At 74.0% G+C, this 41,768-nt stretch carries 41 protein-coding genes and 1 pseudogene; 25 read left to right on the top strand and 17 right to left on the bottom strand.

Annotation, left to right across the window (positions count from 1 at the left end; translation table 11 throughout):
• Positions 1–281 precede the first annotated feature (281 nt).
• The 3 genes from DKT68_RS14030 to DKT68_RS31465 all read left to right on the top strand — a co-directional run bounded on the left by DKT68_RS14030 (position 282) and on the right by DKT68_RS31465 (position 5,227).
• Positions 282–2,675 carry a M4 family metallopeptidase gene (locus DKT68_RS14030; RefSeq protein ID WP_109817846.1) on the top strand — a complete coding sequence of 798 codons (2,394 nt, stop codon included), beginning with the start codon at positions 282–284 and terminating at the stop codon, positions 2,673–2,675.
• Positions 2,676–2,804: 129 nt separating this feature from the next.
• Positions 2,805–3,578 (top strand): enoyl-CoA hydratase/isomerase family protein, encoded by a 774-nt coding sequence (locus DKT68_RS14035; RefSeq protein ID WP_109817847.1) that lies wholly within the window; start codon positions 2,805–2,807, stop codon positions 3,576–3,578.
• Between the two features lie 101 nt (positions 3,579–3,679).
• Positions 3,680–5,227: a serine/threonine-protein kinase gene (locus tag DKT68_RS31465; RefSeq protein WP_236646888.1), complete on the top strand. Its 1,548-nt coding sequence runs from the start codon at positions 3,680–3,682 to the stop codon at positions 5,225–5,227.
• A gap of 69 nt (positions 5,228–5,296) precedes the next feature.
• On the opposite strand, the gene DKT68_RS14045 is transcribed toward DKT68_RS31465, so the two are convergent.
• From DKT68_RS14045 to DKT68_RS14060, 4 genes are all read right to left on the bottom strand, one after another.
• The gene (locus tag DKT68_RS14045; protein WP_109817848.1) at positions 5,297–5,740 is read right to left on the bottom strand and encodes an HNH endonuclease; all 444 of its coding nucleotides are present in this window, start codon (positions 5,738–5,740) and stop codon (positions 5,297–5,299) included.
• Positions 5,741–5,966: 226 nt separating this feature from the next.
• Positions 5,967–7,178 (bottom strand): hypothetical protein, encoded by a 1,212-nt coding sequence (locus tag DKT68_RS14050; RefSeq protein ID WP_109817849.1) that lies wholly within the window; start codon positions 7,176–7,178, stop codon positions 5,967–5,969.
• Between the two features lie 81 nt (positions 7,179–7,259).
• Positions 7,260–8,798 (bottom strand): FAD-dependent oxidoreductase, encoded by a 1,539-nt coding sequence (locus DKT68_RS14055; RefSeq protein WP_109817850.1) that lies wholly within the window; start codon positions 8,796–8,798, stop codon positions 7,260–7,262.
• 47 nt (positions 8,799–8,845) lie between these two features.
• Complete coding sequence (locus DKT68_RS14060; protein WP_109817851.1) at positions 8,846–9,334, bottom strand: MSMEG_6728 family protein; 489 nt, start codon at positions 9,332–9,334, stop codon at positions 8,846–8,848.
• A gap of 94 nt (positions 9,335–9,428) precedes the next feature.
• On the opposite strand from DKT68_RS14060, the pseudogene DKT68_RS14065 reads away from it, so the two are divergent.
• Positions 9,429–11,348: pseudogene (locus tag DKT68_RS14065) on the top strand (potassium channel family protein); the annotation flags it as partial.
• Here DKT68_RS14065 and DKT68_RS14070 read toward each other — a convergent pair.
• On the bottom strand, positions 11,304–12,542 hold the full coding sequence (locus DKT68_RS14070) for an APC family permease (protein ID WP_109817852.1): 1,239 nt from the start codon (positions 12,540–12,542) through the stop codon (positions 11,304–11,306). The pseudogene DKT68_RS14065 and the gene DKT68_RS14070 sit on opposite strands and share 45 nt — an antisense overlap.
• A gap of 9 nt (positions 12,543–12,551) precedes the next feature.
• Positions 12,552–13,298 carry a phosphatase PAP2 family protein gene (locus DKT68_RS14075; RefSeq protein ID WP_109817853.1) on the bottom strand — a complete coding sequence of 249 codons (747 nt, stop codon included), beginning with the start codon at positions 13,296–13,298 and terminating at the stop codon, positions 12,552–12,554.
• Positions 13,299–13,400: 102 nt separating this feature from the next.
• Between DKT68_RS14075 and DKT68_RS14080 the strand changes: the two genes are divergently transcribed.
• Complete coding sequence (locus DKT68_RS14080) at positions 13,401–14,612, top strand: DUF4032 domain-containing protein (protein ID WP_407940741.1); 1,212 nt, start codon at positions 13,401–13,403, stop codon at positions 14,610–14,612.
• A gap of 951 nt (positions 14,613–15,563) precedes the next feature.
• On the opposite strand, the gene nagA is transcribed toward DKT68_RS14080, so the two are convergent.
• From nagA to DKT68_RS14095, 3 genes are read right to left on the bottom strand one after another with little or no spacing between them, the layout of a single operon-like run.
• Positions 15,564–16,673 carry an N-acetylglucosamine-6-phosphate deacetylase gene (nagA, locus tag DKT68_RS14085; protein WP_109817855.1) on the bottom strand — a complete coding sequence of 370 codons (1,110 nt, stop codon included), beginning with the start codon at positions 16,671–16,673 and terminating at the stop codon, positions 15,564–15,566.
• Positions 16,670–17,641 (bottom strand): ROK family protein, encoded by a 972-nt coding sequence (locus DKT68_RS14090; RefSeq protein WP_109817856.1) that lies wholly within the window; start codon positions 17,639–17,641, stop codon positions 16,670–16,672. Before DKT68_RS14090 ends, nagA begins: the two co-directional genes overlap by 4 nt.
• A complete protein-coding gene (locus tag DKT68_RS14095) occupies positions 17,638–18,567 on the bottom strand; it encodes an SIS domain-containing protein (protein ID WP_109817857.1) in 930 nt (309 codons plus the stop codon). The genes DKT68_RS14090 and DKT68_RS14095 overlap by 4 nt, the downstream gene beginning before the upstream one ends.
• A gap of 199 nt (positions 18,568–18,766) precedes the next feature.
• On the opposite strand from DKT68_RS14095, the gene DKT68_RS14100 reads away from it, so the two are divergent.
• From DKT68_RS14100 to DKT68_RS14190, 19 genes are all read left to right on the top strand, one after another.
• A complete protein-coding gene (locus tag DKT68_RS14100) occupies positions 18,767–19,552 on the top strand; it encodes a DeoR/GlpR family DNA-binding transcription regulator (RefSeq protein WP_109817858.1) in 786 nt (261 codons plus the stop codon).
• 120 nt (positions 19,553–19,672) lie between these two features.
• On the top strand, positions 19,673–20,683 hold the full coding sequence (locus DKT68_RS14105) for an ATP-binding cassette domain-containing protein (RefSeq protein WP_109817859.1): 1,011 nt from the start codon (positions 19,673–19,675) through the stop codon (positions 20,681–20,683).
• A complete protein-coding gene (locus tag DKT68_RS14110; protein ID WP_109817880.1) occupies positions 20,680–21,696 on the top strand; it encodes an ABC transporter permease subunit in 1,017 nt (338 codons plus the stop codon). Before DKT68_RS14105 ends, DKT68_RS14110 begins: the two co-directional genes overlap by 4 nt.
• A gap of 106 nt (positions 21,697–21,802) precedes the next feature.
• Entirely contained in the window at positions 21,803–22,207 is a 405-nt protein-coding gene (locus DKT68_RS14115) for a DUF3263 domain-containing protein (protein WP_109817860.1), read from the top strand.
• Positions 22,208–22,405: 198 nt separating this feature from the next.
• Positions 22,406–23,065: a hypothetical protein gene (locus DKT68_RS14120; protein ID WP_109817861.1), complete on the top strand. Its 660-nt coding sequence runs from the start codon at positions 22,406–22,408 to the stop codon at positions 23,063–23,065.
• Positions 23,062–23,457, top strand: coding sequence for a phage holin family protein (locus tag DKT68_RS14125; protein ID WP_109817862.1), 396 nt, complete (start codon positions 23,062–23,064; stop codon positions 23,455–23,457). The genes DKT68_RS14120 and DKT68_RS14125 overlap by 4 nt, the downstream gene beginning before the upstream one ends.
• A 22-nt stretch (positions 23,458–23,479) precedes the next feature.
• A complete protein-coding gene (locus DKT68_RS14130) occupies positions 23,480–24,187 on the top strand; it encodes a DUF3618 domain-containing protein (protein ID WP_109817863.1) in 708 nt (235 codons plus the stop codon).
• Positions 24,156–25,046, top strand: a complete 891-nt coding sequence (locus tag DKT68_RS14135; RefSeq protein WP_109817864.1) for a hypothetical protein — start codon at positions 24,156–24,158, stop codon at positions 25,044–25,046. The genes DKT68_RS14130 and DKT68_RS14135 overlap by 32 nt, the downstream gene beginning before the upstream one ends.
• A gap of 138 nt (positions 25,047–25,184) precedes the next feature.
• Complete coding sequence (locus DKT68_RS14140; RefSeq protein WP_109817881.1) at positions 25,185–25,694, top strand: GNAT family N-acetyltransferase; 510 nt, start codon at positions 25,185–25,187, stop codon at positions 25,692–25,694.
• A gap of 280 nt (positions 25,695–25,974) precedes the next feature.
• Positions 25,975–26,376: a hypothetical protein gene (locus DKT68_RS14145; protein WP_109817865.1), complete on the top strand. Its 402-nt coding sequence runs from the start codon at positions 25,975–25,977 to the stop codon at positions 26,374–26,376.
• Entirely contained in the window at positions 26,373–27,566 is a 1,194-nt protein-coding gene (locus DKT68_RS14150) for an SRPBCC family protein (RefSeq protein WP_236646890.1), read from the top strand. Before DKT68_RS14145 ends, DKT68_RS14150 begins: the two co-directional genes overlap by 4 nt.
• Positions 27,563–27,910: a gas vesicle protein GvpJ gene (gene gvpJ, locus DKT68_RS32800; RefSeq protein WP_201749033.1), complete on the top strand. Its 348-nt coding sequence runs from the start codon at positions 27,563–27,565 to the stop codon at positions 27,908–27,910. Before DKT68_RS14150 ends, gvpJ (DKT68_RS32800) begins: the two co-directional genes overlap by 4 nt.
• A gap of 1 nt (position 27,911) precedes the next feature.
• A complete protein-coding gene (locus tag DKT68_RS14160) occupies positions 27,912–28,667 on the top strand; it encodes a GvpL/GvpF family gas vesicle protein (RefSeq protein ID WP_109817866.1) in 756 nt (251 codons plus the stop codon).
• Positions 28,668–28,670: 3 nt separating this feature from the next.
• Positions 28,671–28,994: a gas vesicle protein GvpG gene (locus tag DKT68_RS14165; RefSeq protein WP_109817867.1), complete on the top strand. Its 324-nt coding sequence runs from the start codon at positions 28,671–28,673 to the stop codon at positions 28,992–28,994.
• Positions 28,960–29,292 carry a gas vesicle protein GvpO gene (locus DKT68_RS14170; RefSeq protein WP_109817868.1) on the top strand — a complete coding sequence of 111 codons (333 nt, stop codon included), beginning with the start codon at positions 28,960–28,962 and terminating at the stop codon, positions 29,290–29,292. The genes DKT68_RS14165 and DKT68_RS14170 overlap by 35 nt, the downstream gene beginning before the upstream one ends.
• Position 29,293: 1 nt before the next feature.
• The gene (gvpJ, locus tag DKT68_RS32805; RefSeq protein ID WP_146218366.1) at positions 29,294–29,677 is read left to right on the top strand and encodes a gas vesicle protein GvpJ; all 384 of its coding nucleotides are present in this window, start codon (positions 29,294–29,296) and stop codon (positions 29,675–29,677) included.
• Entirely contained in the window at positions 29,661–30,488 is an 828-nt protein-coding gene (locus DKT68_RS14180) for a GvpL/GvpF family gas vesicle protein (RefSeq protein ID WP_109817869.1), read from the top strand. Before gvpJ (DKT68_RS32805) ends, DKT68_RS14180 begins: the two co-directional genes overlap by 17 nt.
• Positions 30,485–30,697, top strand: a complete 213-nt coding sequence (locus DKT68_RS14185; RefSeq protein ID WP_109817870.1) for a gas vesicle protein — start codon at positions 30,485–30,487, stop codon at positions 30,695–30,697. The genes DKT68_RS14180 and DKT68_RS14185 overlap by 4 nt, the downstream gene beginning before the upstream one ends.
• Positions 30,694–31,047 carry a gas vesicle protein K gene (locus DKT68_RS14190; RefSeq protein ID WP_109817871.1) on the top strand — a complete coding sequence of 118 codons (354 nt, stop codon included), beginning with the start codon at positions 30,694–30,696 and terminating at the stop codon, positions 31,045–31,047. The genes DKT68_RS14185 and DKT68_RS14190 overlap by 4 nt, the downstream gene beginning before the upstream one ends.
• 45 nt (positions 31,048–31,092) lie before the next feature.
• Here DKT68_RS14190 and DKT68_RS14195 read toward each other — a convergent pair whose 3' ends face one another.
• The 8 genes from DKT68_RS14195 to DKT68_RS14230 form a co-directional block, all read right to left on the bottom strand.
• Positions 31,093–32,025 carry an SMP-30/gluconolactonase/LRE family protein gene (locus DKT68_RS14195; protein WP_109817872.1) on the bottom strand — a complete coding sequence of 311 codons (933 nt, stop codon included), beginning with the start codon at positions 32,023–32,025 and terminating at the stop codon, positions 31,093–31,095.
• A gap of 105 nt (positions 32,026–32,130) precedes the next feature.
• Entirely contained in the window at positions 32,131–34,368 is a 2,238-nt protein-coding gene (locus DKT68_RS14200) for an AAA family ATPase (protein WP_109817873.1), read from the bottom strand.
• A 36-nt stretch (positions 34,369–34,404) separates the two neighbouring features.
• Entirely contained in the window at positions 34,405–34,938 is a 534-nt protein-coding gene (locus DKT68_RS14205; protein WP_109817874.1) for a hypothetical protein, read from the bottom strand.
• A gap of 39 nt (positions 34,939–34,977) precedes the next feature.
• Positions 34,978–35,739, bottom strand: coding sequence for a GTP-binding protein (locus DKT68_RS14210; RefSeq protein ID WP_201749034.1), 762 nt, complete (start codon positions 35,737–35,739; stop codon positions 34,978–34,980).
• Complete coding sequence (locus tag DKT68_RS14215) at positions 35,717–36,193, bottom strand: DUF742 domain-containing protein (RefSeq protein ID WP_109817875.1); 477 nt, start codon at positions 36,191–36,193, stop codon at positions 35,717–35,719. Before DKT68_RS14215 ends, DKT68_RS14210 begins: the two co-directional genes overlap by 23 nt.
• Positions 36,190–36,663 carry a roadblock/LC7 domain-containing protein gene (locus DKT68_RS14220; RefSeq protein WP_109817876.1) on the bottom strand — a complete coding sequence of 158 codons (474 nt, stop codon included), beginning with the start codon at positions 36,661–36,663 and terminating at the stop codon, positions 36,190–36,192. The genes DKT68_RS14215 and DKT68_RS14220 overlap by 4 nt, the downstream gene beginning before the upstream one ends.
• Complete coding sequence (locus DKT68_RS14225; protein WP_109817877.1) at positions 36,660–39,431, bottom strand: sensor histidine kinase; 2,772 nt, start codon at positions 39,429–39,431, stop codon at positions 36,660–36,662. The genes DKT68_RS14220 and DKT68_RS14225 overlap by 4 nt, the downstream gene beginning before the upstream one ends.
• Positions 39,421–40,611, bottom strand: coding sequence for a hypothetical protein (locus DKT68_RS14230; protein ID WP_109817878.1), 1,191 nt, complete (start codon positions 40,609–40,611; stop codon positions 39,421–39,423). Before DKT68_RS14230 ends, DKT68_RS14225 begins: the two co-directional genes overlap by 11 nt.
• A 374-nt stretch (positions 40,612–40,985) precedes the next feature.
• On the opposite strand from DKT68_RS14230, the gene DKT68_RS14235 reads away from it, so the two are divergent.
• Positions 40,986–41,768 (top strand): alpha/beta hydrolase (locus DKT68_RS14235; protein WP_146218367.1); only part of this gene is annotated, 783 nt, incomplete at its 3' end.

The raw sequence follows: 41,768 nt of genomic DNA on the forward strand, positions 1-41,768 counted from the left end.
AGGTGTATAGGAGACAGGTCCGGGGTGGTGCCGGCCCGGTCGTCGCTGGTGCAGCCGGCCAGGAGGGCGACCAGTAGCGCGATCGTGGCGCCGGTCGTCGAGGCGGGTCTCATGCCGCTCGGACGCACGGCCGCGACCGTCGGTTCCCCCGTCACCGCCCTCATCCGAACGGCCATTGTCGATGTCTGGGAGCGGTCCAAGCCTTCTTTTTTCCTCAACACATAGCTATATCTACATGCGTGACTACCCCCGTCACAACCTTTCTCCTTCCAGGAGGGCACGTGAAACGACCCATCGCCGCCGTCAGTGCTGTGCTACTCACCAGTGGCCTGCTGACCTGCGTCGCCACCGCGTCGCACGCGGCTCCGCCCACCGCCCCCGCGCCGGACGCCTCCGCCGCGGCCCGCGCGGCGACCGTCCTACGGACGAACCCCGGCGCGGTCCAGGGTTCGAGCGCCGAGTCCTACCAGGTGCACAGCACCAGGGTGGACGCCACCGGCGCCGCCCACACCCGCTACACCCGGAGTTACCAGGGACTGCGGGTCTACGGCGGTGACTTCGTCATCCACACCACGCCGAGCGGCGCCTACGCCGGCAGCTCGGTCGGTTTGGCCGCGCCGCTCACCCTCGGCACCACGGCCACGGTCGCCGCCACTGCGGCGAAGAAGACCGCCCGCGCCGGGTTCGCCGGCACGGTCGAGGCCGTGGGCACCCCGGAGCTGTTCGTCGACGCCAGCTCCGGCCGCGGCCGGCTCGCCTGGGAAACCGTGGTCAGCGGCTGGCAGCCGGACGGACAGACCCCGTCCCGGCTGCACGTCGTCACCGACGCCACCACCGGCGCGGCCATCGGGTCGTACGACGAGATCGAGGCGGTGACCGGCACCGGCAACAGCCTCTACTCGGGCACGGTCAGCATCGACACGACGCTCTCCGGCAGCACGTACCAGATGATCGACCCCTCGCACGGCAACGGCTCGACGTGCGACATGAACAACGGCACGTCGAGCTGCACGACCTTCACCGACGCGGACAACACCTGGGGTACCGGGGCCACCTCCAACCGGCAGTCCGCCGGCGTGGACGCGCACTTCGGCGCCGCCAAGACGTTCGACTACTACAAGAACGTGCACGCCCGCAACGGCATCTTCGGCAACGGCACGGGCGTGCCGAGCCGGGTGCACTACGGCAACAACTACGTCAACGCCTTCTGGGACGGCTCCCGGATGACCTACGGCGACGGCTCGGGTAACTCCCGCCCGCTGGTCTCGCTCGACGTGGCCGCGCACGAGATGAGCCACGGGGTGACCGAGAACGTGGTCCCCGGCGGCCTGACCTACTCCGGTGAGTCCGGTGGCCTCAACGAGGCCACCAGCGACATCTTCGGCAACATGGTCGAGTTCTACGCCAACACCTCGGTCGACCCGGGCGACTACCAGGTCGGCGAGAAGATCAACATCAACGGCAACGGCACGCCGCTGCGCTACATGTACAACCCGTCGCTGGACGGCTCGTCCGACAGCTGCTGGTCCACCAGCACCAAGAACAAGGACGTGCACCACTCCTCCGGTGTCGCCAACCACTTCTACTTCAACCTCGCCGAGGGCACCGGCGCCACCGCGTACGGCACCTCGCCGGTCTGCGGCTCCGCCCCGGCGGTCACCGGCATCGGCCGGGCCAAGGCGGAGAAGATCTGGTTCCGGGCGCTGGACGTCTACTTCACCTCCAACACGTCGTACGTCAACACCAGCAACCCGGCGAACACCGCCCGCGCCTACAGCCTGCGGGCGGCCACCGACCTGTACGGCAGCTGCTCAACCGAGTACAAGGCCGTGCAGGGCGCCTGGACCGCGGTGAACGTGGCCGGCAACGACGCGCCCTGCTCGACCGGCAACGACTTCTCGGTGTCGCTGTCGCCGACCGCCGGCTCGGTGAACCCGGGCGGCTCGGCGGCCACGACCGTCGCCACCGCGACCACCAGCGGCTCGGCGCAGACCGTGACGTTCTCCACGTCCGGCCTGCCGAGCGGGGCCAGCGCGGCGTTCAGCCCCGCCTCGGTGACCTCGGGCGGCTCATCCACCCTCACCATCAGCACCTCGGCGGCCACCCCGCCCGGGACCTACTCGGTCACCGTGAACGGCGCGGGCTCGGTCACCCGGAGCGCGACCTACCGGCTGACCGTCAACGGCACCGGCGGCGGCTGCACCGCGCCCGGCCAGAAGCTGGCCAACCCCGGCTTCGAGTCCGGCGCCACCGGCTGGACGGCCAGCTCCGGCGTGATCACCAACTCCAGCAGTCAGCCCGCCCGCACCGGGTCGTACAAGGCGTGGCTGAACGGGTACGGCAGCAGCCGCACCGAGACGCTCGCCCAGTCGGTGAGCCTGCCGTCCGGCTGCTCGTCGTACACGGTCAGCTTCTGGCTGCACATCGACTCGGCCGAGACCACCACCAGCGTCGCGTACGACACGCTTCGGGTGCAGGTGCTCAACTCGGGCGGGACCGTGCTGGCCACGCTGGCGACCTACTCGAACCTGAACAAGGCCGCCGGCTACAGCCAGAGGTCGTTCTCCCTGGCCGCGTACGCCGGCCAGACCGTCTCCCTGAGGTTCACCGGCACCGAGGACTCCTCGCTGCAGACGTCCTTCGTGTTCGACGACACCGCGGTCACCGTCTCCTGACCTGACCCGTCGCGAGGGCCCGGCGGCCACCCCTCACCGGTGGTCGCTGGGTCCGCGCCGTTATGGTCGCCGCACCGGCGCAGGTCGCCGGCGGGCCAGAGCGGCGGCGTCGGACGGGCGCGGGGAGGGGTGGACGTGTCGGACGCGGAGTTGACCGTCGAGGTGACCGGACCGGTGGCGACCGTGGTGATCCACAACCCGGCCCGCCGCAACGCCATGACCGCGGCCATGTGGCGGCAGCTCCCCGAACTGCTGGACCGGCTGGAGCCCGACCCCGACGTGCGGGCGCTGGTGCTCACCGGCGCGGGTGGGGCCTTCTGCGCCGGCGCCGACCTCGGTGACCTCGCCGAGCTGCTGGACGCCGGTGACGCCAGCATCGCCGTGGCCGCCGAGGAGCGGCTGGCCCGCTTCGCCAAGCCGACCGTGGCGGCGATCCGGGGCGCCTGCGTCGGGGGCGGCTGCCAGCTCGCGGTCGCCTGCGACCTGCGGATCGCCGCCGACGACGCCCGGTTCGGCGTACCGCCGGCCCGGCTCGGGCTGGTCTACCCGGCGCCGACCACCCGCCGGTTGGCCCGGCTGGTCGGCCCGTCCGCCGCCAAGCACCTCCTGTTCACCGCCGAGCTGATCGACGCCGAGCGCGCCCTGCGAGTCGGCCTGGTCGACGAGGTGCTGCCCGCCGACCGGCTCGCCGCGCGGGTGGACGACCTCACCGCGACGATCGCCCAGCGGTCGCCGCTCAGCGTCGCCGCAGCCAAGGAGATCGTCGACGACCGGGCCGGCCCGACCCGGGTGGCCTGGTGGCACCGGAGGGTGGCGGCCAGCGGGGAGGCCCGGGAGGGGGTGGCGGCGATCGCCGAGCGCCGCACGCCCCGCTTCGCCTGGCGCCCGCCGGCCGCTGACTGACCCTGTCTCCGCCGCTCCCGCCGCAGCTCGGCCGCTCCGGCCATTTGACGATCTCGATCCCGGCTGGCGTGGCGCCGGGGCGGTACGGCAGGCTGTCCGTCGTGCAGCGTGATCAGTTGCTTGCGGGCCGCTACCGGCTCCTGGAGCGCCTCGGCAGCGGCGGGATGTCGGCGGTGCACCGGGCGTACGACGAGGTGCTCGAGCGGGATGTGGCGGTGAAGGTGCTCGTCGCCTCGGACGCCAACGCCCGGGAGCGGATCCGGGCCGAGGCCAAGGCCGCCGCCCGGCTGTCGCACCCGCACGTCACCAGCGTCTACGACTACGGCGAATCCCTGCTCGACGGCACGCAGGTCCCGTTCGTGGTGATGGAGCTGCTCGACGGTCACACCCTCCACCAGCGGCTGGCCAGCGGGGCTCTGCCGCCCCGCGCGGGCCTGCGGGTCTGTGGGGAGGTGGCTGCCGCGCTCGCTGCCGCGCACGCCCAGGGGCTGGTGCATCGCGACATCAAGCCGGGCAACGTGATGCTCACCCCCACCGGCGCGAAGGTGCTCGACTTCGGTATCGCGGCGGTCGTCGGCGACCCGGAGATCGACTTCGAGGGGCGGTTGCTGGGCACGCCCGCCTACCTCGCGCCGGAACGGCTGGAGGCCGGCGAGGTGCTGCCGGCCTGCGACGTGTACGCCCTCGGCCTGCTCCTGCACCGGGTGCTCACCGGTCGGCTGCCCTGGCGCGCTGAGACGCAGGCCGGGATGCTCCGCGCACACGCGCACGTCGAACCGGACCCGCTGCCCGAGATCGACGGGGTGCCGGCCGAGATCCACCGGCTCTACCGGTGGTGCCTGGCCCGCGACCCCGACGACCGGCCGCCCGCCGCGGAGGCGGCCCGCATCCTGCTCACCGCGGGCGAAGGGACCGCCGCCGAACGAACCGTGGTGGGAAGCGAACCACCCACCGTCGGGAGTGAACCGGCCGGCGCGATCGGCGCCGGGTCGGAGGCGCCGACCGCCCAGGTGGCAGATGCCCCGGCCGCCGGGTCCGTGCCGGTTGGCCGTGCGGCGGCCGGAACGACCGGTGCCCTCCGGCGGCGGTCCTGGCGTTGGCGGCGTGCGCTGCTGGCGGTCGGCGGTGCGGTGGTCGCCGCCGTGGCGATGGCCGGGTCGCTCGGCGACACGAGCGCACGGCGTCAGGAGGGCGGCACGCCGCGGACCGGCGTCGGGCCGGGTGGCACCACCACCGTGGGGATGCCGCGGACCGCCGAGCCGCCCGACCCTCCACGCGTCGCCCCGCCCGTCGGCGTCGCCCCGCCCGCCGCGCGGACCAGCGCTCCGACCGGCCCGGGTGGCACGCCGACACCGAGCCCGGCACCCCGCACCTCCGGACCGACCCCGACCCCATCGGCGTTCCCGCCCGCTCCGCGGCGGGAGGTGCCGGTGGACAGCGAGGGCGGGACGGTCACCGTCCGCTGCGTCGGGGCATTGGCCGAGGTGCTCGCGGTGACTCCCGCGCCCGGGTACCGGGCGGAGGCGTACGACCCGGGCCCGGCGAGGCAGATCCGGGTCGAGCTGACCTCCGCCGAGCACAGCAGCGAGATCCGGGCGCACTGCGCCGACGGCCGACCGAAGCCGAAGGTCAAGGAGCGCGCCGGCTGACCGGGGGCCGGCGGGTGCCGCGCCGGGGCGTACCCCCGACGCGGCCCCCCGTTCCCGCCGGCCGGTCCGTCACCGCCCGGCGAGGGCCGCCCAGCCCGGGTTCACCGGCTCCCGACGCAGCGGCATACCCGCCTCCGCCGGCGTCCGGTCCCCCTTGCGCTGGTTGCAGCCGTAGCAGGCGGCGGTGGTGTTCCTCCAGGTGTTCCGGCCGCCGCGCGAGCGGGGCAGGATGTGGTCGATGGTCGACGCCGGGCCACCGCAGTACGCGCAGCAGCGGTCGTCGCGGCGCAGCACCCCGGCCCGGGACCAGGCCGGCCCGGCACTGAACCGCCACCGGGTGACCACGTAGCGGACCAGACGCACCACCCGGGGCATCGGGAACACCCCGATCACCTGGTCCGGCTCGGCCTCGTGGATCTCGGCCACCCGGCGGCAGAGCATCCGGACGGCGTGCTGGACGGTGACCCGGTGCAGCGGGCCGAGGTCGGCGTTGATGACGAGGACGGCGTCCACCGGGATCTCCCTTCAGAGCGGTGACGGACGAGGTGCTCCGGACAGCGAAGAGCCGCCCGGTCCGGCTGTCGGACGGGCGGCTCGGCGCGTACGGGTACGCGTCAGTCGGGCCGGCCCGCCCGGGGACCTTCCGCTCGGCAACCGTCGCTGGGCAGCACGGATGGCACGGCGGTGACGTGCGACATCGTCATGACCTGCTCCCGTGGCGGCGGTTGACCTTGCGCGATCACGGTAGGTCGGCGGGGGAGAGAGGGGCAACGTATTTCGATCGGCCGTCCGGCTCCTCCGGCCGGCGCTGCCGGCGGGTCCGGGCGGTGACCCCCGCGGTCTGCCGGGCGGTGGCCAGCGGACGGTCCACCCGTACGGCCATCCGCGCGGCGAGTTCGCTGTCCAGCAGCGGCCGGTTGACCTCGCCGGCCACGGCCAGCGCGGGTCCGGAGACCGACCGCCAGATGGCGGCCAGCCCGGCGCCGAGGCCCAGCAGGGCCACCGTGGCCCGGGTGGTCGGCGAGCCGGCCGCCGCGGCGGCGCTCACCCCGACCACCGCGAAGAGCACCACCAACAGGGGCACCAGCACCGGCCAGAAGATTCCCCGTGCCGCCTGCGCCACCAGCCGGCGGTCCCGGATGATCAGGTTCCGGGCGACCACCGCGTAGTCCTCCTCGTCGAGCAGGTCGCGCGGATGCAGCCCGCCGGTGAGTACGCCGCGCCAGAGGTCGCCCTGGTTGCGCAGCTCACAGGCCAGCTCGGCGAGGGCCGGTTCGGTCGGGTCGCCCCGGCCGGCCTGCTCCACCGCGGCCGCCCAGGTGGCCAGCGAGCGGCGCACCACGGCGGCCGAGTACGGCGGCAGGACGGTGGCCAACTCCTCCAGCCACCGGCTGATCTGGATCTGCCGGCCGCCGAAGCGCCGCGCCAGTTGGGAGCCGTCACCGGACCGGACGGTGTCGGCCAGTGACCGGCCCAGCCGGTAGGCGAGCCCGACGCGGTGGTTGGTGGCCATCGCCCAGCGCAGCACCTCCATGTTGAGGTCGTCGAGGGCGAGCAGCAGCGGCCGCGGGTCGGCGGAGCCGGGCCGGTCCAGGTCGGGGAGCCGGGCCCGGGCGGCCGAGGTGTCGGGCAGCGGCCCGGTGTGCCGGGTGAGTTCGGCGATCTGTCCCAGCGCGACGTCCACCCCGTCGAGGTACATCAGCATCCGCCGGGGCGCGGACATCTCGGTGAAGTTGGAGAGCTTGGCTGGTGGGCCGGGTGACCCGGCCTCGGTGGTCGGGCCGAGCTCGGCGTGCTGGCCGTGGTGGTACGCGTCCGCCATCCACCAGCCCAGCCGCAGGGCGGTGACGATGCAGGCGCGCTCGTCGCGGATCAGGGGGTACGCGTCGTCCCGGCCGATCTCCTCGACCGGTGGCTCGCCCTGCGCGCCGGCGCGGTGCAGTGGTGACATCTCCCGCTGCCCTCCCGCCCGGTCGATCGACGGATGATCAACCCAGCGTACGACAGCGCAACGCGGCATATGACCGCTTTGTCAGGTTGCGCCGCCTCGCCTCGCCAGCAGACCCCGGAGCCGGACCGAGCGCACCGGCTCGGCCGCCGCGCCCTCCGCGCGCAGGATGTGGTTCGCCGCGACGATCCCGGTCGCCGCCGAGCGTTCCATCAGGGCGCTCGGGAAGGCCGTGGCGATCCCGTCCCCGGCCAGGTAGAGGCCGGGCGCGTCGGTGCGCACTCCCGGTCGCCAGGCGTTGCTGCCCGGGGTGAACGCGGGCGCCTGCGCCTCCACCCGGGCCCGTAGCTCGCGGACCCGCAGGCCGGCGGCCTCCGGCCAGAGCGTCACCAACTCCCGGCGCATCCGCTCGGCCAGCACCTCGGCCGGCAACCCCGGCTCGCAGGCGTACGCGTGCAGCTCGACGACCGACCCGCCGGTCTGCCGCGCCCAGCGCCGCGACTCGTTCTCCAACCGGTGGTAGAGCGTCACCGAGTCCAACGTGGGCTGCCGCGACACCCCACTGAAGACCGCCCGGTCGGCGGCCACGTCACCGTCACACCAGTAGCGGGCCACCGCGTACGGCGGACCGGGCTTGCCGAACGCCGGCATTCGCGCCACCAGCTCCGGCGCCCGCTCGACCAGGTCGGGGGAGGCCGTGACCAGCGCGGCGAGCGCCGGCGGGTCGACGGCGAGCACCACGTGGCCCGCCGCATGGCTGCCGCCGTCGGCCGTGGTCACCCGCCAGCCGTCGGCGTCGCGACGCACCCCGGTCGCGGCGACCCCGGTGAGCACCCGGCCGCCGTGCTTCTCCACGTGCCGGGTCAACGGCTCCCAGATCGCGGTGGCGTAGTCCTCGTCGGGGCAGTCGAAGGCGAGCCCCTCCGGGTTGCCGAGCAGGTAGAAGTGGAACTGGGCGACCATCTCGGCCGCGGACATCTCCGCCTCGTGGTTGAAGAACGAGTGCGAGAACACCTCGAACAGCATCGCCCGGGCCCGGTCCGGCAGGCGCAGCGAGGCCAGCAGCTCGTCGGCGGTGGTGTCGTCCAGTTCCGCGTAGGTGCGGACCGGGTCGTAGGTGAGCAGCGGCAGCGCGGCGTCCCGGTCCATCGACCGCAGGTCGGCCAGCCGCAGGCTGGGACTGCGCAGCAGCAGCGCGAGCAGGTTCAGCGGCGGCGCCGGCGGCAGCCTGCCGAACTCCTCGGTCGGCCACTGCCCGCTCAGGATCGGATAGCCCGGGACCGGCTTCAGGAAGCCCAGGTCGGGATCGACCCGCCGGAGGATGGACCGCCAGTTGTAGTACTGCCGGAAGAACGCGTGGAAGCCGTGCTCGTTCTGCTGGCTGCCGTCGGCCAGCGCCTCCGGCCAGGCGCCCAGCCGCCCGCCGAGGGTGGGCGCCGCCTCCAGCACCGTCACCGCCACACCGCGCTCGGCCAACACCACGGCCGCCGACATGCCGGCGATGCCGCCACCCACCACCACCGCCGCGACCGGTCCCGGCACGCGGTCGGCCCCACCGCCGCCCGGGTCGACCTCGTGCTGGCGTACGCCGATGAGCCGACCCACCACCTGCGACAGCGCCATGAGCACCTCCCCGCCCTGACGGAGTCCCCAGTCTGCCGCACGACCGCTCAGTCGGGCGGTAGGCAGCGGCGGGGGCGGTCGGAGGCGGGCCAGACGTACTCCAGGTCCTCCGGGACGCCGTCGCCGAAGATCGGGCGGTAGTGCCCGGGGTCCTTGCGCAGCAGCGACGATCGATGGCTCAGGTGCAGGTCGTCGCGACCCAGCCAGGGTGGCAGCTCACCGGACTCGGCCAACTCGGCCTGCGTACGCACGACACCGGCTCCGCAACTGGCGGCGAGGTCCACGGTCAACGTGGCGGCGCAGGTGTCCGCCCGCCCCGGCTCGGACCAGACCGCGCACATGTCCAGCCCGTAGCGGGTGAGCGCCTCCTCGTACCCGGCCCACATCTTCACCGCCGGGTGGTTACGCCAGCCGTACCCGGGCCGGGTGAGCCCCCGCAGCACCTGGATGGCCTCCACCCGCTGCTTGCCCAGGCGCTTCTGGTCCAGCGTGCGGGCGCTGGCCAGGAAGTCCGGGTACGGGAGGAAGGTCTGCATGCCGCTGCTCTACCCGTCGCCCCGGTCGGCATGCCTGGTCGGGGATGATCCGGACGGGGTCGCCCACCGTGGTCGTGCTGGCTACGATCCGGGCATGGCGGAGCCGTGGCGGGACCGGGCGCGACGGGCGGTCGAGTGGAACTGGCGGCTGCGGTCCGCCGGTGACCCGCGACCGCACTACGTGGTCTGCGGGCGGGACGCGCTCGCCTACTACGTGGCCCGGGCGATGCTCGAATCCGAGCTGCCGGCCGGCGGGGCCCGCGTGACGGTGGTGGTGCCGGAGCGCTACCGCAGCAACGGGCCGGACGTGGCCGGGCTGCGCGGGGTGCGGGTGGTCCGCTCGGAACGGTTGGACGTGGCGACCTTCGAGGCCGCCGGCCTGGCCGGGGCGACCGGTCTGGCCCTGCTGCACCAGGACGACGTGGGCAACCTGCACGCGGCGCTCTGCGCCCAGGCCGTCGACCAGCGGGTCCGTCAGGTGCTGCGGATGTTCAACGGCACCCTCGCCGACGGCGTCCGCAAGCTGCTCAAGGCCCCGGTCGAGGTGCTGTCCGACGCCGAGATGGCCGCGCCGGCGTTCGTGGCGGCCGCGCTCGGCGAGGTGGACCCGAGCTCCTTCCAGCACCGGGACAAGACGTTGCGGGTCGCTCGTCGGGCCGACGTCCGGCCGCAGGACGTGGTCTGCGCGTTGGCCGACTTCAGCGAGGAGCAGGGGGTGGAGCTGCTGCCGGCCGAGCAGGCCGGCGCCGACCTGGTGCTCGCCGAGGCGACCGGGCAGCCACCGGCCACCGAGGTCGCCGCCCGCCGGCTGGTCCGCGCCCGCCGGCGGCGCCGCCCGATGGCGGTGCTGCTGCGGGCCGTCCGCGGCTTCGCCACCCGCAAGATCGGCATCGCGGTGATGCTGGTGCTCGCGGTGATCGCGCTGCTCGGCGCGTTGATCTCCCGGGCGGAGGACGTCTCCCCGGTGGAGGCGCTGTACCTGACGTTGGTCACCACGCTCAGCGGCGCTGATCCGGACACCGACAAGGCGGCCGACGCCCAGATCATGCAGGTGGTGCTCAACCTGGTCGGGTTGGCGCTGATCCCGTTGATCACCGCCGTGGTGGTGGACGGCATCGTCAACGCCCGACTGGCCCTGCACACCGGCCGGCTCCAACCGGCCCGGGCCGGGCACGTGGTGGTGATCGGCCTCGGCAACGTCGGCACCCGGGTGATGGCGCAGCTCCGCGAGTACGACGTCGAGGTGGTGGCCATCGACAAGGACCCCGAGCCGCGTGGGGGCGCCCTGGCCCGGCAGTTGGAGGTGCCGCTGATCGTGGGGGACGCCGCGCTGCCGGAGACCCTCGCCGCCGCGTCGGTCGCCGACTGTCAGGCGCTGGTGGTGGCGTCCACCGACGACGTGGCCAACCTGGAGGCGGCGCTGGCCGCCCGGGACCTCCGCGACGACCTGCGGGTGGTGCTGCGGCTCTTCGACGGTGACTTCGCCGAACGGGTGGAGGAGACGTTCGCTCTCGGGGTGTCCCGCTCGGTCTCCTACCTGGCGGCCCCGGCCTTCATCGGGGCGCTCACCGAACGCGCGGTCATCACCACCATCCCGGTCGACCGGCACGCGCTGCCGGTGGCCGAGGTGCCGGTCGCCCCCGGCTCCGAGCTGGACGGCCGACCGCTCGACGTGGTCAACCGGGACGGGCAGGTCCGGCTGATCGCCCGGACCCCCGCCGGCGGGGCGAAGACGATCTGGTGGAGGGACCTCGACCCCCGGCAGGTGATCTTCGCGGGTGACCGGCTCACCGTGGTCGCCCGCCGTCGCGGGCTGGACTGGCTGACCCGGCAGTGTGCCCCGCCCACCCGCACCGGCCCGGTTCCTCGGCCGGCCGGGTCCGTGCACGGCGGAGAGCAGACCGCTGGGTCGGCGGATCTGCAGGTGGCTGCCTCGGCCCCCGGCGCGGCCCACCCGGTGCCGGCCCGGTCAGCGACTCCGCTGCCGCACGAGGTGCCAGGCGGTGCCGGCGGCGAGCACGCCGAAGCCGGCCAGCACGCTGGCCAGTGGCAGGTTGACCGCGAGCAGCAGGCACCCGACCAGGCCCAGGCCGGAGAGCACCTGAACCGGTAGCCGCCGACCAGGGTCCCGACCCAGGGTCAGCGCCGCCGCGTTGGTGATCGCGTAGTAGACGAGCACCGTGCAGCTGGAGAAGCCGATCGCGTCCCGCACGTCCCCGAGCAGCACCACCAGGATCACCACGGCGGCCACCGCCAGCTCGGCGCGGTGCGGCACCTGGCGTACCGGGTGCACGGCAGCCAGCGCGCCGGGCAGGTCGCGGCGGCGGGCCATCGCCAGCGTGGTCCGGCCGATCCCGGCGACCAGGGACAGCAGCACCCCGGTGACCGCGATCGTGGCCCCGGCGCGGACCACCCAGGCCAGGCCGGGCAGCCCGGCGGCGGTCACCACGTCGACCAGGGGCGCGGCGGAACCGGCCAACCGGTCGGCGCCGAGCACGCCGAGCGTGACCACCGCCAGCACCAGGTAGATCGCGAGCACCACGCCGAGCGCCAGCGGCACCGCGCGGGGGATGGTCCGCTGGGGGTCGCGGACCTCCTCACCGAGGGTGGCGATCCGGGCGTACCCGGCGAAGGCGAAGAAGAGCAGCCCGGCGGCGGTGAGGATGCCTCGACCGGAGCCGCCGGGGTCGCCGAGCCGGCCCAGGGCGAGGTCGCCACCGGCGACGCCGACGACCGCGACCAGGGCCAGCACCGCGAGCGCGAGCGCGACCAGGGCCTTCGTGACGGTGGCTGTCTTGCCGATGCCGCGCAGGTTCACCGCGGTGACCGCGAGCACCGCGCCGACCGCGACCAGCCGCGCCTGACCCGGCCACAGGTACGCCCCGATGGTCAGGGCCATCGCCGCGCAGCTCGCGGTCTTGCCGACGACGAAGCCCCAGCCGGCGAGGAAGCCGGCCAGCGGATTGAGACGTTCCCGGCCGTACACGTAGGTCCCGCCGGATTCCGGGTAGCGGGCGGCCAGCCGCGCCGAGCTGGTCGCGTTGCAGAAGGCGATGAAGCCGGCCAGCACCAGCGCGGGCAGCAGCCCGGCGCCGCCGGCCACCGCCGCGGCCGGTGCGAACACCACGAAGACGCCCGCGCCGAGCATCGACCCCAGACCGATGACGACCGCATCGGGTACGCCCAGCCGGCGCGCCAGTTGATCCACCGCCGAACCCTAGGGGCGCGAGATGAACGGCCGGTCCCATTCGCGTAGCCGGCCGGGTAGCGGCAGGTCGTCCCAGGGCACCCGGTGCAGCAGCCGATCGAGGAACAGCCCGAGCAGCAGCGCCGCCACCCCGTCGGTGACCCAGTGGAAGTTCAGGTATGTCGTGGTGACCAGCAGGATCGCCGGCGGGGCGAATCGGACCAGCCGGTGCACGGTCGGGTGCAGTCGCCCGGCCGTCAGCGCGGTCAGCAGCACGGCGATCACCCCGTACCAGACGATCGCGTTGGCGACGTGCCCGGACGGATAGGAGAGGTCGTACTCGGTGGGCGGCAGGTCGTTGAAGATCCGGACTGACCGGGTCGGCGGCAGATCCGAGCTGGGGGCGGCCCGGTCGGTCAGGACCTTGAGCGGGCCGACCGTCAGGTACAGGAGCACGAACGCCCCCGCCACCAGCAGCAACGGCCGGACGGTGCGGGCACGCCAGGCCACTGCCACCGCGAGCGCCCCGGCGAACGGCATCAGCAGCCAGCCACCCTGCCCGAGGAAGTTGAACACCCGTGCCGTCCAGTAGATCGGCGCCGGGTGGTGGGCGTAGGCCCACTCCCGGACCGCGAGGTCCAGCCCGAGCAGCGCCCCTCGGGCAAGGGCCAGGGTCAACGCGCCGAACGCGACCAGCAGCAGCGCGTCGAACCACCAGCCAGCCGGGCGGACGGGCCGCAGCCGCAGGTCACGTCGTACCGCCGTGGGTGTGAGCACGGGACCACGCTACCGGCCCCCGGCGAGGCCGGGGCGTCCCGCGCTGTGGGCCCAGCCACGATGGGAGGCGGACGCGGGGGGCGACGCGGCATGCTTGTGCCCGTGCGGATCACCTCGGCCCTCGTGGACCCGGCGCTGCTCGACCTTCCGTGGTCGACACCGTTGGAGGAGTGGCCTGCCCAGCACCTGGTGGCTCTGCCGCAGGGCATCTCCCGGCACATCGTCCGGTTCGTCCGGCTCGGTGACTACGTGTACGCGTTCAAGGAGACGCGCGAGCGGATCGCCGAGCGGGAGTACGACCTGCTCCGGGCCCTGGAGCGGATCGACTTCCCGTCGGTCGAGGCGGTGGCGGTCGTCGCCGACCGGCAGACCGACGACGGGGAACCCCTCGAGTCGGTGCTGATCACCCGGCACCTGCAGTTCTCGCTGCCCTACCGGGCGCTCTTCTCGCACACGCTGCGGCCGGAGACGATGAGTCGTCTGCTCGACGCGCTCGCCGCGCTGATCGTGCGGATGCACCTGACCGGTTTCTTCTGGGGCGACTGCTCGCTCTCCAACACCCTGTTCCGCCGGGACGCGGGCGCGTTCGCCGCCTACCTCGTGGACGCGGAGACGGGCGCCCTGCACGCCTCGCTCTCCAATGGCCAGCGCGGCGAGGACCTGGAGATCGCCCGGGTCAACATCTTCGGCGAGGCGCTCGACCTCCAGGCCGCCGGCCTGCTGCACGAGTCCATCGACCCGGAGGTGGTCTGCGAGGAGGTCGTGCAGCGCTACGAGCGGCTCTGGCACGAGATCACCTACGAGCAGGCGATCGAGCGGGAGGCCCGGCACGACATCGAGGGCCGCATCCGCCGCCTCAACGACCTGGGCTTCGACGTGGCTGAGGTCGCCATGTCGACGATCGACAACGGGCGCTACCTGGTCCGGCCGAAGGTGGTCGACGCCGGCTACCACACCCGGCGCCTGCTGCGCCTCACCGGCCTGGACGCCGAGGAGAACCAGGCCCGCAAGCTGCTCAACGACCTGGACGCCTACCGGGCGGAGAGCGACCTGACCGACGAGCAGCAGGCGGCGCACCGCTGGGTCACCGAGGTCTTCGAGCCGGTGGTCCGGGCAGTTCCCGGGCACCTGCGCCGCAAACTGGAGCCGCAGGAGCTGTTCGCGCAGATCATCGAGCACAAGTGGCTGCTCTCCGAGCGGGCCGGCCGGGACGTCGGGATGCGCCACGCGGTCCAGTCGTACCTGTCCGACGTGCTCGTGCACCGCCCCGACGAGCAGGCCGTGCTCGGCGTCGAGGTCCCCACCGCCGGCTGATTCGCGGGTCGTTGCCCGCGTCGACTGGTCGTCCCCCAGGCGCGGGCAGTGGTGGCCGTTCGCGGGTCGCGATGCCCGCGTCGACCGGTCCAGGCGCGGGCAGTGGTGGCCGCGCACCGGCCCGCCCTGCGCCCGTCACCCTCCCGGCGCCCCGGGGGTAGGTGCGGCTGCTGCCTTTGGAGCTGATGTCGCAAACGATTCAGCGCAAAACGCTTTCGTCGCGCCGTCGCGCCGTCGCGCGGTCGCCGGTCGTGCCGCGGTGGGTGGCGCGGTCGCGCGGTCGTGCGGTCGTGCGGTGGGGTGGTGGGTGGCGCGGTCGTGCGGTCGTGCGTCGTGCGGTCGTGCGGTGGGGTGGTGTTGTCGTTCGGTCGCGCGTCCGTGCGGTGGTGCGGTGGTGGGTGGCGTGGTGGTGCGGTCGCGCGACGCGCGACCGCGCGGTGGTGCGGTCGCGCGGTCGTTCGGTCGTGCCGTCGTGCCGTCGTGCCGTCGTGCCGTCGTGCCGTCGTGCCGTCGTGCCGTCCGGGGTGTCCGGGGTGGACCCGGCCGCTCGGGCTGCGGCGCCTTCCAGTTGACCTTCGGGCGCCGGAGCTCACGCACGGCGGCGCGATGTCGTAAGCGATTCAGCTCCAAAGGGACCGCGGGGTGCAACCCAGGCCGGTCAGGAGGGTGCAATCCAGGCCGATCGGGAGGGTGCAACCCAGGCCGGTAGGAAGGTGCGATCCAGGCCGATCGGGAGGGTGCAATTCGGGCCGGTCAGGAGGGTGCAACCCGGGCTGGTCAGAGGGCGCAATCCAGGCGGGTTAGGAGGGCGCAACCCGGGCTGGTCAGGAGGGTGCAATCCCAGGCCGGTCAGGACGCGGCGACCACGGCTGGCCGTACTGCGTGGGCAGTCAGTGCTCGGCCCGGGACCGGCACCGCAATGCCCGCTGGGCACGAACCAGCGAGCGGGTGTCACTCCACCCAGGAGCCGCCGCGCAGCACCCGGACCACGTTCAGGTCCTCGTCGAGCACCACCAGGTCGGCGCGGAGGCCCACCTGGACGGCGCCGACCCGGTCGCCCAGGCCGATGGCTCGGGCCGGGGTGGTCGCCACCATCCGGGCCGCGTCGGCGATCGGGATGCCGGCGCCCACGGCGTGCCGCAGCGCGGCGTCCATGGTGAGGGTGCTGCCGGCGATCGCGCCGTCACGGGCGAGCCGGGCCTCCCCGTCGGCCACCGTGACCGCCTGGCCGCCCAGCTCGTACTCGCCGTCGGGCATCCCGGCGGCGGCCATCGCGTCGGTGATGAGGGCGGCCCGTTCCGGGCCGGCGGTCGCGGTGGCGAAGGTGAGCATGCCGTCGTGCAGGTGCACCCCGTCGGCGACCAGCTCGCAGACCACGGTGGGCGCGTCGAGCAGGGCCACCACGGGGCCCGGCTCGCGGTGGTGCACCGGCCGCATGCCGTTGAAGAGGTGCGTGCCGACGCTCGCGCCGGCGGCGACCGCGGCGCGGGTCTGCTCGTACGTGGCGTCGGTGTGGCCGACCGCTGCCACCACCTGCCGGGCGGTGAGCAGCTTGATCGCCTCCAGCGCACCGTCGCGCTCCGGGGCGATGGTGACCATCCGGATCGCGCCCCCACCCAGCTCGATCAGCTCGGTCAGCTCGTCGGTGGACGGGTCACGCAGGTACTCCGGGTTCTGTGCGCCGCAGCGGGCGGCGGACAGGTAGGGCCCCTCGAAGTGGATGCCCGCCAGCACGCCCTCGTCGACCAGCGGGGCGAAGGCCTCGGTGGCCGTGCGCATCAGCGGGAACGGCGCGCTGACCAGGCTGGCCAGCAGGGTGGTGGTGCCGTGTGACAGGTGGAAGCTGGCGGCTCCCCGCGCCTGGTCGGCGTCCCCGGTCGTGAAGGTGTGCCCACCGCCGCCGTGCGTGTGCATGTCGACGAAGCCGGGCAGGATCCAATGCCCGTCCCGGACCGACGGGTACTCGGCCACCGCCGTGATCCGGTCGCCGTCCCACTCGACGCAGCCCTGCCGGATGACACCGTTCGGGGTCACCACTCGACCGTTCACCCGTAGCGTCATCGCTTCTCCTGATGGTCACGGACGCTCGCGGCGTCCAGGGCGAGCAGGGCGGCGCCGAGGCAGCCGGCCTCGTCGCCGAGGGCCGCCGCGACCAGCCGCGGCTCCCGGTGGAAGGTCATCCGTTCGTGCACGGCCGCCCGGAGGGGGACGAGCAGCCGGTCGCCGGCCTGGGCCAGGCCGCCACCGAGCACGATCGTCGCCACGTCGAACAGCGCCTGCCCGGAGGCCAGCCCGTCGGCGAGCGCCTCGACCGCCTCCTGCCAGACCTGGCCGGCGAGCGGTTCACCCGCCGCGGCCCGCTCGGCCACGTCGGCCGCCGTCACCGGGGCGTCGGGCGCCTCCCCGGCCAGGTCGGCGTAGCGGCGGCCGATCGCGGCGGCCGAGGCGACCGCCTCCAGGCAGCCCGGCCGGCCGCAGCCACAGCGCGGCCCGTCGGGGCGGACCACGATGTGGCCGATCTCCCCGGCGGCGCCGTGCGCGCCGACGGCAGCCGTGCCGTCGACCACGTGGGCGGCGGCGATGCCGGTGCCGATCGCCACGAAGAGCACGTGCCCGGTGCCGCGTCCGGCGCCGAGTCGGGCCTCGGCGAGGCCGCCGACCCGCACGTCGTGGCCGATCGCCGTGGGCAGGCCGAGTCGCGTCACCGCCAGGTCCCGCAGCGGTACGTCCCGGAAGCCCACGTTCGCCGACCAGACCGCGACCCCCCGCGCCTCGTCCACGATCCCGGGCACGGCGATGCCGAGCGCGACCGGGGTGAGCCCGTCGGCGCGGGCCTTGTCGGCCAGCCCCTCGGCGACGTCCAGGATGGTGCCGACCACGGCGGCGGGGCCGCGCGCGGCGTCGGTGGGGTGCCGCTCGGTGCGCACGACGACACCGTCCGGGCGGACCAGGGCGCACTTCATGCCCGTGCCGCCAACGTCCAGCGCGACGACGACGCGGTCGGCATGCACGGCGTCGCCGTCGTTCACGCCAGCACCACCGACCGGCTCAGGTGCCGGGGCGCGTCCGGGTCGAGGCCCCGGCTGGTCGCCAGCGCGACCGCGAAGCGCTGGGCCAGGATCAGGTCGGCCATCGGGTCGACGGGGGTGCGGCCGGCGGCCCAGGTGCCGAGCGCGGTGCGGCATCCGTGGGTGCGGCTGTGGACGAAGGCCGCGCCGGTGGCGGCGACATCCTCGGGCAGCCCGTCGGGCAGTTCGCCGAACGCCCAGACCAGCCGGCCGGGCGCGGCGATCGAGATGGGGCCGTGCCGGTAGTCCATCGCCGGGTACGCCTCGGCCCAGAAGGTGGCCGCCTCGCGGCACTTGAGCGCGGCCTCCTGGGCCAGCCCGACCGTCCACCCCCGACCGAGGAAGGTGACCTGCCCGATGGTGGCCGGGTCGATCGGCAGCGGGGCACGCACGGCCACCTCGGCGTCGGCGGCCAGCGCGGTCACCGGGTCGCCGAGGTGGGCCCGGAGCAGGGCCAGCGCGGTGGTCGCGAAGCGGGTCTGCACCACCGACCGCTCGTCGGCGAAGGGCATGGTCACCGCGGCGGTGGCGAGGTCGACCGCCGGGGACGCCTGGTCGCCGACGATGACGGTGCTGGGCACCCGGCCGCGCAGTGCGGCGAGCAGCTCCAGGACCTCGGTGGTGGTGCCCGAGCGGGTGATGGCGATCAGCCGGTCGTAGTGGCGTCCGGTGGGGAACTCGGACGCCTGGAACGCGTCGGTCTCGCCCTGGCCGGCCTGCTCGCGGCGTGCCGCGTACGCCATCGCCATGAACCACGACGTGCCGCAGCCGACGACGGCGACCCGCTCGCCGGGACGCGGCAGATCAGCGCGGACGACGCCGGCCAGGTGGGCGGCCTCCCGCCAGCAGTCGGGTTGGCTCGCGATCTCCGCGTCCACGTACGCCATGGGAACTCCTCGCAGGGCCGACCGGTGCGCAATACGGCTCGTTACACCCGTATTTCGCGCGTCATTCTGCGCGAACCCGGGTGGTCGTGGCAACCGGCCGTCCGATCGCGCAGGCCGGTCTTTTGCGCCACCCTAGTTTCGCGCACTAGTGTGCACGCAATCAATCACCGTCCGTGCAGTCACTGGGAGGGCCCCCGCGGTGGACCGGTACGCCAGATGGAACGCCCTGCTCGAGATGCTGACCGACAACGGCCGGGTCAGTGTCGAGGCGGCCGCTGAGCGGCTGGACGTCTCCCAGGCCACCATCCGTCGGGACTTCGACCAGCTCGCACAGCAGCAGATGATCACCAGGACCCGGGGTGGCGCGGTCGCCAACGGGGTCTCCTACGACCTGCCGCTGCGCTACAAGACGGCCAAGCACTCGGCCGAGAAGCAGCGGATCGGGGCGGCCGCCGCGGCGCTCGTCACGCCGGGCACCGTGGTCGGTCTGAACGGCGGCACGACCAGCACCGAGGTCGCCCGCGCGTTGGCCGTGCGGCCGGACCTGAACACCAGTGCCGAGGGCGCCCAGCTCACCGTCGTGACCAACGCGCTGAACATCGCCAACGAGCTTCTGGTGCGGTCCCGCATGAAGGTCGTGGTGGCCGGCGGGGTGGTGCGTCCGAAGTCGTTCGAGCTGGTCGGCCCGCTGGGCGGGGCGCTGCTGCGGGAGGTCACCCTGGACGTCGCGCTGCTCGGCGTGGACGCGATCGACCCGCAGCTCGGCGCCGCCGCCCATCACGAGGGCGAGGCGGCGATGAACAACCTCATGGTGGCCCGGGCCAAGCGGGTGGTGATCATCGCGGACTCGTCCAAGTTGGGCGGTCACGCGTTCGCCCGGATCTGCCCGGTCGAGCGGGTGGAGACGCTGGTGACCGACTCCGGCGCCGCCCCGGAGGTGGTGGACGCGTTCCGCGCCGCCGGCGTGCACGTCGTCTGCGCCTGACCCGTCACTCCGCGTCGATGAACCACCCCCATCGGCGCGTCGGTGCATACCGCGTATTGCGCTCGTCTGCATACCGCGTATGGTGTCGGCTGTCACGCCCACCATCGGGGGAGGTGCAGCTTGCCAGCTGTCCTGGAGATCGAAGGTCTACGTAAGACGTACAAGAGTCGTCGACGCGGCACCCGCAACGCGCTCGACGGCTTCGACATGCGGGTCGACGCCGGGCAGGTGCACGGCTTCCTGGGCCCCAACGGGTCCGGCAAGACCACCACGCTGCGTACCCTGCTCGGCCTGATCCGGCCCGACGGCGGCCGGATGGCGCTGCTCGGGCACGAGGTGCCCGGCGCGCTGCCCACCGTCGCCGGCCAGGTCGGCGCGATCGTGGAGAGCCCGCAGTTCTTTCCGCACTTCTCCGCCCGGGACACGCTGTCCCTGCTCGCCGGGGCCGGCGAGGTGCCGGCCGCGCGGGTCGACGAGGTGTTGGAGCTGGTGGGGCTGCGCGACCGGGCCGGCGAGCGGGTCAAGACGTACTCGCTGGGCATGAAGCAGCGGCTCGCCGTCGCCTCCGCCCTGCTCAAGAACCCGAAGCTGCTCATCCTCGACGAGCCGGCCAACGGCCTCGACCCGGGCGGCATCCGGGAGATGCGCACGCTGATGCGGACCCTCGCCGAATCCGGGATGACCGTGGTGCTGTCCAGCCACATCCTCGGCGAGATCCAGCTGATCTGCGACTCGGTCACCATCATCTCGCTGGGCCGTCGGGTCGCCTTCGGCCCGGTCGACGAGGTGCTCGCCCAGCACTCGTCCGGCGCGGTCCGGGTCCGGCTCGAGGCGGTCAGCGACCTGCCGGCGGCCACCGACGCGCTCACCCGGGCCGGGGTCCGGGTCACCGGTCATCCGGACCACCTCATGCTGGCCGGGGTCGACAAGCCGGCCACGGTGACCCGGCTGCTCGCCGAGAACAACCTCTACGTCAGCGAGCTGGCCCCGGTCGCCGTCGACCTGGAGAGTGTCTTCCTCGAACTGACCGCCACCGCGCCGGTACCCGGTCAGCACCGGCAGGTCGACGAGTCCACGAAGGTCGGTGGGACGGGCCAGCCCGGCCCCACCGGGGGAGGGTGGGGCGCGTGAGCCTCTATCGTACGGAGCTGCGCCGGCTGGCCAAGCGGCGCTTCACCCGCTACATGTCGCTGCTCGGCCTGCTGGTGCTGGCCGCCGTGGTGATCGGGGTGTTCTTCACCAACGAGAAGATCGGCGCCGACCAACTGGCCCGCGCTGAGCGCCAGGCCGAGCAGAACTACCAGGAGCAGGTCACCTGGGCCAAGGAGGCACGCGCCTCCTGCGAGCAGGCCAAGTCCGCCGGTACGGCGAACGACGGCCGCTATCCCGAGGACTGCTCGGTGATCACGCCGCCGCCCCGGGACCAGATCCAGGCGGAGTGGTTCCTGCCCTCGACGTTCAACTTCCGCGAGACGTTCGCCGAGACGCTCATCCCGTTCGCGGCGATCCTCGCGCTGGTCGGCTTCGTCGTCGGCGCGTCCTTCATCGGTGCCGAGTGGAGCACCGGCGGCATGATGAACCTGCTGCTCTGGCGGCCGAAACGGCTCACCGTGCTGCTCACCAAGCTGGCTGCGCTGCTCACCGGCATCCTGGCGGTGACGCTGCCCGCGGCGGTGCTCTGGTTCGCCGGGTTCTGGGCGGTCGCCTCGTTTCGGGGCAGCACCGAGAAGATGACCTCCGGCGTCTGGCAGTCGTTCGCCCTCACCGGGCTGCGCGGCGTGGTGCTGGTGCTGGTGCTCACCACCGTCGGCTTCGCGCTGGCCTCGCTGGGCCGGCACACCGCGATGGCGCTCGGCGGAGTGGTGGCGGTGATGGTGGTCGGCCAGTTCGGTCTCGGCATCCTGCTGTCGATGGCGAGCGTGCGGTTCGCCGAGGCGTGGCTGCTGCCCACGTACGCGCTGGCCTGGATGACCAAGAAGGTCACGCTCCAGGACTGGAACTCCTGCAACGCGAACTACAGCGGGGAGTGCGAGCCGAACACTTTCGACATCACCTGGCAGCAGTCCTCCGTACTGCTCTCCGTCGGCGTGGTGGTGATCCTCGGCGCGGCCCTCTGGGCGATGCGTCGGCGCGACATCTCCTGACGGGCACGGCACGGCGCGGCCGGCCCGGCCGTCGGGGTTCCCGGCGGCGCGGGGCCGGCCGCGCCGGCTGCTGCGACCCGGGCCGACCCTGGCTAGGCTGAGCGCCATGCCCGCCGACGCCACCCCGACCTCCCCCGAGCCGTCCACCGAGGCTCGTCCGGGCGACGTCGCGGCTGGTGGCGGGCCGACCGTCCCGACTCCCCGGCCGGCGCCTCCCGTCGAGAGCACCGCTGATCCCGCCCCGGACGCCGGGGGCGACGCCGTGCAGTCCGCCCCTCCGGCGGGGCTGACCGAGCGCGAACGGGCCATCCTCGCCTTCGAGCAGCAGTGGTGGCGGCACGCCGGCGCCAAGGAGCAGGCCGTGCGGGACACCTTCGGGGTCTCCTCGACGCGGTACTACCAACTGCTCAACGGGCTGTTGGACAATCCGGCGGCGCTGGCCGCCGACCCGGTGCTGATCGGCCGGCTGCGCCGGCTCCGCTCGTCGCGCGCCCGCAACCGCCGTCGCTGACCACCGAAACCTCATTTTCTTCGCAGGTCGTCGTCGCAGGTCGACGGCCTTGCCGGCGCCGGGAAACGCCCGGTACCGCTCGTCACCGGCTGTCCGGTTCGCCCAAGCCACCGGAGGCATGTCGCCAGGTCCGACGGGTAGGCGGCAGGCGTCCCGGGTTGCTGCCACGCGGCTCCGGGCTGACGGAGGGAGCGGGCTATGACGGGTACAAACCCGAGCCGGCCACCACAGGGTGCGACCGGCACCGGACAACAGGCCCGGCAGGAAGCGTCCCGGGTCGGACACCAGACCGCGCAGGCCGGCGGCCAGGTCGCGCACGCTGCCGCCGAACAGGGCGGGCAGGTCGCGGCGGAAGCGCGCCAGCAGGCCCGGCACATGGCCGGCGAGGCCACCGGCCAGCTGCGTGAGCAGGCCCGGACGCAGCAGCAACGAGCTGTCGACGGGCTGCGCGACCTGGGCCAGGGGCTCAACTCGATGGCCGAACGGGACGGCGACTCCGGTATGGCCGGTCAGGTGGTGCGCCGGGCGGCGGACGCCGCCCAACGTGCCGCCGGTTGGCTGGACGGACGAGAGCCCGGTGAGGTGCTGGACGACGTGCGCATGTACGCCCGGCAGCATCCGGGCACGTTCCTGGCCGGCGCGACGGTGGCCGGTCTGCTGCTCGGGCGGCTCACCCGTGGTCTGACCAGCGCCGGCGGCGGAGGGATGTCCGGCGGCCAGGCGGCGCCGCAGTCCCAGGCAGCCAGGCCCCAGCCGTACGAGCAGGCCGACCGGCCGTACGCCGGGACGGAACGGGTGGGGAACGTGTCCCCGACCGGTGCGCCGGCGCGGGACCTCCCGGGCGGGGTGGCGCCGTGAGTGCCCCGGAGAAGGAGCGGACCCAGGCCTCGGTCGGCGACCTGCTGGGCGACGTGACCCGGGACCTCTCCACGCTGATGCGCAAGGAGGTCGAGCTGGCCAAGGCCGAGCTCCGCGAGGAGGCGACCCAGGCCGGCAAGGCGGGCGGCATGTTCGGCGGGGCCGGACTGGCCGGGTTCCTGGCCGTGCTGTTCGTCTCGTACGCGGTGTGGTGGGGGCTGTCCAACGCCATGGACCAGGGCTGGGCGGCGCTGATCGTCGCGGTGATCTGGGCCGTCGTCGCCGGTGGCCTCTTCATCAACGCCCGGACCCAGCTGAAGCAGGCGCGTGCGGTGCTGCCCCGGACGAAGCAGACCGCCCGGGAAGTGCCGGACGCCCTGCGGGGCCGGTGAACGAGTCGGGAGGGAACAGATCATGTCCAGTGATCCGGATCGGATCCGGCGGGAGATCGAGACCACCCGCAACGAGTTGAGCAGTGACGTCGACGCTCTGACCGACCGGGTCAACCCGCGTCGGATCGCCGGTGACCGCGTCGGGCAGGCCCGCGGCGTGTTCGCCCGAGCGAAGGAGAAGGTGATGGGCAGCTCGAGCCACATGGGGCAGGAGGCCAGCCAGCGGATGTCGCACGTCGCCGGTTCGGTACGTGACGAGACGCGGTCGCTCGGGGAGCAGTCCCGGGGCGCGGTGTACTCGGTGCGTGACGAGGCGCGCTCGCTGGGCCGGCAGTCCCGGGGCGCGGTTGAGTCGGTGCGCGACGAGGCGCGCTCGCTGGGCCGGCAGTCCCGTGAGCAGGCGCAGGGGAACCCACTGGCCGCTGGCGTGGTCGCCTTCGGCGTCGGTTTGCTGGCCGCCTCGCTGCTTCCGCCGAGTGGCCGTGAGCGGCAACTCGCCGGCCGCGCCCGGGGCATGGTGAGCGAGCACTCCGACCAGCTGCGCGAGCAGGCGAGCCAGATGGGCCACCAGATGCAGGACAACCTGCGGGAGCCCGCACAGCAGGCGGCGCAGTCGGTGCGGTCCACGGCCGCGCAGGGCGCGTCCGCGGTCCGGGACCAGGGCCGGTCGGCCACTGGTCAGGTGCAGGGCCAGGCGCATGCCGCCGCCGACGACCTACGGCAGCGCTGACCCGGCCCGGGGGCCGGCGCCGGTGATGCGGGTACGCTCCGCGTCCGCGCCAGCCCCCGGCCGGCTGGTCAACGAGGACCTGGTGTTCCGGTTCGGCCCTCTGGTCGGCGTCCTGGACGGGGCGACCGTGCCGGAGGGCTTCGACACCGGTTGCGTGCACGGGCCGGAGTGGTACGTGCGGCACCTGGCGGCCCGGCTCGGCGTGGCCGAGGCGGCACGACCGTCGGCCAGGCTGACCAGCAATCTCGCCGCCGCCATCCTCGCCGTCCGCGCCGACCACGGGGGGCGGTGCGACCTGGATCATCCTGGCACCCCGTCCAGCACCGTGTGCCTGTTGCGTGATTGCGGCGACCAGGTGGACTATCTGGTGCTCTGCGACAGCCCGCTGGTGCTGGACACAGGCGGTCAGGTCACCGTGGTCACCGATGACCGGTTGGAGACGGCGATGGCCGACCTCCGCCGGACCGTCGCCACCGTGCCGGCCGGCGGGGCCGACAGGGCCACCCGGTTCCGGCACGCGGTGGGCGTACAGCGGGAGCGGATGAACCGCACGCACGGCTACTGGGTGGCGGCGGCCGACCCGGACGCGGCCTTCCACGCGGTGACCGGGACGCTGCCTCGGCGGGGGCCGGCCGCCGTGCGGCGGGCCGCCCTGCTGAGCGACGGCGCGTCCAGCGCGGTCGAGCAGTTCGGGTTGACCGACTGGGCCGGACTGCTGGACATGCTGAGCGTCGACGGGCCGGGGGCGTTGCTCGACCGGGTCCGGGAGGCTGAGCGCGACCACCCCGACCGGTTGCGCCGGCACAAGCCCACCGACGACGCGTCGGTGGTGTTCTGCGAGTTCGGGCCTGCGGCCTGAGGGCCCACCGGTCGGCCGGGTGACGACGGAGCGTGAGGTGGAACACCAGGCCGCCGACCGGCCGGTACCGGTAGCCGGACCGCCAGTGGATGCCCAATGGGGTGGACTTCGGCCGATGAGGGCGGCAGACTGCGGCACGTGGCGGGTGCGGTCCGGCTGGAGCCGGTGGACGAGCAGAACCTGGAGCCATTGCTCTCCGTAGCGGCCGCCGAGGCCGAGCCGGGTGAGGTGATGCCCCCGGTCGAGGCTCCCGCCGGCTGGTCGCTCGCCCGCCGCGAGGCGTTCCGCGAGTTTCACCGGGCGAGCTTCGGCGGCCTGGACGGGCCGACCCGCTCCCAGATGTACGCGATCCTCGTCGGTGGCGAGGTGGTGGGCATGGTCCGGATGACGCGGTGTGACGAGCCGGGCACGGTGGAGACCGGGATGTGGCTCGGTCTCTCGGCTCGGGGGCAGGGCGTCGGTGCCACCGCGCTGCGCGAGTTGCTGAACGCCGCCGCCCGGGCCGGCATGCGGGCCGTGGTGGCGGAAACGACCCCGGACAACGTCGGCGCCGTCTCCGTCCTGAAGAAGTGCGGCGCGAAATTGCGCGAGCGGGGCGGAAAGGTGCGCGCCGAAATCTGTCTCGATTCGACGCCCCCAGCCCTCTGACGCAGTTTTTTTAGTTTCGTCTCCTCTGGCATCGTCCCAGGTGGTCCGCGCCTGGCGTCCAGTCTGGGCTGCCCCGTTCCCCTTTTCCGAATTCCGTTTGCCGGCTCGGCCGAAAATCGCCGTAACGGTTTCGGGGGAATGTCGCCGGGTACTGCCCGCCGGGTCCGCAGACACACGGGACGCCTGATTGAAGGCACGGTTCGCGCCCATTCCCCGGTAGCCCTTCTCCGGCCCGCGACCGGCCAGGCGTCCGGACCCTCCGGGGAGCGAAGGAGAGCTCATGAAGACCGGAACACGAATCGGACTGGCGGTGGGCTTCGGCTACCTGTTGGGCCGCCGCCGCAAGATGCGCACCGCGCTCACGCTGGCCGCCGCAGTCGCCGCGGGGCGGGCCAGTCGGGACGCGGGCGGGCTGCTGAAGCGGGGAACTGACGTCCTGCACTCGTCCCCCCACCTGAGCAGTCTGACCCGCCTCGGCGGGCCACTGGTCAACGCCGGCCGGTCTGCCGCGAGCGCGGCGGCCGGCAGCGGCGTCGACGCCCTCAGCGGCCGGCTGCGCAGCTCCGCCGACGCGCTCCGCAGCCGTTCCGGCAAGCAGGGCGGCGACGAGGGCGCCGATCGCGGTGACACGGCGGACCGGACCGAGCAGGACGACGCGACCGGGCAACGGCGGGGGCGGTGACCGTGGCAGAGAACACCAACCCGGGCGGGCTCGGCGACAAGTTCCGCGGCCAGTTGGCCGGCGAGGTACGCAACCTGGCCGAGGCGATCGGCGAGCGGGCGATGACGGCGGTGACGGACCGGATCACCGGCGCGACGGGCCGACTGAGCGAGTACGCGCGCCAGGGCGGCGGACCCGGTCTGATCGCCGCCGCGACCGGCGCGCAGAAGCTCGCCGAGGGTCACTCACCGGTGAAGGCGATGGTTCACGCCGGGATGGCCGGCGGTAAGGAGAAGGTGATGTCGGCTCTGGGCCGCGTGGGCGGAAAGGGTGGCGGCAAGGGCGGGAAGAAGCAGAAGGTCACCAACATCGTCGAGACGATCGAGGTCGGCGTGCCGGTGCGGGCCGCGTACAACCAGTGGACGCAGTTCGGCGACTTCCCGAGCTTCATGAAGAAGGTCGAGCAGGCCGAGAACGACTCCGACGAGAAGATGACCTGGAAGGCGCAGGTCTTCTGGTCGCACCGGACCTGGGAGTCCACCATCATCCGGCAGGTGCCGGACAGGCTCATCCACTGGCGGTCCAAGGGCGAGAAGGGCTCGGTCGACGGGACGGTCAGCTTCCACGAGATCACCCCGGACCTGACCCGCATCCTGGTGGTGCTGGAGTACCACCCGCAGGGCCTCTTCGAGCACACCGGCAACCTGTGGCGTGCCCAGGGCCGGCGGGCGCGGCTGGAGTTGAAGCACTTCGTCCGGCACGTGATGACCGAGGTGGCGCTCGACCCCGACCAGGTCGAGGGTTGGCGCGGCGAGATCCGCGACTCCCAGGTGGTCAGGGACCACGAGACCGCCGTCCGGGAGGAGCGCGAGCAGGCCGAGCAGGACGAGGAGCGCGAGCAGCCCGAGGAGCGCGAGCCGACCGGGGAGGAGCCCGGGCGCCGACCCGCCGGCCGGCTGCGCCAGCGCCCGCCGCGGCGACCGGCCGAGCCGGAGTACGACGAGGAGTACGAGGCCTACGGGGACGGCTACGACGAGGGCTACGCGGACGAGCCCGACGAGGAACCGCCGCCGCCGCGTCGACGCGCCCCGGAGCGGGCCCGCCGCCCCGAGCCGCGTGACGAGCCACAGCGGCCCCGGCCGCCGGTCCGGCGTGGACCGGAGCCCCCGCGCCGACCCGTGGTACGCCGTCGCCGGGAGGAGGGCGAGTGACCCTGGTATCCGGCGACGGCGCCGCTGGCGGAGCCCTGGAGCGTACGGGCTCCGGCGGGCTCGCCGACGTGGTGGAGACGGTGCTCGACAAGGGCGTGGTGATCGACGCGCAGGTGAGCGTCGGGGTCGTCGGCATCCCGCTCGTGCAGATCAACGCCCGGGTGGTGGTGGCGAGCATCGAGACGTACCTGCGGTTCGCCGAGGCGGTCGACCGGCTGGACATCGCCCCGGACGACGCCGGAGGGCTGGCCGGCCTGGTCGGCGGCGTCACCGACGCCGTCTCGGACGTTACCGGGTCGGTGCGCGACGTCGCCGGCGACGTGCGGGACCTCGGGAGGAGCTGACATGGCGGACGAGACGGGACTGTTCATCTACGGCGTGGTGCCGGCCGACGTGGAGGCGACGCCCGACGCGGCCGGGGTTGGCGACCCACCGGGCGAGGTGGCGGTGATCCGGCACGGGGACCTCGGAGCCCTGGTCAGTGAGGTGCCGCTGGACGCGCCGCTGGGCCGGTCGGCGGATCTGCGGGCGTACCAGGAGTTGCTGGACGGAACGGCGGCGGTGGCGCCCGTGCTGCCGGTGCGGTTCGGCACGGTGGTCACCGGGCCGGACGCGGTTCTCGACCTGCTCCGACCGCACCACGACCGGTTCGCCGCCGCGCTCGCCGAGTTCGAGGGCCGGGCGCAGTACGTCGTGCACGGCCGCTTCGACGAGCGGACGCTGCTGCGCGGCGTGCTCGACGAGAATCCGGCCGCCGCGAGGCTCGCCGAGCAGGTACGCGGCCGTCCCGAGTCAGCGAGCCGTGAGCACCGGATCCGGCTGGGCGAGCTGATCAGCCAGGCGGTGGAGCTGCGCCGCGAGACGGAGAACCAGCGGCTGCTCGAGGCCACGGCCGACCACGTCGTCTCCACGCAGCTGCGACCGCCCAGCCACGAGCTGGACGCCGCGCACCTGGCCCTGCTGGTCGACACCGACCGGGAGGCCGCGCTGGTCGACGTCCTGGAGGAGTACGCGCAGCACCGGCGGGGCCTGCTGCGGCTGCGACTGTTGGGCCCGCTCGCCCCGTACGACTTCGTCGCCGCGCACCAGCTGGCGGGCTGACCGGTGGACCTGCTCTGGGCGTTGCTGACCCTGCCGTACGCGCCGGTGCGCGGGCTGACCGCGGTGGTCGGGGTGGTGGCGCGGGAGGCGGAGGCGCGGCAGCGGAACCCGGTCAACGTCCGGCGCGAGTTGGAGGAGCTGGACGCCACGGCGGCCGCCGGTGACCTCACGCAGGAGGAACGCGACCGGGCCGAGCAGCGGGTACTGGACCGGCTCACCGGCGGCGTGAGTCGTCCCAGGGAGCCGTCGCGCCCGGCCCGGCGCCCTCCGGCACGTGAGGGAGGTGTGCGCGATGACCGACGACGACGTCCGGGCCGGGCGGCGTGACCCGGCTGCCGAGGACTATCCCGACGAGGAGTACGTCGAGCCGGTGTCGGCGGCCGAGGCGGCCCGGGCCGGGCTGCGGCAGCTCGTCGAGCTGACCGGCCGGGAGGCGTCCGGGACCGTCTCCCTGGAGGCCACCGACGATGGCTGGCTGGTCGGGGTGGAGGTGGTGGAGGACCGGCGCATTCCCTCCTCCACCGACCTGCTCGGCCTCTACCAGGTGGAGCTGGACATCGAGGGTGGGCTGCTCGGCTACCGGCGGGTGCGGAGCTACCAGCGCGGGAAGGGTGAGGTGGGCTGAGATGACCGCTGGGCAGCAGCCGTCGGTGGTGCAGAACTCCGGCCAGGTTCTGCCCGCCGGCCACGAGCCGGCGAACCTGGGTGACATCCTGGAGCGGGTGCTCGACCGGGGCATCGTGATCGCCGGCGACATCCGGGTCAGCCTGCTCGACATCGAGCTGCTGACGCTGAAGCTGCGGCTGGTCATCGCGTCCGTCGACACCGCCCGGCAGATCGGCATCGACTGGTGGGAGCACGACCCGTGGCTCAGTTCGCGGGCCCGGCCACCGGTGGAGCCGGGACCGCGTGACCCGGAGCAGGTCGAGGCGGAGCGCCGGCCCCGGGTGGCGGCCCGCGCGCGGCGCCGGGACGCCGAGGTGGAGGAGTGGGATGAGTTCGACGGTTGAGGTGATCGCTGGCCGGCCTGTCCCGGCCGCCGGGGCCTGGCTGCACGGTGTGGTCCGGGACGTCGAGCCCGAGGTGCTGGCGACGATCCCGGGGATGGACGGCGCTCCGGTGCGCGCGGTGTCCGCCGCCGGGCTGCTCGCCGTGGTCAGCGCCGCGCCACTCGACGAGTACGGGGAGCAGCCGCTGCGCCGCAACCTGGAGGACCTGGCCTGGCTGGAGCGGGCGGCGCGCGCGCACCACGGCGTGGTCGAGGCGTTGGCCCGTCGGGGGCCGGTGGTGCCGGCCCGGCTCGCCACCGTGCACACCGACGACAGCCGGGTGGCCGGCTCGTTGGCCGCGTGCCGGGCGGAGCTGGTCGCCACCCTGGACCGTCTCACCGGCCGCGGTGAGTGGGGGGTGAAGGGCTACCTGGTGCCGGGTGTGGCGGCCGCGAGCGCCGAACCCGTGGGGACCGGCGGGGTGGGCACCGCGTACCTGCGCCGGCGTCGGGCCCAGCTGACCGCCCGGGAGGAGGGCCAGCAGGCCGCGAGCGCTGCCGCGGAGGCGGTGCACGCCGCGCTGTGTGAACTGGCCGTGGCGGGCCGGCGGCACGCGCCGCAGGACCGGCGGCTCTCCGGGGCGTCCACCGCGATGGTGCTCAACGGGGCGTACCTGGTGGACGATCCGGCGCTGCCCCGCTTCACCGACCTGGTCGCCGCGTTGGGCAGCCGGCATCCGGGGATCCGGCTGGAGCTGACCGGCCCGTGGCCGGCGTACTCCTTCGTCGCGGAACGGGCGGAGCCGGCGCTCACGGTGCGGGAGCCGCGGTGACCACCGCGCTCGCGCCGAGCAGCGCGGACGACCCGCTGGCCTACCGGCCGGTCGCCCTGGTCGACCTGCTCGACCGGGTGCTCGCCACGGGGGTGGTGATCAGCGGCGACATCACCCTGGCCATCGCCGAGGTCGACCTCGTCCGGATCTCCTTGCGCGCGCTGGTCGCCTCGGTCGGCGCGCTGGCCCCGCCGGAGGACGCCGGATGACCACCCGGGACGAAGCGGCCGAGCTGGCCGCCGCGCTGGGAGCGGAGTCCTGGCAACCGCCCCGCGTCACCCCGCTGGACCGCCGGATCGCGGTGGACCGCGACTCGGTCGAGCGAGGGCTGGCGAGCCTGGTGCTCACGATCGTCGAGTTGCTGCGGCAGCTGATGGAGCGGCAGGCGCTGCGCCGGGTCGACCTGGGTGACCTCACCGAGGAGCAGGTCGAGCGGATCGGGGTGACGCTCATGGCGCTGGAGGAGCAGATGGTCGGGTTGCGGGAGCACTTCGGTCTGGCCCCGGAGGATCTCAATCTGGACCTCGGCCCACTCGGTCCGCTGCTCCCCACCGACTGACGGCCGGCGGCAACCCCGGAAGGGGGCTGCCGCCGGCCGCTGGGATCAGGCCGGCACCCGGACGATGTCGTAGTCGGTCTCCGGCGTGGATTCCACGTCGAACCGGCCGTTCACCACGTACAGCGCCGAGCCGAGCAGGTCACCGGTGGCCGGCACCCGCAGCTGCGGGCCGGTGATCTCCCGCTGCACCACCCCGGCGGTGTACCCGGCGTTCAGCCGGACCACAGCGATGACGCTGGTCAGGTTCCGGATCACGTAGAGGGTGCGGCCACGCAGCACCAGCCCGTCGGCCCGCTCCACCGAGTAGCCACCGAGGTCGACGAGGCGGCTGCTCCCGGTGCGCGGGTCGATGCGGACCAGCCTGCCGGGCAGCATCTGCGCGACCAGCAGATCACCGTCCGGCAGCGCCACGATCCCGTTGTGGTACGCGTCCGGCGTGGCGGCCGGACCGGTGAGCGGCAGCACCTGGAAGGCGGTTGCGGCCGGCAGCCGGCCACCCCGACCCAGCGGCACCACGTACAGCACCTGCCGGCCGGAGTCGGTGAAGTACACCGCCCGCTCGGTGATCACCAGGTCGTTGACGTAGCTGCCCGGCTCGTCGGTGAACTGGTAGTGGGCCAGTTGGGCGCCGGTCCCGGCGTCGTAGACGCTGGCGCCGCCACCGGAGAAGTCGGCGGTCCACAGCCGGCCCTGCTGGTCGAGCTTGAGGCCGGCCTTGTCCTTGCCCGGCACGCCGGGGATCAGCACCGAGCCGCGCCCGGTACGTAAGTCACCACGCCACACCGCACCGTCCAATATGGACCCTACGTACACGGTGGTGCCCCGGCCGATCGTCAGCCCCTCGGGGGTGAACCCGTTCGGCAGGGCGATCCGGGCCGGGAACGGCTTCGTCGGATGGGCGGTCGCGGGCGAACCGACCGTGACGAGGGTGGCCGCCGCCACCAGGGGAACGGCGAGAAGAGCGAGCAGCTTGCGCAAAAAACACCGCCTGACGTCGTCGTGGATATCTCCACTGAGGAATGTGCCGTCCTAGGAACACCCTGGGCCCGCGGAAAGGTTGACTCCCGGATCAGTTCCGTACGGTCAGCCGCGATCGGCCGCGTACCGGGCCAGCCAGGCGACCTGTGCCGGGTCCAGCGACGGACGGACCCGACGCCGTGCCGTGGCGACGTGCGTGGAGGTGACGGTGGCGGCGGTCAACGACTCACGCATCGCGGCCAGCGCCGCCTCACGGACCAGCGCCGCGCAGTCCGCCGCGGAGAAACCATCCAGCTCCTCGCCGAGCGTGGCCAGGTCGACGTCCGGCGCCAGCGGCACCTGCCGGGAGGTGGCCCGCAGGATCTCCGCGCGGGCCGCCCCGTCCGGTGGAGGCACGTAGACGAGCCGTTCGAGCCGACCCGGCCGCAGCAGTGCCGGGTCGACCAGGTCGGGCCGGTTCGTCGCGCCGACCACCACCACGTTGCGCAGCGTCTCCACCCCGTCCAGCTCGGTGAGCAGCGCGGCGACCACCCGGTCGGTGGTCCCGCCGTCGCTGGCCTGGCCGCGTACCGGCGCCAGCGCGTCCACCTCGTCGAGGAAGATCAGCGTCGGGGCGGCCTCCCGGGCCCGGCGGAACAACTCACGGACGGCGCGTTCGCTCTCGCCCACCCACTTGGAGAGCAGCTCGGCACCCTTCACCGAGAGCACGTTCGCCCGCCCCGACCCGGCGAGCGCGGTCACCAGGTACGTCTTGCCGCAGCCCGGCGGGCCGTAGAGCAGCACGCCGCGCGGCGGCTGCACGCCGAGCCGGGCGAACGTGTCCGGGTACGTCAGCGGCCAGAGCACCGACTCGGTCAGCGTCTGCTTGACCTCGACGAGGTCACCGACGTCGTCCAGGGTCACCGAGGCCAGCTCCAGCGTGGACGCGGCCATCGTGGTCGGCCGGACCACCTCCAGGGCGGCGCTGAAGTCGGCCATCGACACGGTGGGGGTCTCGGCCGACTTCTGCCGCAGCGCCGCCCGTACCCCGGCCTCCCGCACCAGCGCGGCCAGGTCCGCCGCGACGAAACCGGGGGTACGCCCGGCCACCTCGTCCAGCCGGACGTCGTCGGCCAGCGGCACCTGCCGCGTCAGCACGGTGAGCTGCTCCCGGCGCAGCGCCGGGTCGGGTAGCGGAATGCTGATCCGCAGCGACAGCAGGTCCGGCGCGCGCAGTGCCGGGTCGACCGCCTCCGGCCGGCCGGTGGTGCAGACCACGGCGGCACCCGCCCGGACGGTCTCCGCGAGCACCTGGCGGAACACCGTCGCCACCGGGCCGGGCTCGTCCGCCGGAGCGAGCGCCTCCACGTCGGTGACCAGCAGCACCGCGGACCCGCCGGCGCGGGCGGCCGCCGCCACGGCGCGCAGCCGGTCGGCGGCCGCCTGGTTGGCCAGCGCGGCCACCTCCGGCGCCCAGAGCGGGTGGACCCGGGCGCCGACCCGGGCCGCGACCGCCCGGACCAGCGCCGACTTCCCGGAGCCGGCCGGCCCGCCGAGCAGCACCCCCAGCGAGATGGTGGTGCCCAGCCGCCCCAGTACCTCCCGGTGGTGGAAGCCCAGGTCCAGCAGCTCGGTCAGTTCCTCGGCCTGCGCCCGCAGCCCGGGCAGCTCATCGATGTCGGGAACGTCGTCCTCGATCGTCGAGGGTGCCGTCACGCCGGCCGGCCGGTGGCCGCCCGCGACCGGCCGCGCCGCCGGGGTGAGCCGGCCGGGGGTGGCGCCGTGGGTCACCGGGCCGTGCTCCCAGCCGACCAGCGTGTCCATGGTGACCAGCGCACCGGCGGCCGGCTCGACCGCGACCACGGTGAGCAGGGTGCTGGTCCAGGCGAACCCGACCGTGTTGGCGAGGCTGCGCCGGGCCGCCTCGATCAGGCTGCGCACCGAGGCGTCCGGCGACACGTCCTGCGGCAACAGCGAGACGTCGTCGCCGGCGGTGACCACCTTGCCCAGCAGGGCGAGCCGGAGCATCTCCGGACTGACGGCCGCGACCACCTCCACCGGCCCGGCCAGCGTGACCCGGCTCGCCGGGGTCAGCGGCAACGGGGTCACCCGCACCTGACCGCCGTCGTGGATGCCGAGGTTGCCCAGCGTCAGGTCGTCCGCGTACAGCAGGGCCGTGCTCGTGCCCGGCTGGGCCGCCGCCACGATTCCGGCCGTCTCGCGTCTGCCGCCCAGCCGGACCGGGTCGCCGGGGCGCAGCCCCAGCGCGGTCAGCACCTCCGGGTGCAGCCGCACGATGCCCCGTCGGGCGTCCAGCGCCGCCGGCCGCAGGCTCGCCGTCAGGGTCAGGTCGGGTTGCGCCACCGCCCGACCGTAGCCGCCGTGAGCCAGTCCCGTCGGTCAGCGCCGCGGATCCAGCTCGTCCAGCAGCGACGGGTCCCGCCGGATCAGCTCGGCCAGCCGGGCAGCCGGATCCGGGGTCAACCCGTCCGGGCCGGGCGCCCAGGCCGGCACCGTCCGGCCGGACAGCGGCCAGGCCGGGGGAGGCTCCGCCGGGGCCGCCGAGGGCTCCGGGCCGACCGTGACGTCCGGGCCGTCCCAGGAGATCCGCAGGGCGTACGTCCGCCCGGCGTGCTCGACGCGCACGGTCACCGCCAGCCCGGGGTGAGCGCCGACGACCTGGCGTACGGCCTCGGCCACCTCCTCGACCGGGCCCCACCCGCCCACCTCGCCGTGGCTGTCCCGCCCCGCGTGCCGGGGGTCGTGCCGGCCCGGCCCGGCGTTGCGGGCGTCGGTGCGGCCGCTCCCGGGGTGGGCCGCTCCACCGGCCGGACCCGACGGTGGTGCGGTGTCGTCGCGGTCGTCGGCACGCCGGCGCAGCGCCTCCTCGCGCCGAGCCAGCCGGGCCAGCGTCTCGTCCAGGTCGCCCCTCACCGGATCACCCCTTCCCCGCCGTGGCCGGAGCCGGTCTGCTCAGGCCTGTCTGTCCCGGGTGGCCCGGTCCAGCGCACGATCCAGGACGACCAGCAGGGCGTCCCGCACCGACAGCCGGTCCCGGGCGTCGAACTGCACCAGGGGTACATGGTCTCCGATGGTCAGCGCCCACCGGATCTCACCCAGCTCCAGAGCCAGCCGCCCGTCGAAGGCGTTGACCCCCACCACGAACGGCAGCCCCGCCCGCTCGAAGAAGTCGATCGCCGGGAAGCAGTCGTCCAGTCGGGCGCTGTCCACCACGACCAACGCGCCGAGCGCGCCCCGGGCCAGGTCGTCCCACATGAAGCCGAACCGCGTCTGCCCCGGCGTGCCGAACAGGTAGAGCTTCAGGCTTCGGTCGATGGTCACGCAACCGAAGTCCATCGCCACCGTGGTGGTGGTCTTGGCCGACCGGACGCCCGGGTCGTCCACGCCGATCCCGGCGGTGGTCATCTCGGCCTCGGTGGTCAGCGGCGCGATCTCCGAGATCGCCCCGACCGTGGTGGTCTTGCCCACCCCGAACCCACCGGCGATCAGGATCTTGACCGGGACGGGTGGCGCGGCCGGTGGCCGGACCGGTGGCGGCGCGGAGCCGGTGCCGGCCGGCGGCTGGTACGGCGGCGGTGGCGCGGCCGACGGCGGGGCGGCACGCCCGATCGCGGGACCGGTGACCGGCGTCGTGCCGTAGCGGGCGGCGGCGCTGTTGCCGGCGAGCCCCCCGAGCGGGGCGCCCGGCCATTCAGGAGATCGCACGGAGTCCATCAATCACTCGCAGGATGAGGTTGGGGTCGAAGGCGTCGTCGGCGTCGGTGACGTGCACGTCCAGGTGCCCGGCGGCGCGCAGGTCGCCGACGAGGACCCGGGTCACGCCGAAGTGCAGCCGGGTCCGGGCGGAGAGTTCGGCCACCGAGATCGGCTCGGCGCAGAGCGCGATGATCGCCTGGAGCTCCGGCGCCAGCAGGACGGCCGGCACGGTCCACGGGCCGTTGTCCGGGCGGACGGTCACCTGCGTCTCCAGCCCGATCGCCGGATCCGCACCGGCCACGCGTCCCGAGGTGAGCACGAACGGCCGGGGAACGGAGGGCCAGCCCGCACCCGCCTCCGGTGCGGGTGCCGCCGGCGCGCCGCCCTCGGTCGAGGGCGCCGTGCGCAGGTAGGGACGGATCCGGGCCCCGGGTTCCGGGTCCGGATCCTCGCCGGCGACGTCCCGCGTCATTGCTGGACGGCGTTCTTCAACTCGGCGATCAGCCGCGGACTGAGGGCGCCACCGGCGCGTCCGGCGAAGAGCGTCATCTCGTACGCCACGGTGCCCAGGTTCGCCGACCGGTCGGCGACGACGCCGAGCACGGATCCGCTGCTGATCGCGCTGATCAGCAGGTATCCGTCGGCCATGTCGACGATCACCCGGTTGAGGCCGCCGAGGGCGTACCAGCTGGCGGCGCCGCCGGCGAGGCTGGTCATGCCGGAGACGACGGCGGCCAGCCGCTCCGCGTTGGACCGGTCCTTGATCGCCGACATGGCCATCAGCAGCCCGTCCGAGGAGACCGCTATGGCCTCCAGAACCCCGGCGGTGCTGGAGGTGAAGGAGTCCAGCAGCCAGTTGAACGTGCGGGCCTCGGGGCTGAGGTCCCCGGCCGCGCCGGACTGGTTCTGGTCGACGTTTTCGTGCAGGAAGGGGCTGGTCACCGTGATGATCCTTCTTCGTTCCGGCGGTCTGAACTGACTTCGCGGAGAGCACGGGCGACGCCCGCCTCGAACTCGGTGATGAGATCGCGTACCTCGGCCGGGTCGCCGAGGTGCGGGCTGGCCGGCTGGCAGGGCGGCGTGGCGGTGAGGTTGGCACCGGGTACCCGCCGGCTCAGTCGGGGCCGCTCCGGCGCGGCCTCCCTCGGACCGGTGGTGTCGGCCACCGTGGGGCCGAGACCACCCGGTGTGGCGGGCAGGTCGACCGTCACGTTCGGGTCCGCCACCGCGGGCTCGACGCCGCCGGTCGGGTCGGTGACGGTCCGCATCGACCAGTGCCCGACGCGGTGACCGGCGTCCGGGGGCACACCCAGCTCGGCCCGGCGTACGCCGGACTGGAACGCCTCGACGAGCGCCCGCGCGGCGGCCGGGTCGGCGCCGGTGGCGTTCACCGGCCCGACCGGCGCGGAGCCGGCGGGCAGGCTGGCCCCGGGCACCCGTTGCCGGACCCGTGGCCCGGTGGGCGTGGCCGATGGGTCCGGGCTTTCCGTGGCCGAGCCCGGCGCGGTGCGGTCCGGGTGCCGGGCGTCGGCGATGCCCCGGCCGCTGCCGGCCGTTCCACGAGGTGGCCGGCGGGGCAGACCGGAATCGGTGGCGGGAAGGTCGACCGGGGTGCGAGGCGTGGTGGTGGCGGCGTGGACCGGTGGGCTGATCTCCGCCGCGCCGGCGCCGAACGCATCCCAGGACTGACCCGATTCCAGGCTGCGGGTGGCCCGGCTGAGCAGGTCGGAGTCGAAGGCGGCCGGTGCCGCCGAGGCGGTGAGCGATCTCGTCCGTTGGGCGGGGTCGAGCGCGGCAGGGGAGCGTCGGTCCCGGTCCGGCACCGCGGCCCGGGCGACGGTGGCCCCCGCCCGGTCGGCGCGGCGCAGCACCAGCGAGGCGGGCGGGATCTCCAGCCGGGCGGTCACCCCGCCGCCGTCGGTGGCGGTCAGACTCACCCCCCAGCCGTGGCGGCGGGCCAACCGGCCCACCACGAACAGGCCGAGCACCTCGGTCGGCGCGAGGTCGAGCCGTTCCCGCCGGGTGAGCCGGGCGTTCTCCTCGCCCAGCCGCTGCTCGCTCATCCCGATGCCGTGGTCCACCACCGTGATCCGGGCACCGAGGCCGGACGACTCGCCCGTGACCAGGACCCGGGTGTGCGGCGGGGAGAAGATGGTGGCGTTCTCCATCAGCTCGGCCAGCGCCAGAACGAGGTCGCCGACCACAGCCGGCGCGGCCGAGATGCCCGGAGGCACCCGCACCTCGACCCGGGTGTAGTCCTCGATCTCACCGAGCGCCAACCGGACCACGTCGGCCAGCGGCACCGGCGCGGTGTGCGCGTCCGCCCCGGCCGCGCCGGAGAGCACCACGAGGCTGCCGGCGTTGCGTCGTAGCCGGCTGGAGATGTGGTCGAGCCGGTACAGGTGCTCCAGCCGGCCCGGGTCGGCCTCCTGCTGCTCCAGCCGGTCGATCAGCGCGATCTGCCGGCCCACCAGGTTCTGGGTACGTCTCCCGACGTGGCCGAACATCTGCGCCACGTTGCGCCGGCCGGCGACCTGCCGCTCGACCAGCCGCGCCGCGGTGCTCTGCACCCGGTCGAAGGCGCGGGCCAGATCGCCGATCTCGTCGTTCGCCCGGATGTCCACCGGATCCAGCCGGACCGGTTGGGCGTTCTCCGTCTCGTCGTCGGTGACCCGGACGAGCTCCGCCTCGGCGACCCGGGCGACCCGGTCCGCGGAACGGGTGAGCCGGGTCAGCGGCCGGGCCACCGTGCGGGCGACGGCCGTGCTGAGCAGCACCACCAACGCCAGGATCAGCGCCGCGGCGCCGCCGACCAGGTAGGCGGCGGTCAGCGCCCGCCGCTGCTCGGCGGTCACCTCGGCGAGCACGTCGGCGACCAGCTTCTTCTCCACGAACTGGCCGAGGCGGATCATCGAGCGGACGGACGGGAAGAGCGCGTCCAGTGGCACGTCGCGGATCGCACCGGCCGGGTCCCGGGCGCTGGTGACCAGGAAGTCGGGGCTGGTACGGGCGGCCACCGCCACGTCGTTGAGCCGGGCCACCTTCAACTGCTCGGGCGTGATCAGGCTCCGGAAGCGCTGGTTGTCCACCTGGAGGGCGGCCATGCAGGCCACGTACCCGGCGCTGGCCTGCGGGCTGGCGGTCGCCTTGACCAGCACGATGAGGGTGGCGCAGATGCCCAGCTGCTCGTCGGTGCGCAGCAGCCCGTCCAGGGCCAGCACCTGACGACCCGGCCGCGTGTCGGTGTCCACGCTGAACGCCAGCCGCAGCGACTCGATCATCCCCCGGTTGACCGGACCGAACGCGTCCATCACCTGGGTCGGGCTCGCCGAGCGGGCGAGGACGGCGGTCCGCAGGTCGACGAGGCTGGACACCCCGTAGAGGGCGTGGTCGACCCGGTCGGTCAGCGCGTCGCTCCCCTCGGTCCGCAGGTCGGCGACGCGGTCGTCCACGTCGGCGGTCTTGCGGACCAGCTCGGCGCGTTCCACCCGGCCGAGCAGGAAGCCGACCGAGAGGATGCGTTCCTGCTGGAGGTCCTGCACGAGGCTGCCGACCCGGCTGGCGAGCCGTACCCGGTCGGCGATGTCGCTGGCCCGCTGCGCCGCGGCCACCCGGTCGAGCACCACGGGCACGGCGAGGCCGACCATGCTGAGCAGGGGGATCACCACGAGCAGGGCGAGTTTGCCGCGGATCCGGAGCCTAGCGAGCATCGAACGGCCCCCACTGGACGGGTTCCGGGTCGCCGGCCGCGCTGACCGGTTGCAGTTGTCGCGGGTCGCCGGGCCGGCCGGGGGTGGCGGTCGGCTGCCAGAGGTCACCCGACGGTGGGGCGTCCGGGCTCTCCGGAAGCGCGGCGGCCATGGCAGCCCGGCGCCGGGCCCGTCGGCTGGCGGCGATCAGCAGCGCGGCGAGCCAGCCCAGCAGCAGCGTCGCGACCAGCCCCGCGCCGGCGGCCAGCCAGCGGTCCCGGTCCAGCCCGTCGATCCGCTCGACCAGCAGGGCGTCCAGCTCACTGAGGATGACCGGCTGGAGCTGGAGGGCGGCGGTGTGCGTGTTGAGCCGGGCGGCGGCCAGCGGGCCCGGGTCCAGCGTGCCGGCGCCGGCGGACGGGGTCGAGTACGCGGCCAGCGCCTCCACCGAGCGCTGGTACGTGTCCAGCGGGGTCAGCACGTTCGCGCCCAGGTCGGTGCTCTCCGAGCTGTCCACCGCCGAGCGCAGGTTGTCGACGAGGTCGGTGGCGGGCGTCAGGGCGGCCGCCCGCACGGCGGTCAGCTCGATGAGGCTGCGGGTCCGCTCGGCGGCGGGGCGGCGGGGGGCGAGTGCGCCCAGATCGGCGAGCCGGCCGGCCAGCACCACCGCCTCGGGCAGCTCCTGACCGGCGCTGTCCTGGAGGAAGAAGGAGTCGGCGCCCGCGTCGCGCACCAGCCCGGAACTCTCCCGGACCTTGCGGTGCAGGGCCAGCAGCAGGTCGGTGAGCTCGCCGTACGCCGTGTAGGCCGCCTCCGGGTCGGTGGGGCCGCGGTCGCGCAGCGCCTCCAGTTTGGCTCGCAGCCCGTCCCAGCGTTCCTGGCTGCGCAGCTCGTCGCCGATCCGGGCGTCGACCGCGGCGGCGTCCTCGACCGCGCGGGTCAGCGCCTCGTCGCTGGCGGGACGGCCGTTGACCGCGGCGGACTGGGCCTCCACCAGCGCGTCGGTGACCGGGGCGAGGGCGCGGAGGTACTGCACGCCGAGCCGTTCCCGGGCGGCCAGCTCGCGGTCGTCGCCGGTGTGCCGCCAGGTCTGCGCGAGGAGCAGGCCCACCGGGGCCAGCAGTGCTGCGATGAGCAGCAGCGGAAGCAGCCGGCCCCACATGGACGGCCGTCGACGGACCCGCGGCGCGGGGACTGTCATGGTGTTTCTCCTCCGGCGTCGGACGGGGGGTCGGCGCGGTGTCGGGGTTGCCGACGAGTCCCGTGCACCGGACCGGAAAACTAACCGAACCGCCCGTTGTCCACCCCCTCACCGATGAGTCAGTTTTGCGTCAGTTCGAGCGATGTCACTTTTCGTCCGGGTTGCCGGCACGCTGTGTTCCATCGGCGGGTGTGACATGAAGGGATCGAGGTGGATATCCGCGGAAGATCGGAATTCACGGGATCCGAACTCGACTCGCTGTGCCGCGCCGGACGGTGCGCGGTCGCATCGTGCCGAGCGCCGATCGGAGCAACCGGACGGACGTACGGCGGATCTCAGCCAACGCTCAGCCTGCGAGCCGTACCGTGTGCCGCATGAGATCGCCGTCGCCGGCCGCGTGGTTCCGGCGTGCCCTGCCCACCCGCCGTCGCGCGATCGCCGCGGCGGCGGTCGTCGTGCTGCTGGCCGCCGCCGTGACCTGGGCGGTGTGGCCGCGAGGATCGGGCGTACGCACCGAGAGCGCGATGCTCACCGTCCGCTCCGGACCGTCCGGCGACCAGCCGGTGGACCTGGACACCACCTTCTACCTGCCGGCCGACGCGTCGTCCGGTCGAAAGGTGCCGGCGGTGCTGCTGGCCCACGGGTTCGGCGGCACCAAGGAGTCGGTGCGTTCCGACGCGGAGGAGTTCGCCGGGCGCGGCTACGCGGTGCTCACCTGGACCGCGCGGGGCTTCGGCCGCAGCGGTGGCGAGATCCACCTGGACAGCCCGGACCACGAGGTACGCGACGCGTCCCGGCTGCTGGACTGGCTGGCCGCCCGGCCGGAGGTGCGCACCGACGCCGCCGGCGACCCGAAGGTCGGTGTGGTCGGCGGCTCGTACGGCGGTGGGTTGGCGCTGCTGCTCGCCGCTCAGGACCGCCGGGTCGACGCGATCGTCCCCATGATCACCTGGAACGACCTGTCCCGGGCGTTCCTGCCGGAGAGCACCGGCGGGGCGCCGACCGAGGGCGTGTTCAAGAAGGGCTGGGCCGGCCTCTTCTTCGGCGGGGGCGGCAACGTGGGCTCGGGCCCGGCCGGCCTGTCCGGCGGGACCGCGGCCCAACCGCAGGGGGCGCCGGCCTCCGCGGGCCCGCCCAGCCCCGGGCCGGGCCCGAGC

Source organism: Micromonospora acroterricola (assembly GCF_003172955.1).
Taxonomy (GTDB): Bacteria; Actinomycetota; Actinomycetes; order Mycobacteriales; family Micromonosporaceae; genus Micromonospora; species Micromonospora acroterricola.

Bases quoted from the DNA above. Each gene is read 5' to 3' on its own strand.
- DKT68_RS14050 (WP_109817849.1), bottom strand. From the start codon at position 7,178: ATGTCACCACTGCACCGCGCCGGCGCGCAGGGCGAGCCACCGGTCGAG.
- DKT68_RS14055 (WP_109817850.1), bottom strand. From the start codon at position 8,798: ATGGCGCTGTCGCAGGTGGTGGGTCGGCTCATCGGCGTACGCCAGCAC.
- DKT68_RS14060 (WP_109817851.1), bottom strand. From the start codon at position 9,334: ATGCAGACCTTCCTCCCGTACCCGGACTTCCTGGCCAGCGCCCGCACG.
- nagA (WP_109817855.1), bottom strand. From the start codon at position 16,673: ATGACGCTACGGGTGAACGGTCGAGTGGTGACCCCGAACGGTGTCATC.
- DKT68_RS14095 (WP_109817857.1), bottom strand. From the start codon at position 18,567: ATGGCGTACGTGGACGCGGAGATCGCGAGCCAACCCGACTGCTGGCGG.
- DKT68_RS14115 (WP_109817860.1), top strand. From the start codon at position 21,803: ATGCCCGCCGACGCCACCCCGACCTCCCCCGAGCCGTCCACCGAGGCT.
- DKT68_RS14120 (WP_109817861.1), top strand. From the start codon at position 22,406: ATGACGGGTACAAACCCGAGCCGGCCACCACAGGGTGCGACCGGCACC.
- DKT68_RS14130 (WP_109817863.1), top strand. From the start codon at position 23,480: ATGTCCAGTGATCCGGATCGGATCCGGCGGGAGATCGAGACCACCCGC.
- DKT68_RS14135 (WP_109817864.1), top strand. From the start codon at position 24,156: ATGCCGCCGCCGACGACCTACGGCAGCGCTGACCCGGCCCGGGGGCCG.
- DKT68_RS14145 (WP_109817865.1), top strand. From the start codon at position 25,975: ATGAAGACCGGAACACGAATCGGACTGGCGGTGGGCTTCGGCTACCTG.
- DKT68_RS14160 (WP_109817866.1), top strand. From the start codon at position 27,912: ATGGCGGACGAGACGGGACTGTTCATCTACGGCGTGGTGCCGGCCGAC.
- DKT68_RS14170 (WP_109817868.1), top strand. From the start codon at position 28,960: ATGACCGACGACGACGTCCGGGCCGGGCGGCGTGACCCGGCTGCCGAG.
- gvpJ (WP_146218366.1), top strand. From the start codon at position 29,294: ATGACCGCTGGGCAGCAGCCGTCGGTGGTGCAGAACTCCGGCCAGGTT.
- DKT68_RS14180 (WP_109817869.1), top strand. From the start codon at position 29,661: ATGAGTTCGACGGTTGAGGTGATCGCTGGCCGGCCTGTCCCGGCCGCC.
- DKT68_RS14190 (WP_109817871.1), top strand. From the start codon at position 30,694: ATGACCACCCGGGACGAAGCGGCCGAGCTGGCCGCCGCGCTGGGAGCG.
- DKT68_RS14210 (WP_201749034.1), bottom strand. From the start codon at position 35,739: ATGGACTCCGTGCGATCTCCTGAATGGCCGGGCGCCCCGCTCGGGGGG.
- DKT68_RS14215 (WP_109817875.1), bottom strand. From the start codon at position 36,193: ATGACGCGGGACGTCGCCGGCGAGGATCCGGACCCGGAACCCGGGGCC.
- DKT68_RS14225 (WP_109817877.1), bottom strand. From the start codon at position 39,431: ATGCTCGCTAGGCTCCGGATCCGCGGCAAACTCGCCCTGCTCGTGGTG.
- DKT68_RS14230 (WP_109817878.1), bottom strand. From the start codon at position 40,611: ATGACAGTCCCCGCGCCGCGGGTCCGTCGACGGCCGTCCATGTGGGGC.